Origin of the sequence: Bacteroides sp. 3_2_5 (assembly GCF_000159855.2) — a bacterium.
GTDB lineage: Bacteria > Bacteroidota > Bacteroidia > Bacteroidales > Bacteroidaceae > Bacteroides > Bacteroides fragilis.
On record NZ_JH636044.1, the window covers coordinates 2086126 to 2143796 of the forward strand.

At 45.0% G+C, this 57671-nt stretch carries 59 protein-coding genes and 1 pseudogene (2 of these 60 only partly in view); 31 read left to right on the plus strand and 29 right to left on the minus strand.

Annotated elements, in window-relative coordinates; genetic code table 11:
• From BSHG_RS0220345 to BSHG_RS09525, 5 genes and pseudogenes are all read left to right on the plus strand, one after another.
• Positions 1 to 3730 (plus strand): annotated as a pseudogene (locus BSHG_RS0220345) (DUF6531 domain-containing protein) (its annotated part extends 340 nt beyond the left edge of the window); the annotation flags it as partial.
• Positions 3731 to 4061: 331 nt separating this feature from the next.
• Entirely contained in the window at positions 4062 to 4535 is a 474-nt protein-coding gene (gene imm9 / locus BSHG_RS09540) for an Imm9 family immunity protein (protein WP_008659502.1), read from the plus strand.
• A 49-nt stretch (positions 4536 to 4584) separates the two neighbouring features.
• The gene (locus tag BSHG_RS09535; RefSeq protein ID WP_004308664.1) at positions 4585 to 6069 is read left to right on the plus strand and encodes an FRG domain-containing protein; all 1485 of its coding nucleotides are present in this window, start codon (positions 4585 to 4587) and stop codon (positions 6067 to 6069) included.
• 332 nt (positions 6070 to 6401) lie between these two features.
• A complete protein-coding gene (tssD, locus tag BSHG_RS09530; protein ID WP_004308665.1) occupies positions 6402 to 6791 on the plus strand; it encodes a type VI secretion system tube protein TssD in 390 nt (129 codons plus the stop codon).
• A gap of 222 nt (positions 6792 to 7013) precedes the next feature.
• The gene (locus tag BSHG_RS09525; protein WP_004308667.1) at positions 7014 to 8903 is read left to right on the plus strand and encodes a P-loop NTPase fold protein; all 1890 of its coding nucleotides are present in this window, start codon (positions 7014 to 7016) and stop codon (positions 8901 to 8903) included.
• 241 nt (positions 8904 to 9144) lie between these two features.
• Here the strand turns inward: BSHG_RS09525 and BSHG_RS09520 are convergent, their stop codons facing one another.
• Entirely contained in the window at positions 9145 to 14124 is a 4980-nt protein-coding gene (locus tag BSHG_RS09520; RefSeq protein ID WP_004308668.1) for an N-6 DNA methylase, read from the minus strand.
• Positions 14125 to 14664: 540 nt separating this feature from the next.
• On the opposite strand from BSHG_RS09520, the gene BSHG_RS09515 reads away from it, so the two are divergent.
• The 3 genes from BSHG_RS09515 to BSHG_RS23715 are packed head-to-tail and all read left to right on the plus strand — an operon-like array spanning position 14665 to position 16086.
• Complete coding sequence (locus BSHG_RS09515; protein WP_004308669.1) at positions 14665 to 15222, plus strand: Panacea domain-containing protein; 558 nt, start codon at positions 14665 to 14667, stop codon at positions 15220 to 15222.
• A 5-nt stretch (positions 15223 to 15227) separates the two neighbouring features.
• Positions 15228 to 15713, plus strand: coding sequence for a hypothetical protein (locus BSHG_RS09510; RefSeq protein ID WP_004308670.1), 486 nt, complete (start codon positions 15228 to 15230; stop codon positions 15711 to 15713).
• 19 nt (positions 15714 to 15732) lie between these two features.
• Positions 15733 to 16086 carry a hypothetical protein gene (locus BSHG_RS23715; protein WP_004323416.1) on the plus strand — a complete coding sequence of 118 codons (354 nt, stop codon included), beginning with the start codon at positions 15733 to 15735 and terminating at the stop codon, positions 16084 to 16086.
• Between the two features lie 139 nt (positions 16087 to 16225).
• On the opposite strand, the gene BSHG_RS09505 is transcribed toward BSHG_RS23715, so the two are convergent.
• Positions 16226 to 16798 (minus strand): hypothetical protein, encoded by a 573-nt coding sequence (locus BSHG_RS09505; RefSeq protein ID WP_004308671.1) that lies wholly within the window; start codon positions 16796 to 16798, stop codon positions 16226 to 16228.
• A 12-nt stretch (positions 16799 to 16810) separates the two neighbouring features.
• On the minus strand, positions 16811 to 17032 hold the full coding sequence (locus BSHG_RS09500) for a hypothetical protein (RefSeq protein WP_004308672.1): 222 nt from the start codon (positions 17030 to 17032) through the stop codon (positions 16811 to 16813).
• A gap of 457 nt (positions 17033 to 17489) precedes the next feature.
• On the opposite strand from BSHG_RS09500, the gene BSHG_RS09495 reads away from it, so the two are divergent.
• Together BSHG_RS09495 and BSHG_RS09490 are read left to right on the plus strand one after the other, a co-directional pair.
• On the plus strand, positions 17490 to 17690 hold the full coding sequence (locus tag BSHG_RS09495) for a hypothetical protein (RefSeq protein WP_004308673.1): 201 nt from the start codon (positions 17490 to 17492) through the stop codon (positions 17688 to 17690).
• A gap of 179 nt (positions 17691 to 17869) precedes the next feature.
• Complete coding sequence (locus BSHG_RS09490) at positions 17870 to 18355, plus strand: dihydrofolate reductase family protein (protein WP_004308674.1); 486 nt, start codon at positions 17870 to 17872, stop codon at positions 18353 to 18355.
• Between the two features lie 341 nt (positions 18356 to 18696).
• On the opposite strand, the gene BSHG_RS09485 is transcribed toward BSHG_RS09490, so the two are convergent.
• The 3 genes from BSHG_RS09485 to BSHG_RS21945 all read right to left on the minus strand — a co-directional run bounded on the left by BSHG_RS09485 (position 18697) and on the right by BSHG_RS21945 (position 20459).
• Entirely contained in the window at positions 18697 to 19200 is a 504-nt protein-coding gene (locus BSHG_RS09485; protein WP_004313628.1) for an SLOG family protein, read from the minus strand.
• 1 nt (position 19201) lies between these two features.
• Positions 19202 to 19768: a ribonucleotide-diphosphate reductase subunit alpha gene (locus BSHG_RS09480; protein WP_004308675.1), complete on the minus strand. Its 567-nt coding sequence runs from the start codon at positions 19766 to 19768 to the stop codon at positions 19202 to 19204.
• A 460-nt stretch (positions 19769 to 20228) separates the two neighbouring features.
• Positions 20229 to 20459 carry a hypothetical protein gene (locus BSHG_RS21945; RefSeq protein WP_083835130.1) on the minus strand — a complete coding sequence of 77 codons (231 nt, stop codon included), beginning with the start codon at positions 20457 to 20459 and terminating at the stop codon, positions 20229 to 20231.
• Between the two features lie 305 nt (positions 20460 to 20764).
• On the opposite strand from BSHG_RS21945, the gene BSHG_RS09475 reads away from it, so the two are divergent.
• Positions 20765 to 21601, plus strand: a complete 837-nt coding sequence (locus BSHG_RS09475; RefSeq protein ID WP_004308677.1) for a phosphoribosyltransferase family protein — start codon at positions 20765 to 20767, stop codon at positions 21599 to 21601.
• 32 nt (positions 21602 to 21633) lie between these two features.
• On the opposite strand, the gene BSHG_RS09470 is transcribed toward BSHG_RS09475, so the two are convergent.
• Positions 21634 to 22293 (minus strand): M23 family metallopeptidase, encoded by a 660-nt coding sequence (locus BSHG_RS09470; RefSeq protein WP_004313629.1) that lies wholly within the window; start codon positions 22291 to 22293, stop codon positions 21634 to 21636.
• Between the two features lie 221 nt (positions 22294 to 22514).
• Here BSHG_RS09470 and BSHG_RS09465 point away from each other — a divergent pair, with 221 nt between their 5' ends.
• From BSHG_RS09465 to BSHG_RS09400, 16 genes are all read left to right on the plus strand, one after another.
• Positions 22515 to 23273, plus strand: a complete 759-nt coding sequence (locus BSHG_RS09465; RefSeq protein WP_004308679.1) for a DUF4099 domain-containing protein — start codon at positions 22515 to 22517, stop codon at positions 23271 to 23273.
• Between the two features lie 20 nt (positions 23274 to 23293).
• Complete coding sequence (locus tag BSHG_RS09460; protein ID WP_005836766.1) at positions 23294 to 23518, plus strand: hypothetical protein; 225 nt, start codon at positions 23294 to 23296, stop codon at positions 23516 to 23518.
• A gap of 25 nt (positions 23519 to 23543) precedes the next feature.
• A complete protein-coding gene (locus tag BSHG_RS09455; protein WP_008659504.1) occupies positions 23544 to 25112 on the plus strand; it encodes a hypothetical protein in 1569 nt (522 codons plus the stop codon).
• 4 nt (positions 25113 to 25116) lie between these two features.
• Entirely contained in the window at positions 25117 to 26808 is a 1692-nt protein-coding gene (locus BSHG_RS09450) for a toprim domain-containing protein (protein ID WP_004308682.1), read from the plus strand.
• A 12-nt stretch (positions 26809 to 26820) separates the two neighbouring features.
• Positions 26821 to 27306 carry a PH domain-containing protein gene (locus tag BSHG_RS09445; RefSeq protein ID WP_004313632.1) on the plus strand — a complete coding sequence of 162 codons (486 nt, stop codon included), beginning with the start codon at positions 26821 to 26823 and terminating at the stop codon, positions 27304 to 27306.
• Positions 27287 to 27982 carry a hypothetical protein gene (locus tag BSHG_RS09440; protein WP_004308684.1) on the plus strand — a complete coding sequence of 232 codons (696 nt, stop codon included), beginning with the start codon at positions 27287 to 27289 and terminating at the stop codon, positions 27980 to 27982. Before BSHG_RS09445 ends, BSHG_RS09440 begins: the two co-directional genes overlap by 20 nt.
• 12 nt (positions 27983 to 27994) lie before the next feature.
• The gene (locus tag BSHG_RS09435) at positions 27995 to 28681 is read left to right on the plus strand and encodes a hypothetical protein (RefSeq protein WP_004308685.1); all 687 of its coding nucleotides are present in this window, start codon (positions 27995 to 27997) and stop codon (positions 28679 to 28681) included.
• A gap of 12 nt (positions 28682 to 28693) precedes the next feature.
• Positions 28694 to 29338 carry a hypothetical protein gene (locus BSHG_RS09430; protein ID WP_004308686.1) on the plus strand — a complete coding sequence of 215 codons (645 nt, stop codon included), beginning with the start codon at positions 28694 to 28696 and terminating at the stop codon, positions 29336 to 29338.
• A gap of 26 nt (positions 29339 to 29364) precedes the next feature.
• Positions 29365 to 30195: a M23 family metallopeptidase gene (locus tag BSHG_RS09425; protein ID WP_004313633.1), complete on the plus strand. Its 831-nt coding sequence runs from the start codon at positions 29365 to 29367 to the stop codon at positions 30193 to 30195.
• Between the two features lie 23 nt (positions 30196 to 30218).
• Positions 30219 to 30500 (plus strand): hypothetical protein, encoded by a 282-nt coding sequence (locus tag BSHG_RS23265; protein WP_009017568.1) that lies wholly within the window; start codon positions 30219 to 30221, stop codon positions 30498 to 30500.
• 14 nt (positions 30501 to 30514) lie between these two features.
• Positions 30515 to 32299: a hypothetical protein gene (locus tag BSHG_RS09420; protein WP_004323424.1), complete on the plus strand. Its 1785-nt coding sequence runs from the start codon at positions 30515 to 30517 to the stop codon at positions 32297 to 32299.
• A gap of 19 nt (positions 32300 to 32318) precedes the next feature.
• On the plus strand, positions 32319 to 34568 hold the full coding sequence (locus BSHG_RS09415) for a zincin-like metallopeptidase domain-containing protein (protein ID WP_004308690.1): 2250 nt from the start codon (positions 32319 to 32321) through the stop codon (positions 34566 to 34568).
• 11 nt (positions 34569 to 34579) lie between these two features.
• Entirely contained in the window at positions 34580 to 36136 is a 1557-nt protein-coding gene (locus BSHG_RS09410; protein WP_004308692.1) for a glucosaminidase domain-containing protein, read from the plus strand.
• 12 nt (positions 36137 to 36148) lie between these two features.
• Positions 36149 to 36325 carry a hypothetical protein gene (locus tag BSHG_RS21955; protein ID WP_004313634.1) on the plus strand — a complete coding sequence of 59 codons (177 nt, stop codon included), beginning with the start codon at positions 36149 to 36151 and terminating at the stop codon, positions 36323 to 36325.
• 82 nt (positions 36326 to 36407) lie between these two features.
• Positions 36408 to 37019, plus strand: a complete 612-nt coding sequence (locus BSHG_RS09405) for a hypothetical protein (protein ID WP_004308698.1) — start codon at positions 36408 to 36410, stop codon at positions 37017 to 37019.
• A gap of 5 nt (positions 37020 to 37024) precedes the next feature.
• Positions 37025 to 38707, plus strand: coding sequence for a zincin-like metallopeptidase domain-containing protein (locus tag BSHG_RS09400; protein WP_008659506.1), 1683 nt, complete (start codon positions 37025 to 37027; stop codon positions 38705 to 38707).
• Between the two features lie 54 nt (positions 38708 to 38761).
• On the opposite strand, the gene BSHG_RS09395 is transcribed toward BSHG_RS09400, so the two are convergent.
• The 4 genes from BSHG_RS09395 to BSHG_RS09380 all read right to left on the minus strand — a co-directional run bounded on the left by BSHG_RS09395 (position 38762) and on the right by BSHG_RS09380 (position 40544).
• Complete coding sequence (locus tag BSHG_RS09395; protein WP_004308703.1) at positions 38762 to 39133, minus strand: hypothetical protein; 372 nt, start codon at positions 39131 to 39133, stop codon at positions 38762 to 38764.
• A 10-nt stretch (positions 39134 to 39143) separates the two neighbouring features.
• The gene (locus BSHG_RS09390) at positions 39144 to 39428 is read right to left on the minus strand and encodes a hypothetical protein (RefSeq protein WP_004308705.1); all 285 of its coding nucleotides are present in this window, start codon (positions 39426 to 39428) and stop codon (positions 39144 to 39146) included.
• 4 nt (positions 39429 to 39432) lie between these two features.
• Positions 39433 to 39627, minus strand: coding sequence for a hypothetical protein (locus BSHG_RS09385; RefSeq protein ID WP_004313635.1), 195 nt, complete (start codon positions 39625 to 39627; stop codon positions 39433 to 39435).
• A 431-nt stretch (positions 39628 to 40058) separates the two neighbouring features.
• Complete coding sequence (locus BSHG_RS09380) at positions 40059 to 40544, minus strand: hypothetical protein (RefSeq protein WP_004323429.1); 486 nt, start codon at positions 40542 to 40544, stop codon at positions 40059 to 40061.
• A 15-nt stretch (positions 40545 to 40559) separates the two neighbouring features.
• Here BSHG_RS09380 and BSHG_RS23490 point away from each other — a divergent pair, with 15 nt between their 5' ends.
• On the plus strand, positions 40560 to 40799 hold the full coding sequence (locus BSHG_RS23490; protein ID WP_008659509.1) for a hypothetical protein: 240 nt from the start codon (positions 40560 to 40562) through the stop codon (positions 40797 to 40799).
• Between the two features lie 184 nt (positions 40800 to 40983).
• On the opposite strand, the gene BSHG_RS0220355 is transcribed toward BSHG_RS23490, so the two are convergent.
• Positions 40984 to 41340, minus strand: coding sequence for a hypothetical protein (locus BSHG_RS0220355; protein WP_004308712.1), 357 nt, complete (start codon positions 41338 to 41340; stop codon positions 40984 to 40986).
• A gap of 175 nt (positions 41341 to 41515) precedes the next feature.
• Entirely contained in the window at positions 41516 to 41986 is a 471-nt protein-coding gene (locus BSHG_RS09370) for a hypothetical protein (protein WP_004308716.1), read from the minus strand.
• Positions 41987 to 42455: 469 nt separating this feature from the next.
• Here BSHG_RS09370 and BSHG_RS0220360 point away from each other — a divergent pair, with 469 nt between their 5' ends.
• Positions 42456 to 42629 (plus strand): histone H1, encoded by a 174-nt coding sequence (locus BSHG_RS0220360; protein WP_004308720.1) that lies wholly within the window; start codon positions 42456 to 42458, stop codon positions 42627 to 42629.
• 129 nt (positions 42630 to 42758) lie between these two features.
• Here the strand turns inward: BSHG_RS0220360 and BSHG_RS09365 are convergent, their stop codons facing one another.
• The 7 genes from BSHG_RS09365 to BSHG_RS09335 form a co-directional block, all read right to left on the minus strand.
• A complete protein-coding gene (locus BSHG_RS09365) occupies positions 42759 to 44201 on the minus strand; it encodes an OmpA family protein (RefSeq protein ID WP_004308721.1) in 1443 nt (480 codons plus the stop codon).
• 53 nt (positions 44202 to 44254) lie between these two features.
• Positions 44255 to 45712 carry a MobV family relaxase gene (gene mobV, locus BSHG_RS09360; protein ID WP_004323434.1) on the minus strand — a complete coding sequence of 486 codons (1458 nt, stop codon included), beginning with the start codon at positions 45710 to 45712 and terminating at the stop codon, positions 44255 to 44257.
• A gap of 206 nt (positions 45713 to 45918) precedes the next feature.
• Complete coding sequence (locus BSHG_RS09355; protein ID WP_008640423.1) at positions 45919 to 46779, minus strand: hypothetical protein; 861 nt, start codon at positions 46777 to 46779, stop codon at positions 45919 to 45921.
• A 24-nt stretch (positions 46780 to 46803) separates the two neighbouring features.
• A complete protein-coding gene (locus BSHG_RS09350; protein ID WP_008659512.1) occupies positions 46804 to 47361 on the minus strand; it encodes a hypothetical protein in 558 nt (185 codons plus the stop codon).
• Positions 47358 to 47753 carry a hypothetical protein gene (locus BSHG_RS09345; protein ID WP_008640424.1) on the minus strand — a complete coding sequence of 132 codons (396 nt, stop codon included), beginning with the start codon at positions 47751 to 47753 and terminating at the stop codon, positions 47358 to 47360. Before BSHG_RS09345 ends, BSHG_RS09350 begins: the two co-directional genes overlap by 4 nt.
• A 10-nt stretch (positions 47754 to 47763) precedes the next feature.
• A complete protein-coding gene (locus BSHG_RS09340) occupies positions 47764 to 48210 on the minus strand; it encodes a hypothetical protein (protein ID WP_004308726.1) in 447 nt (148 codons plus the stop codon).
• Between the two features lie 17 nt (positions 48211 to 48227).
• Positions 48228 to 49277 (minus strand): hypothetical protein, encoded by a 1050-nt coding sequence (locus BSHG_RS09335; RefSeq protein ID WP_004323439.1) that lies wholly within the window; start codon positions 49275 to 49277, stop codon positions 48228 to 48230.
• Positions 49278 to 49512: 235 nt separating this feature from the next.
• Here BSHG_RS09335 and BSHG_RS09330 point away from each other — a divergent pair, with 235 nt between their 5' ends.
• Entirely contained in the window at positions 49513 to 50157 is a 645-nt protein-coding gene (locus BSHG_RS09330) for a recombinase family protein (protein WP_004308728.1), read from the plus strand.
• A 368-nt stretch (positions 50158 to 50525) separates the two neighbouring features.
• Here BSHG_RS09330 and BSHG_RS09325 read toward each other — a convergent pair whose 3' ends face one another.
• From BSHG_RS09325 to BSHG_RS09285, 9 genes are all read right to left on the minus strand, one after another.
• A complete protein-coding gene (locus BSHG_RS09325) occupies positions 50526 to 51206 on the minus strand; it encodes a hypothetical protein (RefSeq protein ID WP_004308730.1) in 681 nt (226 codons plus the stop codon).
• A gap of 471 nt (positions 51207 to 51677) precedes the next feature.
• Positions 51678 to 51932, minus strand: a complete 255-nt coding sequence (locus tag BSHG_RS09320; RefSeq protein WP_004313639.1) for an LPD11 domain-containing protein — start codon at positions 51930 to 51932, stop codon at positions 51678 to 51680.
• 490 nt (positions 51933 to 52422) lie between these two features.
• Positions 52423 to 52923, minus strand: a complete 501-nt coding sequence (locus BSHG_RS09315) for a DUF4313 domain-containing protein (protein WP_007218096.1) — start codon at positions 52921 to 52923, stop codon at positions 52423 to 52425.
• A 418-nt stretch (positions 52924 to 53341) separates the two neighbouring features.
• Complete coding sequence (locus BSHG_RS09310) at positions 53342 to 53656, minus strand: hypothetical protein (protein ID WP_004308733.1); 315 nt, start codon at positions 53654 to 53656, stop codon at positions 53342 to 53344.
• A 466-nt stretch (positions 53657 to 54122) separates the two neighbouring features.
• Positions 54123 to 54650: a hypothetical protein gene (locus BSHG_RS09305; RefSeq protein WP_004308734.1), complete on the minus strand. Its 528-nt coding sequence runs from the start codon at positions 54648 to 54650 to the stop codon at positions 54123 to 54125.
• A gap of 487 nt (positions 54651 to 55137) precedes the next feature.
• Positions 55138 to 55518: a single-stranded DNA-binding protein gene (locus BSHG_RS09300; protein WP_004308735.1), complete on the minus strand. Its 381-nt coding sequence runs from the start codon at positions 55516 to 55518 to the stop codon at positions 55138 to 55140.
• Positions 55519 to 56216: 698 nt separating this feature from the next.
• Complete coding sequence (locus BSHG_RS09295) at positions 56217 to 56477, minus strand: hypothetical protein (protein WP_004308737.1); 261 nt, start codon at positions 56475 to 56477, stop codon at positions 56217 to 56219.
• Between the two features lie 14 nt (positions 56478 to 56491).
• Positions 56492 to 56821 (minus strand): hypothetical protein, encoded by a 330-nt coding sequence (locus BSHG_RS09290; RefSeq protein WP_004308738.1) that lies wholly within the window; start codon positions 56819 to 56821, stop codon positions 56492 to 56494.
• A 182-nt stretch (positions 56822 to 57003) separates the two neighbouring features.
• Positions 57004 to 57306: a hypothetical protein gene (locus BSHG_RS09285; RefSeq protein WP_008659523.1), complete on the minus strand. Its 303-nt coding sequence runs from the start codon at positions 57304 to 57306 to the stop codon at positions 57004 to 57006.
• A gap of 71 nt (positions 57307 to 57377) precedes the next feature.
• Here BSHG_RS09285 and BSHG_RS21990 point away from each other — a divergent pair, with 71 nt between their 5' ends.
• Positions 57378 to 57671: the 5' portion of a hypothetical protein gene (locus BSHG_RS21990; protein WP_008777440.1), read on the plus strand. The gene runs 6 nt beyond the window's last position; the window shows 294 of its 300 coding nt (coding positions 1-294); the start codon lies at positions 57378 to 57380; its stop codon lies beyond the right edge, outside the window.

A 57671-nucleotide genomic window follows, 5' to 3' on the forward strand; every position in this document is an offset into this window, starting at 1 on the left:
GGGTTCTCCTCCGTCCGCAGGACTTCATCGCGGCGGCGGTCTCCTCGTTCATCCCCCCGCCACCGACAGCGGAACAGACGGGCGACGCCGACAGCGCGAAGCTCGCCGAGGTGGGCCACACCGTGCTGACGATGGCCGTCGGGATGCTGGGCGCCACCGTCAAGATAGGCGGCTTCATCCCCCGCGCGGTTGCATCCACCCCCACGCGGAGCATCCCGCACATCCCCATGGGCGCAGGCTGGGCGGCCCCTTCAGCGGCGATACCCAAGAACAACGGCCACGCCTTCATGGGCAGCCTGACGGTACTTGCCGACGGGATGCCCTTCTCGGGCGGCGGCGCGCACCTGCACCTTGACTGCAACGACGTGGGCATACCGAGCGTGCACAAGGTTCCGGGCATGTTCCTGCCCACGGGTGTCATCAACCCGATACCTCCCGCCAGACAGATACTCACCAGCCCGGTCCCCGTCCCCCTCAACCCCATGGCGGCACTCGCCCGCAAATGCACGGGGGCGTTCGGGCGTTTCTACAAGAAAAGACCAGGAAGCTGGCGGACAGGCTGCACAGCAAGGTCAACAGGACGATAAAGAGCGAATCCCTGAAGAACATGCTCCACAAGGCCATCTGTACGGTCACGGGCCACCCGGTGGACGTGGCCAGCGGCACGTTCTTCACCGACGAGGAGGACTTCTGGCTCGACGGCCCGGTGCCCCTGTCATGGGAGCGCACGTGGTACAGCCGCAGCGACTACCGGGGTCCTCTGGGCAACGGGTGGCACCACGCCTACGACATGGGCGTCGTCGCGGACACGGAAGAGGGCACGCTGACGCTCCGCATGAGTGACGGCATCCCGGTGGCCTTCCCGCTGCCTACAGCGGAGGAACCCTCGTTCATCCTCTCCGAACGCAAGGAGGCCCGTCTGGAACAGGACGGCGGCTACTGCGTGTGGGACATGGCCGAGGACCTCTACTACCGCTTCACGCGCAAGGAGTACGATTCCGTGCGCCTGCTTGAGAGCGTGACCGACTGCAACGGCCTGGGCATCCGCTTCGACTACACGAAAGAGGGCCTGCTGCGCTCCATCACCGACAGCGCGGGCCGCCGCCTGAGGGTGGAGCACGACACGAGAAGCGGACGCATCCTTGAGATATGCGGCCCGCATCCGGAAGATCCGGAGAAAGAGATTACCCTCGCCTCCTACGAGTACGACGCCGACGGCAACATGACCCTCCAGCGCAACGCGGCGGGCGACGTGATGACATACGAATATGCCGGAAGGCTCATCGTGAAGGAGACATGGCGCAACGGCCTTGCGTGGTACTTCGAGTACGACGGTACGGGCGTGGGTTCGCGCTGCGTACACACGTGGGGCGACGGCGGCATATACGACCACAGGCTCACGTTCCGGGAGGGAGTGACCGAGGTGCTCGACAGCCACGGAGAACTGACGGTGTACCACCACCGCGGCGGCCTTGTGTGGAAGAAGGTCGATGCCAACGGCGGGGAACACCTGTGGCGTTACGACGACAGCCGCCGGCTTCTCGCACAGACGGACCCGCTCGGTAACAGCACCCTGTACAGGTATGACCGCTGGGGGAACTGCACCGACAGCTCCGACCCGTGCGGCGGCAGCGTGTCCGCCGTGTATCCTGCCAAGGGGAACCTGCGCAACCGTCCCGTATCCGTTACCACGCCGGACGGCGGCACGTGGGAGTTCGGCTATGACCGCTCGGGCAATCTGGTGAGCCGCACCAACCCCGAAGGTGCCGTCACGAGGATGACCTACCGCAACGGTGCGGTGGCATCGGTGAAAGACCCCTACGGCGTGGTGACGAGGCTCGCCTATGACCGTTTCCATAACCTCACGGAAGCCTCCGACAGCCGGGGGAACACCTCGCTGTACGGCTACGACCTGCTGGGCAGGTGCGTGAGCGTCACCAACCCTAAGGGTGCGGTACAGAAAAGGGAATACGACCCCGTGGGCCGCGTGGTGCGCGTGCTCGACTTCGACGGCAACGACATACGCCTGTCCTACGACGGGATAGACAACCTCACGGAATACCATGACAACGTCCAGCACGTGGAGTACGGCTACTCCGGCATGTGGAAGCTGACAAGGCGCCGCGACCACCGGGGCGTGGTGAGCTTCCGTTATGACCGGGAGGAACGCCTGCGCCGTGTGACAAACGAGAGGCTCCAGAGCTACGAGTTCACCCTCGACGCTGTGGGCAACGTCACCGCCGAGAAAGGCTTCGACGGGGCCGTCCGTCGTTACCTGCGTGACAGGGGCGGACGCGTCGTCAGGGAGACGCTGCCATCGGGAACGGAAAGGGAATACGGCTATGACGCCTGCTCGCGCGTGACGTGCGTCTCATACCCCACGGCAGGCGACCCCGACCAGACCTACGCCTACGGGCTGTCCGGCAGGCTGGTGCAGGCATCGAGGGGGGAAAGCACGGTGGAGTTCGCATACAACTCCCTGGGGCTTCCGGTCCGGGAGACGGCTGACGGCAACACCATACTCCGCACCTACGACCATACCGGCAGGATACTCACGCTCGACAGCACGGCGGGGGCCTCGCTGCGCTACACCCGCAACGGCTACGGGGAGCTTGAGGGGTTCACGGCCACCGGCGGCAGCGACGCCGACGGCGCGGGCTCGTGGGAATCGGCACACCGCCACGATACGCTGGGCTTCGAGGTGGAGCGCATCCTTCCGGGAGGCATTGTCCGCTCGTTCGCCTATGATGACATAGGCCGTCTGGTGGATGCCCGCACACGCAAGGACTCGCGCACACGGCATATGCGCCGTTACCGCTGGGGCGTCGCCGACAGGCTGTTGTCCGTGGAGGACAGCAGGCGTGGCGAGACACGCTACTCCTATACCCCGACGGGGCAGCTCGAAAGGGCGGAATACCCCGACGGCAGGGTGCAGTGGAGGAAGAGCGACCAGACGGGAAACCTGTATCCCGACCCGGACATGAAGTTGCGCCGCTACCTCGGTGGCGGACGGCTGGAGCAGGACGGCGAATGGCACTGCGAGTACGATGCGGACGGCAACCTGACGGAACGCTACCTCGGCACGGGAAGGTGGCTTGACGGCAAGAAGGACCGCTGGAGATACCGGTGGAACGCCGACGGCTCTCTGGCAAAGGTGGTGCGGCCCGACAAGAGGGAGGTGGAGTTCACATACGACGCGCTCGGGCGCAGGCTCTCCAAGAGCTTCGGCACGACGGTGACGCGGTGGGTGTGGAACGGCAACGTGCCGCTGCACCAGTGGAAGCAGCATAGGGAATACTCCGTCATGGAGGACAGGTGGAATACGGACACGGAACGCCGCAACATGACGGTATGGCTCTTCGACGAGGAGTCCTTCGTACCGGTGGCCATGCTCAAGGAAGGCAGGTCCTACTCGATACTGACCGACCAGCTCGGAACGCCGACGGAGGCATACGATGCCGAGGGCAACGAGGTGTGGAGCCGGGTGCTTGACATGGACGGGAACGTCATCGAGGAGACAGGTAACAAGGGGATGGTACCGTTCCTGTTTCAGGGACAGTACTATGACCGGGAGACAGGGCTGGCGTACAACAGGTTCAGGTATTACTCGCCACAGATGGGCATGTATGTCTCGCAAGATCCGATTGGGCTGGCTGGGGGAATACTCAATCTATATGGGTATGTCGATGACACAAATGCGTGGAGTGATATTCTTGGGCTTCACAAAAACAGTAATGATACTGTTGGGGATTGGGTACTTTATCTCGTATATGATAATAGCACAGGAGAGTATGCAAAAGTTGGCATTGGTAAAGCAGAAGATGTAATGGCGGATAATAGTAATAGACGAGCCTATACAAGTGCCCGAAAAGTCCGACAAGACCCAAATTTTTCTAATGCAACATTCCAAATATTATCTACACATACAAATATTACCAAAGGAGCCATGAAAGAAATAGAGGCCGCAAAGGTTCGACAATTGCGAAGTGAAGGACATAATTTACCATATAATAGGGAAAGAGACCATCGTTATCATTTACCATCATATAATAAGTAGTCAAATGAATATTGTAGCTAAAATAAGAGTTTTAATATCATCAGAAATACCACAATTAAATGAAATTGTAGATCTTAGAAGATTATATTTTGAATTAAATCAACACATTGCTATTTTAGCATCACATATTAATCTTCATGATTTGGGAGAATGGAAACTTTTAGTCTCTATAAACTATCGAAATACAGATAAGATAGGAATATTTAAACGTCTTAAAAGATTTTCTTCAGACAAAGAATATGAAATCTCAATCTCTATACCAATACCAGATAAAAGGAAGGCTATTTACGGAATAGCACAGGTGGATACAAGCTTTTATAGTCAAATAACTGAATCCCTATTTTATTCACTTGAACCGGCATATGACAAATATTTAGATTTAAACACCTATATGAAGGATAGTGCAAAATCCTCAATTCTATTCATATTAAAACAAGGCTTTAAATGTAACGGAATAAAAATACAATTTAAGGCATAAATATAGTGTTTCATTATTGAAGTGCGAATTGAAATAATAAATAAACAATATGAATTGTGATTTTACATGGATACCATTCTACAAAGAACTATCCGACTGGCTACTTGGAAAACAGAATAGCCAACCGGAACTTATATCTACGCTAAAAGAAATCGGCATTTCCGGTTTTCGTGATGGTTCAGAAGGAGGCAAAGAGATTGTTTTGGAAGAGATCGACCCATTTACATTCTTTTCGTATCTCAACAAGTTTCACTCCGATGAAAGAAGAGTAGAAATCCTACAGGATTTAAGGCGTAAGCTAAATTTTAGTTGTCCAGAACCAACAGATGTATCAGGCATCCCGACAACACATCCCATGAAAGTACATCTATTCCCATGGAAGACAATCAGGGGCAACAATGATATAAATGTATTATGGGAATTGTTCGGACAAGTAAAAGGAGGGAAAGTAGATGAACGACTTTTTCAAACTGCATTGAACATTAAAAGTGTCGGAAAGGGAAAACTCAGCATTGTTCTGTTCTACGCTAATCCGGAAAGATATGTTCCTTTGGACTCCAACACTTCATCGTATCTAAGAAGTAAAAAACTGGGCTACACTTATGATAGTTTTGCATCATATAATGAGTTGTCAGAAAAAATAGTCAAGACTCTTGGGAAACGTCCGTGGGAGATTTCATACGAGGCATATAATTATACACCGGAGAGTGATTCATCAAGTATTGGTAGCATCCGGACTCTATTCGAGAAACTTGAAGATGAATTAGAGGACGATATGGATTACCATATCTTTTATCGAGGACAGTCAGATAAGAGTTTTGGATTGATTCCCTCCATCTATCGAGAGAAATTCTTAATCCAGAATGAAAATAGAATTTTCAGAGATATTATCGCTCAAAGTCCGGCTGATTTCAAAGGGTGTACATCTACCTTTGAGAAGTTGGTCAAGATGCAGCATTACTCTTTGCCGACACGCCTCTTGGATATTACTACAAATCCTTTGGTAGCTCTGTATTTTGCGTGCGAGAATGATGCCGTTGACGGAAAACTGTTCCGATTCGAAGTTCAAACGTCAGATATTAAATATTTTGATAGCGATGCTGTCAGTGTCGTTTCTAATATCGCCAAACGCCCAATAGATTTCAGTATCGAAGATTTGAGAGAACTGGATAGGAAGGAGTTCAACTCCGAAGAGGAAATCCAATATCTTCTGCATGAAATTAAGTACGAGAAACCCCATTTTCAGAATGTGATTGACTCAAAGGATATCGAGAGAGTCTTTTGTGTAAAACCGATGTTTGACAATCCTCGCATAATCCGGCAGTCCGGGGCATTTTTCCTTTATGGTATCAATGGCAATAAAAGCCAACCAGCATCACTCAACTTCAGCTACAAAGTGTACATCATCAATAAAGCGCAGAAGCGGAAGATTAGGAAGCAGCTTGAAGCCCTCGGCATAGACAAATCAACGTTGTTCCCGGAAGTCGAACACGTGGCCGAGCATATAAAGGACAAATATCATCTACCTAAGTAACCTTTCCCTCATTTAAAAAAAAACAAGCCGAGCTATTACACGGATAACTCGGCTCTCAGCTTGAAAAAATTACATCAAGTCTTAATCTCGTGGTATATCTTGAACTTGCAAGTATTTCTCTACTTTGTATAAATAATACTTAGAAGGGAGGATAGCCTGTAAATAGAGTTTCTTCTATTTTGCTGGTTAATAAATTTAATTGATTGTTTGTTATGTTCAAAGGAAAATTCTATATTTGCGAAATATGATATCCTCCTTCTTGTCTTGAAAGCGGTCTGACTGCTTTAACCAAGGCGAAATGTCTTGGTTTTATAATAAATAATAAGATCAGCATGGCAGAATTAAAGGCAACCGTGTGCTTGCAAGGGAAGGATATAGAAGTGATTTCATCACACATTGAATTTAACCGCAAGACAGATAATAAAGGAAGGCCAGTGACAAATGTTATTGGCGGACGTATTACCATTACCGTTGAATCTACCAGAGAAACTACTATTCTTGAAGCAATGGTAAACAGTCCTTTCAAAGCGATAAGCGGCAAGGTGATTTATTACAACACTAAGGATAATTCAATCTTTCGTGTCGTGGAGTTCAAATACGCGTATATCGTATATTACAAAGAGGTTTACAATGTTGACAGAAAACGCCAAATGTATTCCACCATCACATTTTCTGCGGATATTATTATGATAGGAGACGCATATTTAAGCAATCAATGGTAAGACTGACGATTCCTGCAAGCCTTTATTGGATCTTTCAAAGAAGAAACATGAAATTTAGTTGTTTGGATATTATTGTATTAAGAAATATCACTAACTTTGTTCATTGTGGATGTGGCGATAATGGATTTGCAGCGTCGTTTACTATTTCAATATTTAATGTTCTTATTGCTACATTTTTGTTTTTCAATGGAGTTAAAATAGAATTATGTTAATAACAAAGGTATGAATACTTTGATTCTTGATTTTTTAAACAGCTATGCTGATAATACTAATCCTCAGTATGCCGTGATGCTGAAAGGAAAATGGGGATGTGGCAAAACTCATCTTATAAAAGAATGGAAGAAGAAGTTTGATGGAACCGCAGATACCGACGAGGAAATTACGCTAAAGCCCATTTATATTTCGACCTATGGAATGGATAGCGTGAATGACATCAAGACAGCTATAGATAGGGAATTAAATCCTTTCTTCTATTCGAAAACGGGGCGTTTCATAAAGGGAGTTTTGAAATTAGCCGGTAAGGTAGTCTTCAAGACGAGTATGGATTTTAATGAAGACTCTAAAGAGGATGGTTCATTTTCCGCAACACTGGATTCGTTGTCGTTACTACAAGTGAAAGACGACAGTATAAAAGGTGTAAAGTTTCTGATATTCGATGACATCGAAAGGTGCCTGATAGAGATGAAGGAATTGTTAGGCTTTATCAACTATTTTGTAGAGCATTGTAATTGTCATGTTGTCGTAATTGGAGATGAGAACCACCTTGAAAAACTTCCCAAGGCTGTATGGGATGAGTTTAAGGAAAAGACCATAGGCAGGGAATTTGAAATACAACCTGACATAGAAGAAGCCATCGAATACTTCCTTGGCGAAGTACCGGTATCCGATTATTTGAAAGAAATGCGTGATTTCATTATTGCCTGTTTTATGTGCACAAAATCCGATAACTTACGGGTTTTGAGACAATGTTTATATGATTTTAAAAGCCACTTAAACAAACTTCCTCCCGAGCTGGTTGAAAAGGATAATATCTTTCTTAAAAATATTCTTGGGTCATTTATTGCAGTGTATGCAGAGTATAATAATAGTGAGAACAAAGAGGTAATTTGTAATTGGAGTAGAGATTGTCGGATTTCACTACTCCAAGATAATAATGAAGATAAGCAAAGGATACATCATCTAAGGGAAAAATATCACTCTTTGAACAAGGAGTTAATTTATAATGTCTTAAATCCGGAGTATGTTACGGCTATTATACAATATATTATCACAGGTGCTCCACTTGTAGAATTTATTGTTACGGAGATAAGGGATAAGCAAAAAGAATTGAAACCTTGGGAAATGCTATCCGGCTTTTTCGATATGGAGCAGCAAAAACTTGAAAGAATTTGTCAAGATACTATAACATCCATATTGGATAGAGAGATAAAAGATGCTTATCAACTTGGTTATAGTATTGCGTATCTATCATACTTTCACGCTATTGGCATTTTCTATTTTATACAGGCTTATGTCTCTTTAATAAAAGTAAGAATAGCAGAAATGATTGATAGCCAAACCTGTTTAGAGGAACTTTATCAGCTAAGAGGGCTTTTTATTAGTGGATGTAATTATGTAACCACAGATTCCAAAACCCCAATAACGGATGATATTGTGGACTATTTCTTGCAGAAGATGAAATCAAAGATAAATGAGTTGCCGGATCAAATGCAAAAAGCACTGCGTAATTTGACTGAAGGAACAGTAGAACAACTTATAATCATAGACAGATTGCCTTATCCAGATAAAAGTTGTACATACGAACTTCGTGCTATATTTGCATATGAAGATGCCAATGCTCTTTTTGATGCTATCTGCAAACTAAGCAATAAAAGCAGAAATACTTTTACGCAATTTCTTGCTTATCATTATAATTTTGACTATGATTTACAAGATGTGGGAGACAGATATAAGGCAGATGTTCCTTGTTTACTCAAGTTGAAAGATTTGGTCGGTAATGAAATCAGTATATCAAAAGGAGTGGATAAACTTGCCTTCATAAGATTAAAAGATGCCTTGATTGAAGCTATTAGGAGGTGTGAAGGCAAAAGTGATACATTGCCACCAATGTAGAAGCTAAAAATGGCGTATCGCAAAAAACGGATATGCGATGAAAGAATATTATCTCTATTTGACTAAAAACAGAAGATATTAATAGCTATAAATGAGAATGGGTGGTGGCGGGGAATCGGGAGGTTATAAAGGGAGAAAGGATGCCATAAAAGAGTAGAGCCGTCGGCAGACCGGAGCGCAAAAAAATCCCTCTGCCCAGTCATCGCGACCATGCAGAGGGAACGGTTGAATTATGATTATGTCAAGCAGCTTCGGCAATAGCTTCGTGTTTGGCAGCCTGCGGTTGTTCGGCCTCTTTCAGGCTTTCATCAATCCTGTGCTGGAGTTCCTTACATTCCTGTTTGAGCCTTGACAGTTCATCGGCTTTGCTCCACTGACGGCAAATGATGTCCTGCAATGTGGGAATTTCGCTTTCTATCCGCTCTACCGCCTTTTGTTGCTTCTCGATAAGAGAGGGCAATTTGCTTAATGCTCCATGCGGATATTGTGCCGACTCAACAAAACCAAGCGGCAGCGCACCGCTCAGACCGCATCGGTATTTCAATCCACTTATACCCTCTACAAAGAATGTATTGCGGTCAAACGTACCGTCCATATTATACTCGCTATGCACCAACAAGTTTAGCCCTGCATATGTGCCAACTGTACCATACGCTCCGTTGCGGTAGGTCTTGGCGATACGGTGCAACTCCCGGCCAACTTCCTCGGTACTGGCTTGCGGCAAGTTCAAAAGCAGGGTTGCCTTTGCCCCATTATACGAGTTGATGTATTCCAAATCCCTCTTGAAATCGGCCTCAGTACGCTTTGCCTTTTCGATTTCTCCCTGACCGGCAGCTATTTTACGCTCGGCACGGATGCGTTCTTTCTTGAAAATAGCCTGTTCCTTTTCAAGCTGCATAATCTTGTTGTCGAGCTTCGTCTTGTTCAGCAAGTCGTTATTGCCTGACAGAATAGCCACGAACTCGGCGAAGTTCATACCGCTGTCCTCATCCATGCCTCCCTCGTCAATACGACGCACGGCGATTGTGCCGTTGTTAATTTGATTGATAAACATCTGCTTGTTTCTCAACAGATTGAACTTGTAGGCGTCAAGGGTCTTTTCCGTGCCGTAAATTACAATATCTACCACATTGCCACCCCACAGCTTTACAGTGTTGCCTTTGCGTACCGCCCTGCCGTTTCGTTGCTCCATGTCAGCAGGTCGCCAAGGTATTTCAAGGTGATGCACTGCCACAGCCCTTTGCTGGGCGTTCACACCTGTGCCTAACATGGTCGTACTTCCAAAAAGAACTCGCACCTTGCCGTTGTTCATTTCTTCAAACAGCTTTTTTCTTGCCCTCTCGGTAGTGGCGCATTGGATAAACTGTATTTCATCAGCAGGAATACCGAGTTGTACCAACTTTTCTTTGATGTCGGCATATATGTTCCATTCGTTCGGTTTGTATGTACCAAGATCGCTGAAGATGAACTGTGTACCCCGATTGTCATTCGAGCGTATATAGTAGTCATAGATTGTCCTCGCACAGATAGAAGCCTTGTTATCGGCATCATCCTTGAACTTGCAACCCAACAAGCGCATATCAAGAGCCATTTTTCGGGCTACATTGGTCGCAACCAACATTTTAGCCTTGTCGAGGTTGTCGGGTTGCGGAACGTCAAGCCCCAAGTCCTCCCACTGGCCGCTACCGGCAAAAGATACCAAGCGTCCTATCATTTCCTCCTGCTCGATTGTCGGGGGATAAGAGAGGAAACGCACGTTCTTCTCAGGCACGTCAAGATTTATCATGTCGGCTGTACAGTAATCCGTAATCTCACGCAGGAACATTGCCAGCTCCGGTACTTTGATGTAAGTACGGAAACGCTCTTTGCGCTTCACCGAGCCTGTCACATTCAACTCATAATCTGCCGTTTTCTTTGTGAATATGGCTGCCCACGCATCGAAACAGCTAATCCGTTGCCGTTGAAGCTCCTGCGGACGCAAATACTTGAACATCACATATAGTTCGGTAAGGGCGTTCACGACCACCGTACCCGACAGAAACGTAGCCCCAAGGTCACGACCTGTACGAAGTTGGATGTCACGAATGGCGAACAAGAGGTTCATTGCCCTTTGAGAGCCTTTGGTGTTGCCGATACCTGCCACACGGTTATGGCGTGTCTGAAACATTAAGTTCTTGAAAATATGGCACTCATCTACAAAAATATGGTCTATTCCCATTGTGTGGAAGTCCACAGCATCGTCTTTCCGATTATTGATTTTCATACGCAGTTCTTGTAATTTAGCCCCAAGGTTCTGTTTGCGCTTTTCTAATCCCTCCTGCATCTTTCCGCTACGGTAACGCATGGTGGACTGCTCCAAAAATTCAAGGTTACGTTCCACATCGGCAAGCTCTTCCGTGAATATATCTATCATGGTCTCTTCTGACTGCGGTATCTTGGCGAACTGGTCGTGGGTCAGTATGATGCAGTCCCAGTTGTTGTTCTTGATTTTTGAAAAGACCTCTTGCCTGTTGGCAAGGGTAAAATCTTCCTTGCCCGGATAGAGAACTTTGGCCGTAGGGTATGCCTTGCGGAACGTATCAGCAATTTCGTGCACATTCGCTTTCAGTCCGATAATAAGCGGCTTGTGTACCAGTCCGAGACGTTTCATTTCGTAAGCGGTAACACACATTATCATCGTCTTGCCTGTGCCTACCTCATGCCAACAGATACCGCCTCCGTTCTGCTTAATCATCCAGATAGCATCTTTCTGTGAGGGATAGAGGCTATCGTATGGAAATTGCCCGAAAGAGAGCTGCGGAAAGGTTTGTGCCGAACCGTCATAGTGCGGCCTAACATAGCAGTTGAAACGCTCGTTATATACCCTTACCAGCTCGTCCCGAACCTCTATCGGCTGCCTGTCAAGCCAGCAGTTGAAACGGTCTCTAATCTCCTGTATCTTGGTGGCTGCCTCTTGTATGGCTTCCTCGTCCGGCACACGCACCTTATCACCATTGCGGTATATCTTTTTCGTAATTTCGGGTACAGTATCATGCAGGGCATGAACAAACAAATCCTCACCGTTATAGTTGCGGACGAAATAGGTGTTGTAAGCCACCGGAGAGTAACTTTGCAGACGTACCATGTAGGTGTCGTTCACATCGAAATACATTACACTTGTCTCTACCTTGAAAAGTTCAGTTGCAAAATCGGCGTATAACTTTGTGTCAATCCAACGCTCGCCCATGTTAATATCGAGTTCCTCGTAGGGTATCGCTTCGGGTGTCGCATCCGCCAAAGCCCTTACAGCAGTTTCCGTCCAATCTTTTTCCCTGTCCGTGAGTTCGGACAAGTAAGAACCTATCTCCTTGCATTTGGCTATGACATTGCCTGAAAGGAACTTGCCTTTATGCTCCCACTCCCCGATAGCGGGATTGTAAAATATTTCACCTTTGAGGTCGCCGATGATTTCTTCCTCGGCACTGTCTGTGGACTGCATCAGGTAGTCCATATCAACCTTGCCGTAGAAATTCAAGCTGCTTGCCAACGCTTCAATCGGTGTCAGCCGTTTGTTCGGGTCTATCTTCTTGAACGCCACAGGTTCACGCATGATGTCGGACTTGACTAAATCTTTTCCAAGCTGCATTTCTATTGTAAAGACTTCCACACCGAGGCTGTCAAGCATGATAAACTCCTTGTTGTCGTTCTCGTGGAAACAGCCCCATTTGGCAACAAAGGCATCGTATCGGGCGTTCAGCTCTCTACGCAATCCGTTATCCTCTTTTTGTTCTTCCCTTTCTTTGATTGACAGTTCAAAGTATGCTTTGCGTATAGGAAAATAATCTTTCGCCCTATCTGTATTGACCTTACCCTCGTCCACCGGCACAAAATCAATGGCTACCTCTTGATAAAGACTTGATTTTCGATATTGGATAGTACCCACCTGGCCCTCAAACAGTACCATTGCGCCGTCTTTCATCCATGCTTCCACCCCATCCGTGTAGGCTCGTTTACCTTTTTCTACTTGTTTCATCGCTACATTCCCGAAAAGGGACATTTGCATATGTTCGCTGCCCTGTCCGTTCCCTGTGAAAAGACTTTTGCGGAAATATCGACCAAAGTCGAGTTTCAGCAGTGCGGCGAGATATTGCGACATGGCATTTTCATTTCCCTGCCATTGGTATTTGCGCACATATTTTCCGTATTGGTTCTGTACAATGCGGCTACCTGTTGCAAGGGTAGTTTTCGGCATGGTAAACAATTTGTTGGCGTATTCGGTCATTGTGCCTATGGCGTCCGCCTTTTCCCTGCCTACTTGTAAAAACAGTTGTTCCCGTTGTGAGAGTACCGTCTTGTGCGTGTGCTTTTGGAATATCAGCAGGTCACTGCCTACCTCTATACCGCTTGTCTGCATGAAAAGCATATCGGGCAGACGGATTGCACTTATCAGGTCTGCATGATTTACAAGATATTCACGCACGAACTTGTTACCGGGCGTGTCGGCTATGCCCCTCGATGTGATGAAAGCCAATAATCCACCCTCATTCAACAACTCCATCGCTTTGACAAAAAAGTAGTTGTGTATGGTCTTGGTGGCCTGTTCGTACATACCGCCTTTCTTCCACAGCTCCGCATCGAATACCCGGAAATTGCCAAACGGGATGTTGGAGGCTATGACATCGAAAGTTGTATGCTCAAAACCTTGTTCTCCAATGGTTTCAAATGCAGCCGTCCGTGTTAGCGTGTTCTCATGGAGCAGGGAAAGTATCATCCCCGAAATGAGATCTTTCTCAATGGCATAGTCATACGTGCCGGACATGGCTATGGGCAGAAAACCGCCTATACCTGCACTCGGTTCGAGAAATGAACGCATTTTGAGGCCGTTTTCGCTGAACGTGGCGTGTATCTGCCGCACCACTGCATCAACAAGGAATTTAGGAGTGTAAAATGCTGTCAGTACAGATGCTTTGATACCCTCTATGACATTGTGTCGCATGGGTTCTGTGAAATGAGGGTAAGCATTGATTAACTCCTGCAATCTTTGTATCGGTTCTTGCATATCACCACCTATGGGCTTGTCCGTACCTATATTCAACACTTCTTTGATACCCCCGAAACCAGAATATCGGGATAAAATTTCTTTTTCTTCCGCAGTGGCCTGCCTGCCTTGAACTTGGATTTTCATTGCCGTTTCTATGGCTTCCACGTTCGCTACCAATGATTTCAATTTGTTGTAACTCATAATTTAACCTTTCTTTTTTTCCCTTTTTTCGGCCTGTTTGCGACCTTTGGGATTTATTTTTCTGCCTCCAAAAGGTGGCGGAAACAATCTGACAAGGCTGATGCGGAAAAATACGCTCGACAGACGGAGAGGAAGATTTTTACGGCTCACTCGCAGCGGAACGCCGGCATTGGCAAGATTGGAGCAGCCTATTACCTTTGCGGGAAAATAAGTCCACGAGAGGTCGCACGGCAGCAGCAAAACGATAATAAATGACAATCAAATAGAAAGGGATGAATAAAACTGTAAAACAGGGGTGTTAAAACAGGGTAATGGACAATCGGAACGGATTGCCCGTACTATAATCGGAGGAAGGTGAACTATAAAGGGAGGTGGAATCGGGTGGATTGGCCCATCTCTTGATAATTGCAGACTATTACTCTCAGAATGACGACTATATTAAATGTCGTAAAAAAAATGCAACGGACTATTTTTTTTGTATCATGAGCGTATTATTCAGCAAATTAGTTGTATCTTTGTAATCGCATAGATTTTTTTGAAATGAAAACAGCTATACAGATTGCTAAAATAAGAGCAGTGGTACTCTACATCATGCAGAGTTTCACTCAAGGAGTGGACTATATAAAGTTATTTAAAATACTTTATTTTGCCCAACAGGACCATCTTGTCAAATATGGCAAAGTGATTGTCGAAGACTCTTTCAGAGCATTGAAGCATGGCCCGGTGCCAGCCTATACCTACAAGGCACTGCAAATTGCAGAAGGCAAACCCTTGGATGGGAATTTTGACGAGTTCCTTTCAGACATAGAGGTTCGTGACAAGAAGGTATATACTTCTGCCGTACCCGATATGGACTATATATCAGGTGCCAACAAACGTTGTCTTGACGCTGCTATCGCTAAATATAAGGATACAGACCCTTATGACTTGTCCGATTTGTCGCATGACTCGGCATGGGAAGAAGCGATGACACGCATTCAGGATGATCCTCAAAAAAACTTCATTACCATTATAGATATAGCCCGGGCAGGAAAAGCTACCAAGGACATGGTAGATTATATCCGAGAAAAGCAGATTGTCAAGAACGCTTTATCTTAAATCAAATGGACGACAAAACCGGTGCATTGGAAAAGCTGAAAGCTATAATGGCCAAAGCTGAGCAAGTAGATATGTCATCAGTCAAAATTGGTGATATTATTTATGTCCCCTTGGACGAAGAGGACGGACTGATACTAAAAGACGGATATAAAGACCGCAATAAATATATTGTTATTATCGGCTTTACTCCGGAAGGTGTCGCTATCGGTGCCTTACTGATAAATTCGGAAATAGATTCTTCCAAGAGGTCGGAAGAGCTACTGGACTGCCAATATCCTTTGATGGTTCGGAACTATCGTGATATTCTGGACTATGACAGTTGGCTGGATTGTTCCGATATATTCGAACTTTCAAAATTAAAAATCACGGAAAAGAACGGTAAACTGAAAGGTTGCCTGATTTCCGAAGACAGGGAACGGGTAATGCAGTTTCTAAGAGAGACAGAGGTGTTCGATAATGCAACTAAAAGACGTTATGGCATTATTAAATAATGGCGTTAAATCATAGGGAATGGATAGAATAGGTTTAGATACCAGAATTTCAAGGAAAGAATCGTTTCTATTGGCAAATGACGGTTTGTATTTAGGCAGATTGTCGTTGAACACATCTACTCCTGATTCCATATCCAACAACGAGAATATATACGGTAGTCACTTTTCAAGTATATCTTTCAAGAATCGGTATTCCATATATGGAAGTCCCAGTTCATCGTTAAGTCCATACAATCCGAATACATTAACCCCACCAGTTATTTATTTAAGAGGTGAGAAAATCGGTTGTTTGAGTAAAAATGTGAATCTTACAAATCGTGTAGATCCGGACGTGCTTAATGACTGGATGATAAGTCAGCGATTATTTGATTAGTTTTCCATACAGAAAAATACATAAGTTTCCAATCGTAAATTGGGAACTTATGTATTTAGTAGGTCAAATGCTGATGCCGTCCTATAAAACGACTGGAGTTATCGTTGTAAGTAATAACTTCTTCAGACATCATTAATCTCTACTTTCCAATCTTATACATATTATCACGGGAGTCAAACCGCACACCGCAAAAAATGTAGTCAGGTGTACGCACTGCCCTTGCCGTGTATATATCCTTGCAGTTGCATTCTTCAAGGTATCCTGCCAAACTATCCACCATAATAGCGCAACTTAACTCCGCTGTTTGATGCTTGAACCGCCTGCCGTTTATTTCGACTAACACATAAGGGGCAAAAAAATCAAACGGGCTATTGCTTTCGGGGGATAAGATACCGATGTCTATCAGTCTGACAGGATTTAACTTTTCGTCCTTTGCCTTGTCGTTGTCCTTTTCAATTTGTTCACGTAGCAAGCGGAGATAGCAATCTTTCTTCGCTTCAAAAGTATGTATCGACTTAATCCACTCACGAATCCGTTTCTTAAAGTATGCCATACTATTGGAAACAAAGAGCGTTATCCGTCCGTCTATGACAAAACCGTAATCGGTCATACCACTCCATTTACCCATACATTTATGGCGTACAGGTTCCCATGTCTTGCCTCCTACAAGGGCAACAAATTCATCTACTGCTGCTTTCTCTTTCCTTTTCATTGTATATAGTTTTTAAAAATCAGGAATAGTTGCTTTCTCAATCAAAACGTTGTCGGCATAATACTCAATCGCCCCCGTAGTAACACCAATATCCTGACAAACTGTTCTGAGATAGTTTTGATAGTCGTTTCCAGAAAAGTTCTTACCACATAAGTTTTTGAAAATCATCGGAATGGATATATCGTCTGTACTCGATAGTATCACTTTGCCATTCTGCCTAATCTCTGTTTTCATAATGTTATTTTTTTATTGTTACTATTTCCCTTTGTTCAACCTGTTTGCGACCTTTGGGATTTATTTTTCTGCCTCCAAAAGGTGGCGGAAACAATCTGACAAGGCTGATGCGGAAAAATACGCTTGACAGACGGAGAGGAAGATTTTTGCGGCTCACTCGCGGCGGAACGCCGGCATTGGCAAGATTGGAGCAGCCTATTACCTTTGCGGGAAAATAAGTCCACGAGAGGTCGCACGGCAGCAGCAAAACGATAATAAATGACAATCAAATAGAAAGGGATGAATAAAACTGTAAAACAGGGTAACGGACAATCGGAATGGATTGCCCGTATTATATCGGAGGAAGGTGAACTATAAAGGGAGGTGGAATCGGATGGATTGGCCCATCTCTTGATAATTGCAGAATGACGACTGTATTAAATCATGGGGAATGAGTAAGTCTTTTTGATAAGGCAGAATGCAGTTCGGAACAGGCAACCTGAAAAACAATGTTTTTTGTTTGCTTATCCGCCAATCTTTCGTTATCTTTGTCAAAATGAAGACAGCAGACGGTACTTTCGGGTACGGTCATTGTCGTGACATGGAAGATTCATACTCGGCTTGGAAACAGGCGGAGATTGATATACATATTATACGTTCACTGAACGTCTTGGAATAGAAAACTGACACTTATCAAAAAGACAAGATGTATAGCAAAATATTCATACTGTATGTTTATACAGCAAGGGTTTGCTTATCTGCCTTTTAGGTATGGCAGTACCTCTATTCCGGAATAGCGTGGGTTCATGCTGTTCTTTAGGGTGCAAGGTGGACATAATTCTTAAAAACACATTGAATATGAAACAGATTTCCTTGCACGTGTATCAGTCCATCGACGGTTGTCCGGCTCCTTCGGACAAGCATTTTGATGCGGCTGTGGATGCCTCCAGTTGTGTGCTGATTGACGAAGAAACTTACCTGCGTATTTATATGAACCATTTGGGTTGGCCGATTACGGCGAAAGAGACTTTGGTTGTGACGAACGGCGGCATCGACCTGACGGAGAATGAACGAGTGAAGTTCATCCAAGGAGATGCAGTGGCAGAACTGAGACAGATGAAGGAAGACGGCGACGGTATGGTGGTGGCTTACGGTGAGGAAATCGGGGCTTTACTCTTGGATAACGGGCTGGCGGACGAAATCACAGTGACAACCGTTCCGGTACTAATCGGCGGCGGCGAAAAGGCATTGGAATGCGGATTGAATGACGGCAGAGCTTGGATTGTGCGGTCAAATAAGGTGCTGGTGGACGGAAAAATGAGGACGGTGTACGGGAAGGTCTAATATGACAAATAGATATTATAGCAAAAGTGCAGCAACCAATTGCTGCACTTATTTATAAAAAGACGTGCCTTAAACATGCTAAATAGGCGAAAAGTAAGGCAAGTATATTACTTTTTAAGCCGAATACTAAAAAAGGTAGAGAAAGATATAAGGAGGATGGAGCCTCCGAAGATATAAAAATACAGCAACACCAACTAAACCGGCACATAGGTAAAGCCGGGCAATACATCAGAACTAATAGCGTACTTTGCCATATCACGCTATGGCTGACAAAACAGCCTTTACATGAATGGCAAAGGAGTCACCGCTACGGCTCGGAATATGCGAAAACAAGATGGCTGTTATACGATTGAGCTGCCATAGAGATTTAGAACTTTTAGTCCATTCGCTGTAGCCTTACGATAAGTATAAAACGTACCACCCTTGGGGTTGCCGTCATACCAGGCAATAAGAGACGAACTGTGAAAAACCATATAGTCGTTGCGTCGAAGCAAACAGCCATGGTAGTAGTGTTCGCTCAGGATGATAACATCATCCGAGTTACAGAGAATAGTATCATACCGGGCTTTCATCGCATCGTTCCACCGCTCGGATTGTCCGCGATACGGTACTACGGCAATAACTTGCAGACCTGACAATTCGGACTGCAACGCAAGAGCAACTTCTGCCGCCAGCATATCAAACCCCATGGCACAACCACAGTAAAAATGACGATAACCTCCAGCGTATGCCTTGGTTATCGCTGCCTTTAATTGCAGCTTCAGTTGCTTCCTGTATAGGAATGGAATATTGCGGTGTCCACTGAAGCAAACGGACACTGCCTTATCATACTTTGTCTGGGTCATATTATTTCACTTTGTAATGGGTTCTTGCGAGGAATATACCTCCGAGTACATTAGCACCAAGGCTTTCAAGCTGATTGGCATAGGTAGCATAACTCAGCCCTTTGGTTATCACATCATCAAAGACTACCACAGACCTGCCGTTGAAAAAAGCCGAATCAAACTCAATGACGTTTACCTTACGGATTTCTTTCTCTGCCTTACGGTTTTCGTGAATGGTTAGCCTCTCACCACTCACTGATACATGGTCATAACCATTGATAGCTCCCGTCAGTTCGCATACTCTTTGGCAGAATGCTTTGTAACGTATCTCGTTCTTCTTATCGGTGGATGCCGGTACGGGAGAAAATACAATGTTAGTACATGATGTTCCATAACGTTCGGTCATGTTGGCTGCCGTGCGTTGAGCAACCTCTTCGTATGCCCGTCCATCCTTGAAATCAAAGACTAACTTGCGGTCTGCTATCTCACGCTCACTCACATTGCGTATGCGTGCAGGAAAATACTTGCAGAACCATGCCTGTGGCTTGTCCAACTGTTTTTGAAGTTCTATGTCTATCGTCTTTGCCATAACTCTGATAATTTTTCTTTTTCCCTCTTTTTGAAGGCTGTTCAGCCTGCTGAGGGATATTTTCTGCCATCAACTGCCGCCCAAGAATACCGATAAGACAAAACGGCGACAAGAAATACGCTCTGACGTGTCAGAGGAAGATTTTTCGTTCCAGCGATAGTGGCGATTTGATGTTTGGTAAAAGGCGGCTTACTTTGCGGAAAATATGACTACAGCAGAGCTAACCGACAAACAGAATATGCTTTCTTACTACAGGCGGTTGTCATATAGACATGTAGAATAGGTGCAAGATTTATAAAAGGAATGGGTGGGCAGTGGAACGTCTGTGGCTTGCCGGTCCAAACTTCCCGATGAAGTGACCATACAACTTAGTCTCAAATCTGGCGAAGCGTAAGCCTTGGCAGTTTGTGACCGAGGTGTACGGTCTTTTCATGTTTGGCTTCCGTAAAGAGTCTTTCACTCACCCCATAGCAGCTCTGCTGCCATAAGGTGAGTGAATGTCTCTTGCGGACAAGTCCTGTGACGCTCCGCTGATGGTGTGGGGCGAAGCTATAAAAACAAACAGACGGCATTGCCGGTTACAAAAGAACAGATAGCAGAGGTCGCTGCAAGGACAACAGATTGGCTTGATTGACACTTGTGGCAAATGTGCCATCGTCCTTGCTTTATCCCAAAGACTGGTACACAGCATATAGCAGACTTGTATGCCATTTGCCGTGTACCGGTCAGGGCGAACATCTTCTATAAAAGTTGAGCATGTACAATTAAAAGAGGAAATTGTATGGGCAAGACTTTATGATATAAAAGTGATATGGCTTATAAATTATCGGTGCTATTTTAGATTAGTGCCACGATTTTGCTAACTTTGCAAGTGAGTGAAAACGAATTTGATATAAGTAATGAAGCCATAATTCCCATATCCGATTATGTCGAAATACACCGTAATGTTGTAAATAACCGGATTGAAACGGGCCGCTTCATTCAAATAAAAATACGATGAATGCAAGACTATTGTTCATACTCCTGCTTTTCACAATTGGGGCATTGTGGTATATTATCGGCTACTGGCGACGAAAAGCAGGAGAAGCGGCATTCGCCGCCGCACGGTTGACCGAAAAGAGCGAGGAACGTGAACGTTACTGTCGTCTGGCGGTAATGGCCGGTCATCGGGAAGCCTGCCGTATGTTCTGTCTCTTGCATCCCGAACGGTTTGATGGCCATTCTCCCCATAAGCCGTTCAAGTTACGAGGCATCCGAATCTCCTTTTACGGATATTACTATCCGTCACGATACAATGCGCTGCTCAATGATGAACAGAGGGCTTTCTGCCATTCCATCTACCAGTTCAAACAAGGAGATATACACGGAATCGAGTTCTTTAAAACGTGTATGAATGCCTTGCAACTGAAAAAGAGACCTTACCATATAATGTTCATGCCGTGTAGCAACTGGATAAAATACGGTCAACGGTTCAAACGGCTCGACTGGTACATCGGAAAGCACCGACAGGATTTAACTTCAGGACTGTACGACGTTGATATTTGCGATGCACGAGAAAGCCTGCATGAGGCCAAAGGTGGAGAGAAGCGTATCCTCGAACGAAACTACCTCATTACCGGAAAAATCAAAGGGAAAGAGATTATCATCATAGATGATGTGCTGACAACCGGGCAAAGCGTGGTGGATTACAAGGAAGAGATAGAACGGTGCGGTGGCAAAGTAGTGGCGGCTATTTTCTATGGCAAGACGCTCTCCATGCCTTCGATGCTCCTTGTACAAATACACGTCTGGGGCAACCATATTGCCCATATTATTGAACGGATGACAAAGTAACCGGAACGTTTTCAGCCCTTTTCACTTCTCTTTTACAAACCTGCCAATGCTGATATACACTCCTGCCGGATGGATTGGATATAATCGAATATAAGCGAGGGGCTGATACTCCTGCCATTGAGTTTGCAGGTGATATGCAGGTGTTCGCCGGTGCTGCGTCCTGTGGAGCCGGTAATGCCAACCACATCACGAGGATGAACTATTGCCCCTTTGACGATAAGAATTTTAGAGAGATGACAATAACTGACGGTGTACCTACCATGCCGCAAGGTTACATACTTGCCGGAAGTCTTGTCCTGTCCGACCTTCACGACCACACCCTCCATCATGGCCATCACCTTGTCGCCACGTGCGCGCAAGTCCAGTCCGCCATGAAATTTACTCTTTCCCGTAAACGGGTCCTTACGGTAGCCATAAGGCGAAGTGACCTTGATATAACGTAACGGGTAACTTACACTCAAGTAACGATCCATCCACTTTTTCTTATCCATATCTGCGGATACCGGGATACCTGTTGAAACTTCCTGTACGGAAATCTCGCTTTCGGATGCCGGTTCCGCTTGGTCTAACCCCATATCCAATACCTCCATCTTGTAGCGTGTTGGGGTAACGGCAACGGTATTGAATTGTGCTTTGGCTGGCGTGATACATAATGAGACACCCGTCATCATCAATAATAAAATCTTTCTCATGGCAGCAAAGTTAGCACGCTCTTCTTATGGTCTGTCCATTGCCGACTGTTTTCTCTCCAAATATAACTATTTAATCAATTTTGAATATGATTATTTGCGAAAAATCATATTCAAAACATTAAAAATACCACTTTATAATCACTTATAAAGAAATGTTTTAGTCATCAGATAAGAAATCGCTCTATATTTGCTGAGTATAATTTTATAACATCGTTCAGAATATGAAAAAAGAACAATTTGAGTTCAACGAACTGCCTTATCCGACATTGGCCCGCTTTGGGCTTACCCAAGAAATGATTGAAGATTTGCCCCTGTGTATCCTGAAAGAAATCGGGAAAGGCGGCTACTCGCCGGTACTGCCCATGCGTGTCACTAACGAGAATGGCGAAGTAATCGAGAGTCGCAGTCGGTTTGCCTTTATCCGTATGGATAGCGGCGAGGTGGATGTGGTCTTTTATCCCACACTAAAGTCGTCACCACTGGAATGCTACAACGAGGAGCAGCAAAAACAGTTGCTTGACGGCAAATCCATCATTGCAGACGTGGCTATGGCGGACGGACGACGCAGTAAAGCTTTCGTGCAAATCGACGAGGAGACAAAACAGGTGATGTATGTTCCGACACCCATCATCGCCCGTAACCTGAAAGTGCTGGCAGAGGTAATGCACTTAGGTACAGTAGAAGTAAACGGAATGCAGCATGGTGAGCCTCTGACGGTGGCAGTGGATGGCGAACCTGTCACGGTAGGCATCGACCTTCACAACAAGACAGGCATCCGTTTCTGCGCAGGTGACGCGCAGAAATGGAAAGAGCAACCCAAGCGTGAATGGGATAAGTACACCTTCGGTTGCTACGGTTGCTGGGTGATGAATGATGACGGCAATCTCGACTACGTTCCAGAGGAGGAATACACCGAAGAACTGTGGAACGAACAGAAGAAAAGCGGTGAGCGTAACCGAATGGCAGGTATTCACAAATAAAACCTATTTAATATAAGCGTATGGCACAACAGAAATATTATCCCGAAGAGATTCTCGTCGAGAAGATGCAGAGCGGCGAATACGGCTGGCTCGATTACATCAATCATTTTTCTGCCGAGTGGCAGGAGGAGTACGCCCATTACTGTGAGGAAAAAGGACTCACGGTCTGCGAAGATTCTGCCGCCGGGTTTGTCCGTTTCAAAGACGAACAATTGGAAGCGGCTATGAAATACGGCAACGCATAACAAGTAACCATCATAACATCAGACTATGACGATACGAACAAACACTAATCCTCGGCAGATGGACTTGCAACCCGAAATGCGCAATCTACTGATGCGTAACGGACTTCAAGCCCATGTCGCATTTGACGGAGGCGGCTACCGGCTGATTGTGCAAGGGCATGATTCACCGTTATTGGTCTATCCTATAACAGAACGACAGATGTTGGCTCTGACGGACTGGGGAACGAATACGGCCAACAAGAAAGCCTACAACATACTCACGAGTATCATAGGAAAAGATTTCTATATGCCGAAAAATTTCGTCCATGCCCGCAATGCCAACGGTCGCGTGGCGATGGGGCTACATGGCTACCGCATCGGTATCGGTGAGTACGGACACATGGGGCGACTGGGTATGCCCCCTCCATTCCTTGGTTGGACACCACGCGAACAGTGGGGTTTCCACCTACGCAGAGTTGGTGGGCAGCTTTTCTTTCCGGGGCCATCCATCGTACCCGAACGCCCAGACGGGCGCATGAAGCCCGGCGAACTGCAATCGGGTGGCTACGGCTTTTACTACAAAGGCGGTCAACAGGAGCAACCCATTGTACAGCAAGATGTATTGAAGAACTTGCAGGAGGTCATTACACCGCTTGTCAGCCGTCCGCGCAGCAAGGAACCGGCACAAGCATACAAGGAGTTGATTGCTTCACCAGTCTATTTTTCCAACGAGAAATGGTCGGAGTGCCTTACTTCGCACGGTCTTATCGTGGATATGGAACGGAGGACACTGACCGTACAATCGGAAAGTGTCAATGCCGATATGGTCTATGACCTGACGGAAGAAGAAGTGAAAAAACTGGCTACCGCATCCATCGAGGAACAACCTGTGGAGAAACGGCTGGATCTGCTGAACGGCATTATCGGAGCGGACTTTGCCGATAAAGTAACGATGGAACAACTCAACAGCGAACAACGCATCAGTATCGGCCTGCATCCCGAAGTGCGGCATGAACTGGAAGAACGGCAGCGGCAGGAACAAGAATTATTCATGCAGCAAGAAACTCCGATGCGGCAGGAATACATACAGGGCAGTATCGGTGCAGCCGTGGACGGTCGTGACCTGCAACTACTCAACGAAAGCAAAGGCTGGTATCGTGAGGAGAAACATGGCCGGGAAGTAGAGGTCAGTGACATTGCCGTGCAACCGGCACAGACGGAGGGTAAATACAAGATGTCCGCTGTTATTGACGGACAGGTCATCAGCCACGAAATCAGCCAGAAAGACTACGACAAGTTTCTTGCTGTGGATGATTACCACCGGATGAAACTTTTTTCGAAGATTTTCAACGAGGTGGATATGAAGACACGTCCTGAAGCGAACAAGGGGCTTGGCGTGAAGATATTCGCTGCCCTTACCGCCGGTGCTGTGGTGGCATCGGAAGTCGCACATGGCTTCCATCACCACCACTCTCCGGAGTTCTATGGCGAACGTTTCAGCGGACCGCCACATCCATACTTCAAGCCCGGCGTAGATACACCGAGAGATGTGGCCATCCGTAATTTCGAGGCACAGATGAATCAAGATATTAATGAAATGAGAAGAGGGAGGTAAACCTATGAGAGACGGAGACCTTACATACGATGACTTTCTGCAACGACTAAACATCCAGGACGTATTGATTGACGCAGGGTATCACCTGAACCGTCGTGACGGTCTGCGCTATCCCTCGTATGTTCGTTTGGACAGCGACGGCAGACGTATCCGTGGTGACAAATTTATTGTGACACAACAAGGAAAATGCTGTTTCCACGCACAACAACAGAAAGTTTATAACATCATTTCCTTCATCAAGGAGCATCCGCACTTTTTCACGGAGTACCATGCGGGTATGTCTCCAGACAGACTGGTGAATCTTGTCTGTAACAGATTACTGAACATTCCTGTCACTGAACGGAAAACCCGAATAGTGAACCCTAAACGAGATGTAAAGCCATTTGACATAGCGGATTACGACATTCATAAGTTCAATCCGCAGAATCGGGAAACGCAGAAAAAATTTTATCCTTATTTTAAAAGCCGAGGTATCGACCTTTATACACAATATGCCTTCCATCGGCATTTTTATCTGGCTACGAAACATCGGGAGGACGGTGCGACCTACACGAACCTGTCCTTTCCACTAACCCTGCCCAAAGGCGACGGAGCGATTGTGGGACTTGAAGAACGAGGACGTGCCCGTATGGACGGGAGCGGCAGCTACAAAGGCAAAGCCGCAGGGAGCAATTCAAGCGAGGGACTGTGGATTGCCAGCCCTGCCCGCACTTCTCTCACCTCCGCCAAACATATCTATTGGTTCGAAAGTGCTTATGATGCGATGGCATATTACCAACTTCATCAGGCACAGAACAAGGATCTGCGAAAGGCGGTATTCATCTCTACCGGAGGGGCACCGAGCCAGCAGCAATTCAAAGGAGCGATAAAAGCAACTCCCCATGCCTCACATCATCTTTGCTTCGATCATGACCGTGCCGGACAAGTCTATGCTATCCACTTTGCTCTCACTCATGCAGGCTGGAACTTCTCCACCTGTCTGTCACAAACCGGCAGACTGATTGTACAGAACAACAGCGAAGACTATTCACAGTATGAAATAGAACTTGAACCATTCAATTTTGAAAAGATTACAGCCATTCTGGGTATAAATGATGCAAAACAAAATTTGAAGAATGGGGAGCGTGACGACATGGGAATTGGTGACGGCTATCTACAGGAAATGAGAATGGTTTGTATGGATGAGTACGACATGGCTCGTGACGAAGGTTCTGCCAGTGAGGAAGAATTAGAGAAAATGAGAAGCAATCTGGAAGCCATCGAAAAAGCGATTGATGCTTCCATTTCCGGTCCGGAAGCTACAGGATGCATCTTGTATGAATCTGCCGCAGAGGGTTATAAGGATTGGAACGACCAGCTACTCGGCAAACGGATAAAACCAGAGAAGGACAACCTTGACGATTGGGAGATCAGCGGTAAAGCCACGCTGAATCATGCCTTGTCCGATTTGCCCGAAGTCAATCCGGAACATATCCGAAACGGATTATACGACGAAGCAGACCATGAGGCTGTGCGAAAGCGTCTTGAACGTGCGGACAGAGTAATATTCTCCTTTGAAACCAATGACCAGGGAATGTCAGATAAGGGTTTTCAGGAAATGTACAAGATACGGGAAGAACTTGCCCGGTTGGAAGTGGATATAACCAATTCTCTTTCCGGAATGAGAGAAGACTTTCATTCCCGTTTTCACCGATAATCCATAAAACCTATGCAGAGAACTTGTCACAAAACCATTGTCATCCATCCACATACCGGGCAATTTGTCATCAACGAGCTGCCCACTCTCGTGCTGTGCGGCACTGTATGGGTGTACGGAGGCATGGAAGGGCTGCCATTGACAGCTATTGCCACAGTAATTGCCTTGATACTCTCGTTACTGTTACTCTACCGTTATCTCTACCTGCGGCGAATCCGTTATTGCATCGGCACGGAACAACTTGTCAGTGAATACGGTATTATCCGTCGCAAAGTGGATTATATGGAGCTATATCGTATCGTGGATTTTCAAGAGCACCAAAGCCTGCTGCAACAATTTTGTGGGCTGAAAACCGTACGTATCCTTTCAATGGACAGAAACACGCCCCGTCTTGACCTGATCGGTATCTTCCATAGGGACGACCTCGTGTCAATTATCCGTGAACGGGTAGAAACTAACAAACGAAAAAAGGGAATATATGAAATCACGAATCATTAGTCTGGGGCTGGTTGCCTCGCTGGTATGCCTGCTTCCACAGGTGGCAGAAGCCCAAATTGCGGCTTCCAATCCGTTGGAATGGACTGCATTGGCCGAAGGTAACGAACTGATAAACGGGCAGATTGAAAAACAAATAAAGGGACAGACACAAACAGCCTTGCTCCAAAACAGCATCGCTACCGAGTTCAACCAAATCCACAAGTGGGAGAAGCAGTACAACAGTTACCTCAAGACAGCAAGCGGTTACGCTTCATCACTGAAAGCCTGTACGCATCTCTACAATGACGGTGTGCGGATTTTCCTCACGCTGGGGAAATTAGGCAAGGCCATCCAAAACAATCCGCAGGGCATTGTGGCCAGTATGAACATGAACAACCTCTATATAGAAACAGCAACGGAACTTGTCTCTGTTTTTACATTGCTGAATGACGCTGTGGCCAAAGGTAGCAACGAAAACATGCTTACGGGGGCAGAACGCAGCAAGACGCTATGGGCGTTGAACGACCAACTATCGGATTTTAGCCGGAAGTTACATCTGCTCTATTTGAGCATACGGTACTATACTTTCAATGATGTGTGGAACAACGTAACGGCAGGAATGCTTGACCGTGACAACGGTGAGGCAGCTCGTATGGCTCTGTCCCATTGGCACAGGGCGGCAGCTCTCGTCCGATAAAATATATCAGTTATGAAATGGACAATTTGGATAAGTATATTACTGCTGTGTCTTACCGGTATCGGTGAGGTACAAGCGCAGAATGACCCTGTACTGGCCGGAATGATTGCAGTATATACCGAAAAGGCAGAGAAGGAGCTGAAGAATCAGGAAAAGGTCATGCTGATGCAGACCACCGGACATATTTGGACAAAAGAAGAAGTGCAGGCGACAACAGACCTGCAACGAGAGTTTAATAACTATCTAAACTCTTTCCGGTCAATAGTCTGCTATGCGGCGCAAACTTATGGGTTCTATTATGAGGTATCGAGGCTGACAGACAATATGGGCGACTTCACCAAACAATTGAAGCGAAGTCCAGCCAATACGCTTGCCGTAGCCCTATCCACACAGCGCAACAAGATTTATAGGGAACTGATGATGAACAGCGTGGAAATAGTGAACGATATACGCACAGCGTGCCTTTCGGAGAACAAGATGACGGAAAAAGAGCGTATGGAAATTGTCTTTGGCATCCGTCCAAAGCTCAAAACTATGAACACAAAGCTGCAACGACTGACCAAAGCGGTAAAGTACACGACAATGGGCGACATTTGGCGGGAAATCGACGAGGGTGCACGTCCCGAAGCTGATAAACGTAGTATCGTGGACGCAGCCAAGCGACGTTGGCGACAGATTGGAAAGAATGTAAGACCTTAAAAATGTAATGATATGGGAATTTGGGATTCAATATTAAAATATGGCGGCAAAGCAGCAAAAGCTACCGGAAGAAGTATGGGACATGCTGCACTGCATCCTTCACAAACCTTACGGGGCACAGGACAAGCCGTCAAGACCGCAGCCATCGGCGGTGCAGTCGGTTATGTGGGTTGGGAGAAACTAACCACAGATAAGAGCGTGGTACATATCGTAAGCGATGCGGTCATAGGGAAATCGGCTACGGATACCCTTGCAGATGCAGCGGACGGTGTGCGAGAACTGACAAGCAAAGCCGGAGAAGCAGTCGGTTCCGTCAGCGGTACGGTAGCCGGCATAGACTCAAAACTGGGTGGAGTATCGAATTTTCTACGGCAAGTCTCCAATGGCGGAGTTTCCGATATGTTCGGTAACTTTTTCCGTAATCTCGGACAGGGTAACGTGTCGGGATTGAGTATAGCGGGACTGGTCGCAGCAGCATTTCTTATATTCGGACGCTTCGGCTGGCTGGGCAAGATTGCCGGTGCATTTCTCGGCATGATGCTTATCGGTAACAATGCCGGTATTTTCCGCACACCTGATACGAGAAGCATACAACGAATACAGACACCCGCTCTTCCCGTTGAAGAACAGACGAATAGCGGGGGGATGAAAAGATAAGAATAAGAATCAAATATAATCACATAATGAAATATACAGAAGAAATGATCCTGCAATCCGAAAGTGGATACTGTATGCCTTTTGAAGAACGGAAGGGCAAGGATGTGAAACTATCGCTCGGCTATGGCGAACAAACCGATCCGACAACGGGCAAAACATATTTTCATCATGGCATCGACTTCGATGTACGGTGTTACACACTGGCGGCTGTCGCCAGCGGTATCGTGTCAGGTATAGGCAATGACCCTATACTCGGCATCTGCCAAACTATACGCTATGGGGAGTATGAAGTGACCTATGGGCATTTGTCAAATGTCTTCGCCCAGTTCGGACAGCGTGTCAAGGCCGGACAGACTGTAGCTTTAAGCGGTGACAAGCTGCATATCGGGATACGCTTCAAGGGTGAGGAACTGAATCCGCTGGAATTTCTAACCATGCTGTATGGGAATATCCAAGCATTGTGTCATGCTGATGGAGGCGAAGCGGCAACATCTCCCAACATGGAGATGGCACTGACCACCGATTACGAGCAGGACAGACAGGAAATAGAGGAATTGATGCTACGTTTCCTGCCCTACTACATGGAAGACTTACAGCGTGGTGCATACCGACTTCCTCCACATACGGAGCAGTCACTCCGCCATGTCTTTACAATGGGAGCAGTCAAAGAATATTTCTATGAAAATATGCCAAGTATATCCAACCCACTCGGACTGGGACATAAAGCAATGCCGCTTGCTTGTAAGGTGCAGAACCTACTCATTGCGGACTTCCTGCATTACCTTGCCCTACGGCATGGCGTGTACTTATCGACGATGGGCGATGATGTAAAAAAAAACTCTACGACGAAGCCCTGACCCATAGTGGTATCATTGACCCACTGGCAGAATTAGACATAGACATCCAGAGCTTTGACATACCGAGAGCAGTCACGGTATATCCTGACCGGGCCGGTGTGCGCTGGTGGACGAAAGCATGGTTCAATAACCGGGAAGAGGGCGAAGCATCGGTGGAGATTGAGCGAGAACAAGCGATACGCTTCATTCACGACAACATCGAGAAGGATGTATGGCTGGAAGAGTTTTATCCCAAACAGATGGAAATTTACCACAACGCCATCGAGCAGACAAAAGAGCAATTATTAATGAATAGAATAGGATAAACATATAATACACTATGGACGGAATCAAGCATAGCGGACGGTTTGCAGAAATGGAACGCCTCGTGAACGACTATTTCAACTGCCATATCGCACCCATCATGTCAAAAACGCGGACTGACCTCATACGGAATCAGGGAGAGGAAATGAAAGAATATTCCACCTCTTTAGGTGGTATTCTCAGTATGATGGCATCTTCGGCACAACCAATGAGCGACCCCTATCAAGCACTCAAGGTCACAGGCGAATGGAACTCCAAAACAACAGAGGACTATATCGAGATGTGCAAGACGGAGATTACCGGTTCCGAGGAAATGCAGCAAGACCTTGCGTATATGGCCGGGCAGTGGCGGGATACCGTCGTGCAGGAAATCGGAAGGGCACGTTACAATGAGTTGTCAGAACAGCTCGGTTGTGACCTCGCCTATGCCTATATGGACCACCGAATAGAGGAACTGATGATTGACCGGTTGGTGAAAGAACGTATGCCCAAGTCTTCCGCTGACTACATCATCCGAAAGGCTGCCGAATCGAGTCTGCTGGGATTATCGCAGACGTTAAGCCGTTCACCGCTGACCGATGAAATAGAGGCACGAGGCGAAGCAGCTTACCGCCCGAACAGATGGGAAAAAGGTACGGGATGGATGTTGGGCACAGCCGCAGATACCCTGATGATGGGTGGTACTGGTTCATGGACGACACTGGCAAAGTTTACCGGTGCAGATGTGGCTATTGCAGCCATCACCAATCATTTTGAAGGCAAGAAGCCTGATACCCTTTCAGTAGAACAGTGCATCAGTAAAGGAGTGTTCGGCAGAGACAGAAACGTATTCGACGATTTTCGCAAAGAGGCAGCCCAAATACAAATCAAAGAGAACACGGCGATTGGTACAGACAACAAGCAACTGAAAAAGAAAATCCCTGTCATGGACTTTGGCTTCATGGAATGGACACAAAACCAGAATAGCGGTTTATTGTGGCCGAATGTACAGAGCAAGGAAGAACAGAAATATGAGGAACGGTACAAGGATGTGCCGATTGTTGTTGCTCCCGGACAGGAAGAAGCCTACTTGCAGTCTTTGGAACAATGTGACAAAGCGAAAATGGTCAGGACAGAACAGGATGAAATTATGAAAGAAGAGAAGCATGAAACTGTTGTTCCTGCCAATGATGCGGAACAACATGTACAAACGATACAAAGTGCGCAAGTAGCACAGGGAAACGGTTGGGGCGGACTGCTTGGTATGCTGGGACTGGATGGCATAGGTAATATCACAGGCAATCTCGGTTATGTAATGGCCATGCTCCCTGATGTTCTACTGGGAATATTCACAGGCAAGACAGAATCATTGCATTTGGAAGACAATATGTTACCGATAGCGAGCATTGTGGCGGGTATGTTTGTGCGTAACCCGTTGCTGAAAATGCTCCTGATAGGCCTGGGAGGTATGAACTTGTTGAATAAGGCAGGACACGAAGCCTTGAAAGAACGAACAGAGGGAAAACTGAACGTAACAAATGAGAACAATGTGCAGTACCGACGCTATACAAATGAAACTCTGAACCCACGTATAGTAAACCCTGTATTGCAAGATAGTACGTTGATTGCCACGATAGACCGAGTACCGTGTACCATCCAGTTGTCACCGATTGTAGCAGAAGCCTACCGTACCGGGGCATTGCCTTTGAACACGCTGGCAAATGCTGTCCTTGCCAAGAACGACCAGCTTCGCCAGGCTGCCGCACGGAATTATGAGGACGGAAAACTGGAAACCATCGTGCGCCCACGGGGTATTCAATAATCCTATAATCAAATAAACGATGAAAGAAAAATCGCAAATCGAAAAGAAAGCCGAGGAAAAACAAATCACCTTGCTTTCTACGGCTTTGAGTGAAGCCTCGAATGCCGGTGGACACTGGCTCAACGCATCAGGAAAGGGATACCCGCGCTTCTATCCAAAGGGTGTTTCTGTCAGCGCATTCAATGCACTATTCATGACGCTGCATTCTGATAAAAATGGATGCAAAACCAACCAGTTCACGCTATTCAGCGATGCCAAGGCACAAGGAGCCTCGGTGCGTGAGAATGAGCAAGGCGTTCCATTTTTGTTTTATAATTGGAACAAGTACGTTCACCGCAATAATCCAGAACAGGTTATCAGTCGTGATGACTACATGAAACTGTATGAAGAGGAACAAAAATTATATAAAGGTGTACATAACCGTGAAATTCGCACTTTGTTCAACATTGACCAGACGACACTACCCTACGTGGATAAGGAGCGATACGAAACGACGTTGCGGCGGTATGGAAGTGCAGTGGAAAGAGGATATACGGAAGCTGACAACCGACGGTTGCATATTCAATTCAACGACTTCCTACTGAGGATGCGAGACAACCTTGTGCCTGTTCGTTTGGATGGAAGCGGTGTACCCCACTACGAAACAGATAAGGATGCGGTCTATATGCCGCGACAAAGAGAGTTCAGACATTATCACGACTATATACAGGAAGCCTTGCGGCAAATCGTGAGTGCTACCGGACACCAACAACGATTAGCGCGTGAAGGTATGGTGATGAAGAACGGTGTGGCTCCTTCGGAGGATGCTGTCAGACAGGAACGGTTGGTAGTGGAACTGGCTTCAGGGATTAAAATGTTGGAACTGGGGTTGCCAGCACGGTTGTCTGAAGAAAGTCTGAAGACAGTGGAATACTGGTGCCGGGAGCTAAAAGAGAACCCGAACTTGATGGACGCTCTCGAAAGTGACGTAAACAATGCCATCGAAGTAATCAATAAAGCGGAACGGGGCGAGAAAATCGAATACGCCACCATGCGCAACCGGCGAGACACTTCAACCATGCAGGAGCAAATGCCCAAACATTATTTTGTGTCGAACGAGATTCGGCAGCATCCGGATAAAGAAACGAAAAAAATTGTGCTTGTTATTGACCCACAGGCAAAAACCGCAGATGTAATTCTTCCAGCAGGGGCTTCTACAGAGGCAGATAACGAGATACCGGGAATGAACAAGGGACGTATCATGCGAGCGTTGCAGAAAGATGGAATCGAGCAGGTACGCTTCTACAATACGGATGGTGCATTAGGTTATCGACCCGATGACAGTTATTTTGCCGAGAAGATAATTATGCTGGCCCGGCTGAAGAATTGGGCAATGGAGAAGCTCTCCACACTGGACGTGGCGTCAGCGGTCAAACAGGCGAATGAGATCGGATTTGACCACGTAGAGATGATTCAAGATGATAAGAAACGATGGGCACTTTATATCAAACCCGAAAATAAGAGCGGATATAGCATCTATCCTGATAAAGAAGATATAAACCGCTTCTTTTCAACACTCAAGCAAGCAATGGATAACATCGGTAAGGTTCGGATGGAACTGGCGCACAAGTATTATGCGCTGGCCGAGGTCAAACCTGACCTGAAGGTGGATTTGTTCAGCAGCGAAATGCCGGAAATAGACTTGAACCGTATCCAGCGTGTTTCGGTTTTCAAAACCAAACAAGACGGCATACAATGCGTCGCAACTATTGATGGGCAGAAACAGCCTGCCCGAAGTGTCACTCCGCAACAGTGGCAGCGGATGTGGATAGCGGAAGAGCGTGACAGCTACAAACGTCATTTGGCAGCTACCTTATTCGCAGACGTACTACAAAAAGGACAATCGCAGGAGGCACACACCGGAGAGAAACAACAGAAAGAAGCAGAGTTGTGGCCGATAGAAACGGTAGCGCAGGAACGGACGGAATCAGACAACAAGGGTATTTCACCGGAACGGCAGTTGTGGGACAAACTTAAAGCGAATCATCCCGATGCCTTGCAACTGCTTCGCACGAAAGATGGTTATCGGCTCTATAACGAAGATGCGGTACAGGGTGCAAAGATATTGGGCATAACCCTAAAAGAGTATCCGGAAGGGGACATTACGGCTTCAACGGAATTTTCAACGGAGCAGCTCGACAACTATCTGTCTAAGCTCGTCCGTGCCGGGGCACGGGTTGCTATAAGTGACATGGAGGAACAAGAAACACACAGAGGTTTTCATAGATAAGGAGTAAGGAAATGAGCAAGAACCAACAATACGCAATGAAATATGCAGAGTATGCTATGGAGCAGATGCGCCGGTACGGAATCCCCGCATCCGTGACGTTGGCACAAGGCATACTGGAAAGTTCCAACGGGCAAAGCCGTTTGGCGCAAAACGAGAACAATCATTTTGGCATCAAGGCTACGCCTGCATGGATTGCCGAAGGAGGAAGGTATGGTATATATACTGACGATAAGCCGAATGAGAAGTTTTGCAGTTATGACAGTGTGGGTGATTCATACGAACACCACTCCCGTTTTTTAAAAGAAAACAGCCGCTATGCCCAATGTTTTGCACTTTCGCCCGACGATTACAAGGGTTGGACACAAAATATCGAACAGGCCGGTTATGCCACAGGCGGAGAATATGCCGAGAGTCTGCAACGGATTATAGAGCAAAATGGCTTACAGCAGTATGACAAACTGGTGATGCAGGAAATGGAGACACAGGGTAAGCGGTTCGGTACGGAACATAATCCTCTCCGAACGTCTGAAAATTCAGAGTATGGTGCGAAGTACTCATTCCCGGTAGAGCGTGAAGAGTTTCTTTTTGTTACCTCGCCTTTCGGTATGCGGCAAGATCCGATGGACAACACGAAACAACAGATGCACAAGGGAATTGATATCCGTTGCAATGGCGATGCGGTACTGGCTACTGAGAACAACGGGAAGGTGGTGGCTGTGAATCAGAATAAGAACACGCCCGGTGGAAAATCGCTGACTGTGGAATATACCAGAACGGATGGCAGCAAGGTACAATGTACTTATATGCACCTTAAGGAGGTTACTGTAAAGGTCGGTGATGTAGTACAAGCCGGTGGGAAGCTCGGCACATCGGGCAACACAGGTACACGTACAACGGGCGAACATCTACATTTCGGCGTGACAAACTTCTATGCAGACGGAACAAAGCGTGACATCGACCCTGCGGCTTATCTGACTGAAATCGCACAGAAAGGTAATATCAAATTGGAAGTGTTGCACAACGGGAACAGCCTGCTCACCCGATATAAAGGAACAGAAGAGAATGCCGCCGGCAAAAACCTTTCGCCCGACGGATGGATGAAGAAGTTGCTTTCGTCAGAGGATAGCGGTGTGGGAATGTCAGGATGCAATGACCCTATAGTAGAGATGGCGATGACAGCCTTTAGTTCCCTTATGCTATTGGCCGTACAAATCGACAACAAGAACGAGGAGGAGCAAAAGACTGCCATATCCAAACAAATGGATAGTGGACGCATCAATCTGAAATCATTATTACCGGGCATGAAAAACTGCGAACTGGCAATCAGTGAAAATGGAAAGGCTATTCTGCGAGTGAACAATGGAGAACTGCGCATGTCACGTGAGTTGACTACTGCGGAGTTAAGCCGTCTGTCGGCAACACTGAATAACAATACTCTCACAGAAGAAGCCAAAAGGATACGTGTAACCGGTATGCTGAATACGGTTATCCTCTCGGAAGCGGCTTCACAGAATTTTGAACAAGGGATGTCCCAACAGCAGGGACAGACAGAGAACCTAAAAAGATAGAAGCGTGGCGATATGGTAAAATGCGTGATGATACAGCTATGCAGATGTCTGTTCGGACTGTCCTACCTTGCCTTGTATGTCCTGCTCTGCTACCAACTCTTCGGCTGGGTAGCAACGCTCATTATCGTGAGCGTTCAACTGTTCCTTGCCGGATGGCTGATCTGGGCAATGATACGAGCACCCGATTAAGAGCAATGATTTAGCAGTTCAACAACAAATCATGGCAACACAGTTGTCGGGTGATTATGTATCACATTAAAAGACAATAGAAATGATAAAATGTAATGTTACGGTATGTGGCGTTATCGGACGTGATGCGTCGATACGCACCAATAAGGAAGGGAAAACGTTCCTGGTTTTTCCTCTTCGAGTAATGATCCCTGACACTGACGGGAAGACTATGCCTATTGAGGTGGATGTCAGCAAAGATACTGCCGGAAAGGAGGTTTCCAAATATCGAAATGGTTCCCGCATCGAGGTTTCGGGGACAATGTATCTCAAACACCGTGGTGACAAACTTTATTTCAATCTTTTTATTAACGAAATTCGTACAGCTACGGCAGATGCGAAAGATACGGTCAAGGGCGAATTAGTATTTCGAGGTAAGGTCGGGCAGCATATCGAGGAAAAAAGGGATAAGAAAGACCAGCCTTACACAATGTTTTCGGCATTCAGTACGGAGAAAGTAGAGGATGGCTTTGAATACCAATGGGTACGTTTTTTCTGTTTTGGCAAAGAACGCGAAGCATGGTTACAGCCGGGCGTGCGAGTGGATGCCAAAGGTGAAATATCCCTTTCGGCATATAACGGAAAGCTGAATGTTTCATGCAAGGTGGAAGAACTTGTACAGTATGTAGCAGATTCGTCTAATTCCAATCAGTAAAGGATATGGCCGGATATAAAAAACAGCACACGGACGGGCCGAACAGCGAAGATAAAGCATTAGACCTCTTCGCTGAAATGATGATTGAGAAAATCGAGAGTATCCGTAAGGATTGGAGAAAGCCATGGTTCACAGAAGAAGCGTTACAATGGCCCTGCAATCTTTCCGGACGCGAGTATAATGGCATGAATGCCATTATGTTGCTTATACATTGTGAAAAGGAAGGTTACAAGATTCCGCGCTTCTGCACTTTTGAGTGTGTACAACGGCTCAACAAATCCGATAAGGACAATCAGGAGAAACCTCGTGTTTCTGTACTTCGTGGAGAGAAATCATTCCCAATCATGCTGACTACATTCACCTGCATACACAAGGATTCTGGTGAGAAGATTAAGTATGATGACTACAAAAAACTATCTGATAACGAGAAGAAGGAATACAATGTTTATCCTAAGATGCAGGTATTCCGAGTCTTTAACGTGGCACAGACCAACTTGCAGGAGGCAAGACCGGAGCTGTGGCAAAAACTCGAAAAGGAGTATTCGCTACCGAAGATTGAGAACGGAGAGTATTTCAGCTTCGCTCCCGTCGATGCGCTGATAAAGGACAATCTGTGGATTTGTCCGATCAAACCACAGCATCAGGATAACGCTTACTACTCTATATCGAGAAATGAAATCGTTGTGCCGGAAAAGGAACAGTTCAAATCTGGAGAGGCGTTCTATGGAACACTATTCCATGAGATGACACACTCGACCGGTGCGGAAGGAGTTCTCGACCGTATCAAGCCGACAACTTTCGGCTCGGCAGAGTATGCGCGCGAAGAATTGGTAGCCGAGTTAGGCAGCGCATTGGTTGCCCAACGTTACGGCATGACGAAACATATAAAAGAGGACAGTTGTGCCTACCTCAAAGGATGGCTCGACGAATTGAAGGAATCGCCACAATTCATCAAGACAACTCTGTTGGATGTGAAAAGAGCGGCTTCTCTGATTACCCAAAAGGTGGATAAGATTGCACTGGAATTGGAGCAGAACATTGATGAAGAGCAAACAGTAGCACCGAAAGAAAAAGTGTATTATTCTTCCGTGGCCTATCTTCAGCTTACCGATGACACGATGCGGTTGGACGCATTCAAGGATAAGGGGGACTACGAAGGACTGCTGACTCTCGCCAAGGAGTATTATGACGGTAACGGCATTAACGAAGAATATACTTATTCTTCTCCCATACAGAACCGAGGAGACAATCTTTTGATTGAGGACAAGGATTTTGCTGTGGTGTACAATGGGAGTGTCGGGGGAACTTATGAAGTGATGCTGAAATTCACGGAAAAGGAAGTATGCGACCATATCAGGCGTTATGGTATCGAACATGCTGGAGATACATTAAAAGGGGTAGCCAAGGAGATGGCTGCGGAACAATTCGCTATCATGACACAACAAAAGATTCCTGCATTTGAAATGCCGAATGGTGATGTGCTGTATGTCAGCTATAATAAAGAATCCGACATGATAGATATCGGGCCGGTTACTAATGCGGGACTTGTCGCACAACATCGTTTCCCATACGACCATAATGCTTCGTTGGATGCCAACCTGCAAACCGTGAACGAAAAGCTGAATAATATGGAGGAATACCGGGAAGAGCTACAAGAAGCAGAGTACAGCGGCGGAATGCGCCGATAAAACGGAAAAAGATGCGGAGCTGTTTGCTCCGTACCTTTTCTTGAATTTATTTTATTACTCTAACAAATTATCTATCATAGACTGTAAATTTGTTATATCGCAATACTGATTATGTCCCCCTCTGTAATCTTTCGCGTGTTGGGCTGTCCGGATTAAGAAAGAATCGAGTTCTATTTTTACACCGCTACCCATTCGGGACAAACCGGAAGAGTGACTGATGTAAACGAATTTACCGTTACGTTCTATGAAACAAGAGGTATTATAATGCCCCTTTAAGTTGAATGTTACTTTTGCGCCAACGGCTGTTGCGTACTTGGAAATCTCACGTACTAAGGCCGTTTGGAAACTGCGGTATTTTTTTGAAACATAGACTCCTGCATCTGCAAGGATTGCGTTCTGCCATTTGGTATAAAAATTCTGTGCCATATTTTTAATATTAATTCTGTAAATAATTCTCCCAATTCTCTTTGTCAATAGTTAATTTGTTCATTTCCCAATCGTATTCCACTTCCGGCATATCAGAATAAGGGAAATACACAGTGTAGCCTATCTGTCCATAAGAACAATGTAGCGGTATAACGCAAATCTCCTGACCACAATAAGGCTGTGGCGTACAATATTTCTTCCAATCAAAACGACCTGCTGCTATATTGCAGCAAAGTAATTTTAGAGTTACTATACCTTTCCAACTCTGAAAATCTTTTTTATAACCTTTTTTCATACTACTAATGTGCTATATTATAATAAACTTCGGGTTCACTTGACACGTTGTAAATCCAGCTTCCGCAACGTACCAATAGAGCATTCTTGCCATAATAGAGTTTCTTCATTCCGGTTATACTTCCTGTTATGTGAAAGTTAGGGAAACGACTGATGTCTATTTTCTGTGCATCGCATCTGTAGAGTGTTTTAGTTCTCATTGCATTTATTTTTTTAAGTTGTTTTTTATTTCCCTCTTCTTGAAGCCTTCCGACTTTACCCAAGAGGTTGTTTCATGTGCATTTTCAACGGTGGATGCAAGAACTATGAGCAAGTAACCGGAATGAAATTTTATGAATACCGGAATCTGTGATTGCGGAAGGTTACGTCAAATTTCATTTCAGGTAGCAACAGCGGTACTTGAACATCGTTTGCCACCGTACCTTTGCGCACGAAACAAACAATGGTGCATGTCGGGACTGTGAGAATGTAATACAATTAGAACAGGTAATATAGAATCGGTAAAAGAGGCTGTGAATTGGTAACAGAGGTTCGGCAGAACATGGTCTATAAAAGTAACCGGACTGTTATATAGGAAGATGATAACCACCCGCTTGAGTTGCGGGTGGCTTTAAAAAAATTATATGGAGTATCAGAAGTGATAGTCGATGACTCCTCCGATATAGAGTATCGTTCCCGGTTCAAGCGTACAGACAAACTCCATAAATGCAAAAGATTTTTCGGCAAATGACTGGTATCCCTCTCCGTCCAAATAGAAATGATACGCAATATCCAATGGATTTTCCAATGCCTTTTCAAGTTGATAAACAGGGCCTACAAACTCCAACATATTTTCCGTCGTAATAGCTTCAGCTTTCTTACGGATGTTAGTCACAAAGTTCTCTTTCCATTGTTCCACACCACCAATGTAGCGTATGGTGTCATCACCTACAAGTTCGAACATATCTTTTGGTAGAGCAGTATTGACCAAATAACGAATATCCTCCTTACGTTCTTCGTCATCTATCTCCGCACAATAGTCATAGAAACTGCCATCTCCTTGATGGAGAGTGTCTTCATTCAGATAGTTTTCTTTTTCTATCCACATTTTAGAAATCTGAAAAATTCGGCTGTGCATAATTTTGAAATTTAAATGATTAAACTTTATTCCCTTTACTTGAAGCTCTTTCGGCTTCTTGTCAGGAATGATTTTTATGCGAAATTGACAGCAAGGAAAGGATGGATAAGGCAAGTAAACAGTGAATGGAATGAAGTGGAATACCCAAATCTTCGATATGCGGAAGGCTGCCACAAGTATCCGGGAACTGTTAGCGCAGCGTTACTTGACGACCATTCTAAAGCTGTATCTTTGCATACAAAATCTCTCAGATAAGAACTGCCGATGTGCGATATAAAGAATATCTATAAAAGACTGGAGAAGCACTCTGAGACTGTATAAAAGGACTGAAGGCGACAAAGTCTCCAATCTGCATGAAATCAGAGAAGCTTATCGGATAATGATAGTTCGCTGCACGCTGTCAGCATACCGTCATTTCGTTTTCTGCATCGGATTAGTCTTAGCCTGCGGCATATTCATAGATGTTACAGAAAGAATTGTCGTTTTCATCTTTCCGTTGTTCGGCAATAGCAAGAATTTCTGTTATTGATTCGACAGACTGACCGCTTATCACCTCAAACCACTTGAATACTTCTGTCTGGTTGACAAAATATTCCTTGTACCATTTGTCGTCTGGAGTACATAGGTCTGCAATGTACTTTTCGGGAAAGTATTTACTCTCTTGGTCATTTGTCCAGTACTCCGCCAGACCCGACTCTTCCGATTGATAGAAATAACATAGTGTTGGGAATTTCTCACATACCAGTTCAAGTGTTTCATCACACGGAAACCAAGCCGTTTCCGTTGTGAATTTCAAGAATGTCAGGCCAATAAATGTGTTATACTGTTTAGAAACGGAGTACGACGAGTAAAAAAGGAATAGGACCGGTTGTGGGAGTTCGGTGGAGCATGGCTATAAGAGTAATCGGGCTGAATATACAATACAAGGAAATGCTATCCACCCGCTTTGGCTACAGGTGGATATGTTATTGTCATTCCGCACCTCTCATGATGGTGAGTTGGTCGGGACGGTTAGGAAACCAATAAGAATCACTGTCAATATATACACATCTGCCACTATTACAGAGATTCCCAAAAGCTAAGACCTCACAAGGTCCAAATATCACTCCATAATCGTTTGTAAACGCCACCATATCTCCCACACTCAAGTCGTTTTCCGTATCCATCACCTTGGAAAGGTGGTCGTAAAACTCAATACCTTCAGCTTCACGTTCTGTTTTCCAACGCAAAAAGTCTTCTTTATGACTTCTACCGGTATGTATCGGTGATAATTCAGAAGGAAAAACCTCCGCTTCCGAAGTATCAGATGCAATCAAAATAACGCTATCCTCTTCAATGTTTTCCGGAATAGAAGCCACTTGGTAAACCCCATTAGACAGACCACTATCTGGGTCATGCCAATAAAGAAGATTACCCAACTTGATAAAATCGTATTTTCCCATATTCTTTGATTTATTATTTCCCTTTGCTTGAAGCTCTTTCGGCTTCTTGCCGGGGATTGATTTTTATGCAGGATTAACAGTGGAATAAGGGCGATAAGACAAGTAAACAGTAAATGGAATGGAACGGAATACCCAACCTTCGAATGTAAGAGCAGAAGCAGGCTTGTCCTTTTATACCTTGCAATGAGAAGGGGACTGAAAGTCAATCTTTGATTTGAGGAAGGCTGCCGTAAAATATCCAGGAACCGTTAGCATAGCGGTGCTTGACAATCGTCCGGACACTGTACCTTTGCATATAAAATCTCTTCGGCCAGATTTGCCGATGGTGCGATAAGGGAATACTCAGAATGGAAAAACATAAAAAGGGGTATCATATTATAGGCGAAATATATAACAGAGCTAATATAAGTCCTAAAAAAATATTTTTGCTATCTTTGCCAGCGTATTATATAATATTAAGAACATAACAATGGAAAAAACATTTACACAAATCTGTGAATTGTTCGATCAATTCTCAAAAGATGCCAACCTCCAGATGGAGAAAGGCAACAAAGCTGCCGGAACTCGTGCCCGCAAAGTATCACTTGAACTTGAAAAACTTCTCAAACAGTTCAGAAAAGAGTCACTTGAAGCATCGAAATAATTTTCATTCTGGTTCTGACAGTAGGAAAATGGCGAACTTCACGTGTACCATATCGAAAAAGCCTCTTCGCTTCACAGCGGAGAGGCTTCATTGATTATGACAAAGTTAAACATCAATTATGCGAAATTTCTATTTCGCTTTTGGAAAAAACAACTCCACTTTCGTATGTCTGTTGGCTTCCACGGGCGTATAGTCGGCAATTCCACCTTTGCTAACTCTGATAATCCGCTTGGCTGGTATTCCACGTTGTTCCAGTTCTGCGGTAATAAAACCGGCTCTCGATATACTCAAAGAATCATTGATACTTGATGTTCCTGTAGAACTGTCAGCAGCACCAGTTACCCTCACGGATAAACTGTATTTCTTAGCTACACGAGCCAGTTCGTCAAGATTAAGCCTCTGTGAGGTATCCGTCAGATGTGTCGTATTGAGAGCAAAAAAGAAATAGATGGGTGTACCGATGCACTCTCCATCAGCGTATGAAAGAACCGTGGAATCCATAGCGAGGGTGTCCTGATGGGCGGACTGCACATTTCGGGAAGCCGTGTAATTATATGATGGCTTTCCATTCTCTGTCTGAAGAATAGTCGTGTCAAGAGGTGACGACCCGTCCCAATAGCTATGCTTCAATCTTGCACGAAGCGAGTTCAAACCGCTATAATTATTTATAGGATATCTGCATCCGGTTATATCGTCGTTGTCAAAGATATGGCTATATGTATCGAGTAGTCCTTCGATTTCCAGAATTTTCTTTAATTCCACGAGTGTTCGCTTATCTTGATTGTGACGTCCCACATAACGCCTGTTCTCCTCCGAAAGGAAGTTGCCATAATCGACAAGCAGTTCGTTCCGATGGATGTATGGTGCCGTATCCACCGCGCGCTTCCAGCCGACCTTACCGAGATGAAAGGTGAATCCGGCAGTCAGCGAAAGCATGTGATCGCCCAGACGGTTTGGATAGCCATATCCGTCGAAATCCTGGAATGTAGTTGTGTTAGAGAGTTCCAGCATAGCACTAACCCGTTTGGAAATACGGTATTGTGTTAGTATGCCGTAAGAAAGCGCAAAGGGATTGTTCCCGTTGGTGGCGTTATGTAGCAGACCGACACCCATAAAGGGTGCAAGCCTCCAACGTACCTGTTCCTGTCGGGCATATCTGCGTCCAAGGAGATTCCACAGGAGATCTGCATGGATATAATGGTAGTCCTGCGTAGATAATTGTGCATCCTTAAACTGCAAGCCACTATAATTTACCCTTGCGCCGACCAAAGGAGTAAACCATTTGCCGACGGCGAGGCTGTACGAAGGTTTCACTCGTCCAAAAAGGTCTTCACAACCGAGAGGTGTACCAAGAAAAACTGTCGCACCTCCGGATATGCTAACAAACCAGTTGCCGGTTCGAGATGCCGGAAGTAGCACCCCGTTGAGATAGACGGGCTGCATCGGTTGAAGCAATTCCGCTACTTCATAATGAATAGTGTGTCGTACAGTGTCCTTCTGTACGGGTTGTACACTTGCTTGTGCCTGCAACGTGCAGAGCAAAGCGAAGATGAAAATAATTTGTTTCGTCATATTCCAATGATTTCATTAGTTATACTTTTAATCTGGTGTAAGGCGTATGCCATTTACCGTTTAGATTTCTTGCCGATAGTCGAGCGCATCATGCGGCTCGCCATCCTCATACAGCGAAGTGCCCATGCTCGATTGTCCTCGTCCTCGTCGCGTCCCCATTTGAGGTCACTCCCTCCGCCTCCACCACCATGTGATTCGGCAAATGTAGTGGCATCATCTACCATTCCGAGAAATAGCATTGTCGCACAGTGCATGATTTCCGTACCCCGCTCGGCGATAGACTGTACCAGTGAACCGTCAAAGAGCTGCCGTTCTGAAACATTCATTTGTGCCGATGCGTTACGATACTCGCTGATTACACTCTCCAGTAGGACGTCTTTAAACAAGCTATCCACTTTGGAGTGTACATCACGGGAATATTGATAGGCCTCCTCTTTGAGTTCTTCGGTACGTTCTTCAATGGCTCCCATATCCTTTTTCAGTTCGATGAGTTGCCGGTCAGCCGTCTGCAACTTTTCCTGCTTGTCTGCCAGTTGCCTGATGATTCCTTGCAGCTCTTTTTCCAACATTTGTATTTGGATTGCCAATTCTGCCGCATTGCCTTTGTTTTCTTTTAAATTGTACTCGGCTGCCGATAACAAGGTTTCTTTTTCAGTTTTCTGCTTTTCAAGATTGCTAACCATTGTCGTAAGCCCTTTGACTCTGCGTTCTGCCAACCGGATGTCTGATTGAAGTTCACCCAATACCTGTTGATGGAGTTTGATATTATCCTCGATTGTTGTACACTCTTCAGACAACATTCGGCGGTATTCCTCAGTCGTTCTGTGCCGTGCACCCGTTTCGGATATGCTTGTTCCTCTTGACATTCCCCACTTTGTATTGACTTCTGCGAAAAAGTCCGTATGAAGTTGTTTCATTCTTGCACTATATTCAAACTTATCCTTACCGGCGAAGATTTCCTTGTACGCAAAGCGACTATCCTTGATTGGCAGAAGCGTACAGTGGATATGCGGGTTCAATTCATCCAGATGTACAATGAATGCAGCGATGTTCTGCTCACCATATCTGCCACAAACGAATGAATAAACATCCTTGGCCCAGCGTTCAATGTCACGCTTCCGTTCGATGCGGGTATTGTCCGCACCTTTTTCAAAGTCCACCTGTTGCGTACCGAAAGCAAGTTCCTGCATTCGCTGCCGTGAACCGCCGAAGATGATATTTACCACCGTGCGGTATTTTGGTTCGAGCAGCCCCTCATTAGGATCTTTGATTCCACGGTGACTTAATATGTCCGCCATCCGTTTGGGAATGCTACGGCTTGTGTCGATGGGATGTATTTTACCTCCGGGCGCAATCTCGAAGTTCAGCCGTTTACGCGTAGGATCATAATTTCCCTTACTCATAGCGTACTTCTCTGCCTTTTCACTACGGTCACGCAGATGTTCATTACTTTGGGCGGTGGTAATCCCTTTCGACACCTGCACGTCGAGTACCTGTTTTTGATTTGCCATACGTTTTTCATATTGTTTCGGACAATCTACCGTGTCCCAGCTTGCTGCTTGTTCGGACACCCTTCCCACCAACGTCAGGCAGGTGGGGTATTAGGCTCCCCCTTCCCTTTGTTCGTGGCAGGCGGGCAAGCCCGGATGCCTTCTATAACTGGCAGGGGGGCTTCACTGGATACAAAAGTGGATTGTTGCGGTTATACATTCTGTTTTCAACCTCCAATCTGATACGTTGCCTCCTGTGCCTTTGCCGCAAATGCCAGAAAAGGCTTAAAAAGCGTTTTAAGGAACTCCCTGTCATCTTCATCATAATCGGAATTTTCATCCCTATCTACATCAAGAATAAGCCCGGCAATACCTTTCGAAGTTGCAATAAGTCCTGTCCAGTCCCCATACAATTCCAATCGGAAGTAGTCCATAAACTCTGCACTGTCATCGAATCTCGACTTACGCAGTGCCCGTTGTATAGCGGCAAATGTAATGCACTCCAAAGCTACCATACGAATCTTGACAGCTCGTTCATCATCATCCGCTGCCGGATTGATGCGAGTGATACTGTCCGGAGATGGGCAGCTATCGCATATGCCAGCTTCATCCATTGCCCGACGAACAAGTTGCTCACACTTGATTCCGATCTCGTCAAGGGACACTTTGCCGATTATCCAATCGGACAATGCCTCACGTAGCTGTTCTGCAAGGTTCAACTTCTTCTGTCCATTGCAAGACTCCGTGGATTGGCTGGTTTGCACAGTCATGGTAATGATGACGCTTTTGGAAAGCCGGATGCGATTCAACAAGCCGAACTCTTCCATTACATCCAAAAAAGAACGGACAGTAGCCCTATGCCAATGCCATTCCGATGAAAGGTCAGAAACAGTCACGTGGCACTGGTTGGGTTGAAGTTCGTAGCCTTTGTTCCTTAAAAAAGGAGAAACAAAACCTGCCAAAGATTTATCCAATAAATCACAGAAGGCTTCTGTCTTTGTTTTTCGTTCACCGACTTTCTCCTTGAGGTAGTCAAATACTTCTCTGTCTGCCAATATAGGGACAGCTATTTTCTGCTTGGTTTTCATTTTCATTTCATTTTTTAATTATTACTATTGTGCGGATATATCAGTGTTGCCGCTATCCGCATCTTGCGGCAATATCGCGTGATGATGGTCATAATAACTTTCGGCTAATAGTCTGGGGAATTTCATCCATTCAGAGATTATGCCTATGTCCTGAAATTCGGTCATAACCCGAACAGAGGGATAGAACAGGGCAGCCAAAAGAAGATAGGCGGCAGTTACCGCCGTTGTGTACAAGTGTGGAACAAAACTGATGGCCAAAGCCACCAATGAGAGTATGACAAACATACATGATCGGTCACATAAACCTCTTAACAATCTGTCCGCTCTTCTAAATGAATATATAGTGGCACAGATAGCAGTTGAAAGAAAAACACCGAACTCGCCAACATGTCCGCTGATGTAAACATAGTGGAAGAGCAATAGCAGAATCAATACGACCTGTACATATAGTTTACGAGCCTTTACACTGTGTATCATAGCATCGTAGAACCTTACCATAAAAGAACGGTGGCTTTTGTACAATGTTAATGGCAATACGAAAAGCGTTATACAGAAGATAAGTTGTAGTATATTCCAAATCATAAATAATAGGGTTTCTCGCGTATTTGAATGGGGGATATCATCAACTCTAATTGGACAATATTGTGGGTGGCCAATAGGATGATAACTTCGGCGTCCCTCGGTGAAAGGTATATCGCTGCTTTCTTAATACGTTGCTTGAACGTATGCTCCTGCTTACGGTAGGCTGCCAATGCCTTATCCAGTTTATGTTCCGGAATTGTCCATGTCATGCCTTTGGCGTATGAGCCTTTGTCTTTGTAAGCCCGCAGTACCAACGTGCGGGAAACAATGTAATTGATATATCCGTTTCTTGACAAAGCATACTCCTTATAGAAATTGTCATCAACAACCTCTATCCATGTCCGGTATTCCCTAATCCAATAAACCATTTGTCGGTATAGTGTGTCCCGCATAACATGACCATTAAAGGAAATCCATCAAGAGATCGTCTTTGTTCTTCTTATACTTGAATGTGCCACTTTTGGAATGAAGATCCAAATCAAGGCACAGCTCGCCGTACATCTGCTCAAGAGAATCATAGATGGTGACAAGAATGCTATTTACCTTACCGTCTGCATCTGTCTTGCAATTCATCTTGAACATCTGTCCAAATGCCGGGTTGGAGTATGCACAGGTGCTATGCCCGAATTTGTCAGCGTGCGTGGGGATGTGGTGGTAGAGAGTTATAAGCTCCATATCGTCCTCAAACAGATCCATCACTTCCTCCAAATCGTAAGGGTCGCGTAGCGGGAAGGTCAGTAGGGCGTAGTCACCGTAGAATTGTGCTTCCTCCATTGTCGTCACATCGAGTAGTTGCGGTAGTTGCAGAGGGACAAATGTCATAAAGTCATTGAAAAAATGTCGTAACATATTCATTTTTTATATTGTTAGAGCGTCTGTATGAAAATATCCATAAGCATTCCTGGCAGTTCAGTCAGTTGACCACTTTCCGATTGCAGGATTCGGCTCAAGGTTTTGAACGCCACAGGTGTCTGTGCCGCCATCCTGTCAAGTTGTTTCCGTTCTTTATCGGAAAGCAATGTCATAGAGAATCCGTCCAATGAAGTATAAGGGTGGATAAGCATCCATATATAAGCATGTGCTTGCGAAGAAGTCTTGATTTTTTTGTTCCGAACATCTTCTATACAAATCTGCATATTTTGTATTTGGCGACGATTGGTGCGCATTGTCAAATAAAGCATAGCCTCCCGATAGGTAATCTCCTTTCTCTCAGCGGCAAAGAATATCTGCGAACAACACTGTTCAGTACCACGTGTGATGTCAGCCATACTCTCACCTTCGAAATCGTGCAAGTGAGAGAGGAACGCACGGAATATAGCATCTTCTTTAGTGATATAAGTAATCAGTTCATTGCGGCTATGTATGCCGTTACGGATAGTTCGGGTCAGTAACATACGGTAAGCCGCAAGGATTTCCTCTTTGTTACCCTTATGAAGCGGAAGATTATCCAGTGAGTTGAAAAACGGGCGGATTTCTCCAGCGGCATGATGCAGTTCCTCATCATTGTTATAAGGTGAGAACTCTCCTTTGAGAGCCAAAAGTTCCTGATAAGTACGCGTCTTTGAGAGGGCTAAGCGTGAGAACTCAGTGCGGATAGAATCATGCAGTCTGATACACTCTTCACGCTGATTGGAATGGGGGTGGCTGAGCGTATCATTCCGGAGATACCTAAAAACAGAGTCTTTTACTGTTTGCCATTGTAGGATATGCTTGGTCAATACTTGAAATGAGGAATCTTTCTGACGTCGTATATTGTACAAGTACTCCCTGTATATTCCGGCAGGATCGTTCGTAGCTTCAGACAATGATTTGCCATTTCTATCGCTGCATGATATCAGGCCCAATATGGCCAATGAAACGATACATCTTCCAGTCAAAAATGATGGAGTCTTGTAGTATGATTTTAAAATTTTCATATTTAACAATTCATATTTAACGATGCAAATCTATATATTATTTTTATTGTAAAAGCCCTTTTATATCGCATTTAGTATAATTTTTGGTATCATATTAATAATATGATTATCAATGAAAACAAGTGCAAGAAAAAAAGCTAAAAAAAGGATTTAGCGAGATTTTTGCCACGATATGATTTTAGATTAAAATGAAAGTGCTATATTTGCACTTGTTATCAAAACAGTGTATATTAAAATGGCAAAAGTTGGCTATATATTCAAGGAAAATAATGACAGTTTTGATGCTGAGAGAGAATGGATGCAGCGATATGGTTGTGTACAAATCGTAGAGGAAACAGTTGAACATGAAACATTGAGACCTATGTGGAAACAGCTTATGGCGAATCTTCAAAGGGGCGATGAAATAGTCATATCCAAATTCAGCAATGCTGCACGCGGTTTAAGAGAACTGGCCGCGTTCATCGAACTATGCCGTATCAAAATTGTACGTGTCATATCCATTCATGACAGAGTTGATACTCGCGGTGAATTATTCCCCGGTACGACAGCAGCCGATGTGTTGTGGATAATAGGGGCATTTCCGGAAGAAATTGCCGCACTACGAAAATATTCCGCTCATGTCGAGAAGTTACGCCAGAATATCAAAGCCCCGGCTGTGCCGAAGGTATTACCTAAAGCTGAACGAGATAAGACAATCGTGGATATGTATATCAACGGGCATTCTTTCGATGACATTTGGGCTGCAAGCGGTTTTAGCAGCAAAAGTTCTATTTGGCGCATACTCAATAAATATGGCGTAAAACTTGATCGTGGCCAAACCAGCGGTCCGCGTGTCAAACAGAACCCGAAAGAGGACGGAACAAATGAAGGTAACTCCTGATAGAATTTTCAGATAATCAGGATCGTATATTTGTTTTTCGGTTATTATTTTGTATTTTTATTATTGTTAAAACTATAAAAGTAAGACTTATGGGAGATATTATAATTGTATTGCTGGTATTCTGGGTTGTCGGCAAGCTCTTGAAGGGCGTGTTTGGCGGTTTCAGTAAAAGCAGCTTCAAAGATGATAAGTAGGCCAGCCAAGGGATGGGTAAATACGGTCAAAAAAGACTGGTTCAAGAGGCGTGAAATTGTAAAAAGGAAGTGGAATGGAATAAATATAAACGGAGCTTCCGGCAACAGGAATCCAGGATATATCGGTTGAGATATACCCTGAATACATGTCAGATATTGTCTGTCCGGAGATGTTTAGGCTTTCCACCTATACCCCTCGTCTGTCAGTTCCAAGTATTCCTCTAATCCCGGTTTTACGAAAAAGACAATTTCAAAGGCTTCGTTACTTCCGTTATCGGGGAATGTCATGTCGGTTTCTCCATTTCGGATAGTCCCTTTGCCCACGTTGGAACCAAGGTCTTCATCCGCATAGGCATATTGAAACTCGACGTCCGGAAATATCTCGGAGAGTGTTTGGATAAGCAGAGGCACACCTTCCCAAGCCGTATCAAACCAAAGCACGTTCGGTTCTTCAAAATTCTGATTAAAGGCATTCCATTTTGTACCCCAGTTGGCAATAGACCATTCATACCAAGTAGGATAACCGTATTTTCCCCAGTTTCTCAGATATGTCATTCCAAGTTGTAATGCTTCTTCCCTGACTTTTTCCTCCTGAATTTCCATCCATTGAATGACTTTCAGGTCGTCCTGTGAATTGAACGGTTTACGTTGCTGTGCTATGATATACTGCATACCAAATTCCCCAGAAGTGGACGCTTCTATCAGTAAGTCCTTTGGCATAGGGATAATGTTGTTGAAGTCAATATAGCAAGGCGTACTGTCTTCATCAGTTTTTCCTTTTAAGAAATCCATCACATTTTGTACTGTTTCTCTGTCTGCGTTTATTTCTAAACGGTTTGTTACATAATTAGGCATGATTTTAATGTTTAAAGAATTGGTTAGTATTAACTTTTATTTCCCATATTGTCGGTTCTTTACTGATTGAACCGTTTTGGGATTTATGGATGCGGTAAACGGATGTCGATACAGCTTCATACGGCAACTTTTCTTGCCAAATTACTCTTGCGCAGGAAGGAAGAATTTTGTAAGAAATACACTTCAAGTAGCAGGATCAAGCGCGATAGCCGACCTTTGCATTTGATAAAACCAAACCGGTGATAGGATGAAGAATAGATGGGAGATAAAATGAAAAATAATTAATATAAAAGAAGAATGCTATTCCTTTTGCAGAAATATAAAAAAGGAATAGAATGATATAATTATAAAAGAGGGACTATTATTACCCTCTCAATTATAAGAGGGTATGTTCTCAAACTCCGACCCTTATTTGTAATACTGTAATACCGCAACACCTCCGTTAAAGGTTATTACGGTATTTTTTTTGAATTATTCTTGTGTTACTTCCATAGCATTGCTGTATTCTTTGATTTGCTCCATTGTCAGCCATTCGGGTTTTTCGTTTTCTCGGAAGCTGTCGTGAATTTTCGTCATGTATTCAATTTGTGCCTTTTCAGAACCAGCCCACAAACGACGAGAACTTTTGTTTCCAAAGCCAAGATAATATTCACAGTCGGCTTGCAAACGCCCCAATAACATATACCTGAATTTTAAATCGTGCTGTAATACTTCTTCTATTGTCATACTCGTTTTCGTTTTTAATTAAGTTTTTTATTTTCCCTTTTTTCAAGTCTTTCGACTTTGCCGGAAGGGTTGTTTTTCATGTGCGTCCCAAACGACGAAGCAGGAACGCAGTGCAAGGAATCGGAAATGAAATTTTATGAATACCGAAATCTATGATTTAGGAAGATTACGTCAAATTTCATTTCGGATAGCGTAGCGATACTTGGATAGCGTTCGTTCGCCGTAATTTTGCACACGAAAACAAGACCGGGCGAAAGTCTGGATAACGACAGGAAACATCAACATTCATTACATAAGGGCTGTAAAAGAGAAGCAGGCAGTTACGCTGCTATAAAAGGGAAACAAGGAAATTAAAAAAGTGGGCACGGAGCAATCTGTAAAAAAGGGGGATGCCACCTGTCTTCGGGCAAAAGAAGATACCATACCGATAGGATTTAACCGATACGGTATCTCTTTGGTAGTCATCAGTACCATACTTTCAGAAAACCATTTAAAAACATTCGATATTCGCCTCTTGGAAAATCTGCGGGGCGTGCTGATAAAGCAAAGGAAGATTCAATACCGCCATTGGATATTCCACAAATCCGCTTCTACGCTTGTAACCTGAATAGGTCGCTAAATTATTTGTCTCCAGAAACTCCATTGCATCCGGATAATGATTCACATCAATAAATGTACGGTCTGGCAAATCGAGTGCATCCATGCTCTCCAAATTGACGGATAGCACGATATACTCTGTTTCATCTTCCACACTTTGCAAAGTAAGTGCTAACCAGCCATTGCCATAAAATTGAGGCATGAGATAAAAGCGTTCTCCACGAAACTCGTATTCTTTCCGCGTTAGGGAGCTGTCCGGCTCTACCAAGCGAAAATCATCCTCTCCAGAAACAAATTCTGTTGATGGGTCGCTGACATCCACATACGTTCCATTTACATTGTGACACAAATACTCTGCATTTTCTGAACGAACAATCACAAATTGAATTTCCATACTTTTAAAATTTAGCTATTAAACATCATGTTCTTTTTTTCCCTTTTTTCGGAAGCCTTTAGGCTTCTCCAGTCGGGATTTGATTTTTACGTGCATTCAAGATTGCCTTTAAGGAAAAGCAGGCAAGGAATTTGGACAGAATTTTTACAGTTGCGGTATGGAGCGTATACGACATTTGAGCGATTGAAAATCGGGAAAGCTACTGAAAAATTGTGTTCAAATAGCGTAGCGGTACTTGAATGTTTTTCCGTGGCAATACCTTTGCACAGGAAAAAACAAGTCCTGACTGGTAGCAGCCTGAAACGAAATAATTTCGTTTTATACAAGGGTAAAACGGAGTGATAAAAAAGGGAATGACCACAAAGAGCAGCCGACAAAAGCCGGCTTTCTTTTGTTCCTGTGGGAGGAGCTGGGACATTTAATCCGTTACATCATAATAATAGCTTAGCTCGTCATCTTTCAGATACTCCATTGCATATTGACTGGCTTGTGCCCAAAGGGTATTATACAATGTCGCAATTTCCGGCCTTGTTTCATAATACTGCCATATCTTATGGTTAAGCACTAAAACCAGTTCCGTGAGATACTTGTAGTTCTCTTTCCACTCCTTAAAAGCACGGTTGAAAGTGTCCTGTATCGCCGAAAGACCAAATCGGTCAGCAATGGAAAAATCATTCCAAAAGGTTGTTTGCAATTCATAACCGTTCTCTAACATAAATTCTCTGAATGTCATAATGCCTCAAATTTTAAGATTAATATTTTATTTATTTCCCTTCGATACTTCCTGTACCGAAAGGTTGATTATTTTTCTGCCCACGGGATTGGCGGCCAGAACGGGCAAGGAGGATGCGGAAAATACACTCTTCGATATTTCGGAGAGGAAGATTTTACAGCAGCAAGTGTCAGCGGTCCTTGACAGGACGGACAGCCGGCAATCGAATTTTGCAGGGAAATAACCAGGCTTGCGGGATAGAAATATAGGGGGGTAGCTGGATGGGGCTATAAAGGAGGGCCGGAGTCTAAAAAAGGAAACTGGCACAAGCGGCCACCTACAACAGTTGGGCGGGAACATTCATAAATGTGTAAAAAGGAATAGTTTCCCACCACATTTTATGCAGAATATATACGGCATAAAACACAAGTGCCGTAACAGCCTCTTGAGAAAGCGTTACGGCATTTGTTTAAGTACAGGTTACAGGCTATTTTACCTGAACGAGGTTGTCCTGTAGAGTTTTCCAGCCATACACTGCGGCCACATAGGGGTGGAGGGAACGTGTAACTTGGCGAAAACCATTCTCGTCAATTTCATAGTTGTAGATTTTTGCGGCAATCCGTTCTGCGTCGTCACGATTTTCAGCGACACGGTACAAAACATAATTCGTGCCATCATGGTGCGACATACGGCCTCGTATATCGTAGCCGTCACCGTACCACTCTGCATCATACTGTGTAGATTGTAATATCCCGGCAATGTTGTCACCCAAAATTTGATAGCCTTGTTTGCGTCCGTTCCACAATCCTAAATCTCCAAATGCAATAATGACTCCATTGACATCCTTGTTTAGGTTCTGCCGCTCATCCCCCAATTCATTATACACTTCGTCCGACCACTCTTCATCGCTGACCTTGTAGGCATCATCGTCCAGTTCTTCTCGCTTGAAATTTTGATAATACTCTCTTGCTGTTTCATCCAATAGAGCATCACTTGACCAAATTATTTGTTTCATACATTCTAATTTTTTATTTTCCCTTCCCTTCAGAGGCTTTTACCTCGTCCGGTGGGATTTGATTTTACGTGCAAACCACAAGGCGGAAGAAGGGAACAATGCAAGGAGGAAGCGGAATCCGAAGGATTTCATTTGAACGGCATTGACTGCAAATGAAACGCGCCTTGCAGGTTCACGTCCGACTTAACTTCGCACTGTAAAATTAATGGACGGCGGACGTAACCTCACTTTTGGGAAGAAATATGGTTATAAGAGGGACTGGAAAGCTGCTCAGAGGTATGGAATTGAGAGAGTCTTCTTTTTTCTATTGAAAATCGTAATCTGCCTGTTCATCAAGTGGAGCTAAGTATAACAGTATTACCGGGTGAAGATTTCATTTGGAGCTTGGCATCGCAACAGTCACTTATAAAAGTATGATGCGTATTAATCCGGTCATGAGCAAAACAAAAGCGACCAAAAGATCGCTTTGTTCATGATAAGGCAAGAATTATTTTTTGCCTTTTTTCACGGGCTTTACCGGCTTTTCAGGAACATCCTCCTTTTCGATAGGAGGATAAAACTTGACAGCCACCATAACAACACGATTGTGCTTCACACCGACCTTGTCGGTCCACTCTTCAGGCTTAAAGTAGCCTTCAATGGTGAGCATCGTACCTTTGGTCAGTTGGTCGAATGACCCAGTATTCTCGTTTTTACGCCAAGCCTCAATATTCATAAAGGCTGAAATGCGGTTGGTTTCCTCGGCATTCCTTTCCTGACGGCTTACGGCCAATGGGAAACGTGCGACACTGCTGTTGGTGAACTCTCGGATTTCAGCGTCTTTACCTAAGAATCCGGTTACTGTGAAATTGTTTTCAATCTTTTTCATGTTGAATTGCTTTTAGAAGTTATTAAATCAATTTTTACACTGCCTAAAAAGTAGATGTCGTTTAAGGGATGCACCAAGGATAGCGCGTCAATACGCTTTATTTTTAGCCACAGGTAAAATCGAAGGCTCGATAAAGGAAGATTGAAGCGGCTACGCCATTGGTCAAGACAACCATGTCGTTCCCGTCGGCATACTATCTTTGCAGAGGAAAAATGATGATTGCTTCGATAAAAAGCGATTATGGAAAATGGGAAACAAGTAAACCGGTAATGATAAGGAAAAAGAGCAAATCCAAATGTCGGCACAAAGGCGAGACATCCGTCCGAAAGTCAGTGAAGAATAGCAAAGCCAAAGCGAGACATGCCTGGCTTGAATTGAGACTGTAACAAACAGAATACCATCCAATCAGAAAAAAGGCCACTGCATAAGGAATGTGTCAGCCAAGAGTGGACAGAAGCGTAGGTAGCCCATCCTTGGAGGATAGTGATATCCGCATCGAAAAAAAAATGGAACTGGAAGGAAAAACGGCAGGAAGAACCAGACTTTTCACAAAGTGGTTTCCAATTCGCTTTGTGCGAATGGCTGGTTTCTACAAAAGGGAGTGGCGCAGCCAAAAGAAAAAGTTATAAAAGGAAAATGGAAGTAAGGCTGAAATGGGTGATTCCATTCCAGCCAGTCGATGATATTTGTCCAAGGTGTCATTGAAATTCAACCATCATAATACGATGCTCGAATATTTTGGTTTTGTCGCTGGGACGTCGCTGGCAAACCCAAAGGTGTCGTGCACCGTAACCGTATGTGAAATATTCATCAAGTGGAGTTTTTTTCTCCAACTGTCTCATGCTTTCACGCAATTCCGCCTCATTGCCAGAAAAAAGAATCGTGTTAATGATTCGGAAATAAAGTTCAGTTACCTCGTCACAATAGGGGCAAAAGCTGTGTTCAATTGTTACTTTCATGCTTCTTTTGATTTTTATTGTACTTCGATTATATCTTCAATTCGACCATATAGGACAGAACGTAGTGCGGTTTTGTCAATGGTATAATATTCGGCAATATGTCCGTGTTGTTTCACGAAATACCGTTTGAGAACATCGGAGAAGTCAAAACGGTAGCCCATTAAAGCGATACCTCTTTTGAAATGGCAGCACTCTTTCACATTGCGGGTGAGCCAGTTCTTTTCTTCCCGACTCAACTTGTCGCCATTATCAAGACGTTCCCGTAATTTGTAAACCTTGCTATCTTTCAGTTTTTCCAATTCGGGCACATCCCATTGGACGAATTTCATTGCTATCTGTGTCATGGTTTCTATGTTGTAAAATTGTAAAAATTACTTCATCACAGTATTTAATACTCTCTCTTTGCCACAGATGAAACGAACAGTGATTTTGTTGTCGAAATCACCGACAATCGTTCCATCCGTGTGTCTCTTATAGAATAAGCAAAGTGTAGGATAGACCATAATTTTACTTTATCTTCTTCTACTCATTCAGTTATTAATTTGACCTTCCATTCTCCCTGAGAGAATATTCTAAAGCTCACGTACTCGTCTTCAAATTCATAGGTTAGAATCTTGATATAGACTTTATCTTTGTCCTCCAACGATTCTACCAATTTTTTGATTTCTTCTTCTGGATACACCCAACGAGAGGAAAATTCTGCATCTACACTATCACCATATCGATTGGTAAATTCGCTGAAAGTGTCATCCAAGAAAGCCTCTATTTTGTCGAGGTCTGTTTTATTTTCCGTTCTTGCGTGGAAAATGTTGGTTGCATAATTTGCCATAAATACCAAGTTTTAAGTTTGTTACTTTCCCTCCTGTAGCATTTCACTTACTTTCGGGCTTGATTGAAATTATGTCGCTTCAACAGGTGGCATGGCTATGTATGCAGGGTTTCACTACAAAATACTACCTCTGCGAAGCGGAGCGTGGAGATTTTGTAGTGAACCTTCAGGTTACAACCTTGCATACAATAAAGACATGGCAAATACCTTTGCGACACAATTCCCATCGGGCAGACCGAAAGTTGATATGCGAGCATGTGGGAGTTTGCTCGGTACGGATGTGTGTAAAAGGTGGCTATGAAGTAAAAGAGTATCGCAGCGAAAAGAGAAAAGAGGCAAGAGCTTATCTTCTCTTTTGGCTGTAT

Bases quoted from the DNA above. Each gene is read 5' to 3' on its own strand.
- BSHG_RS09480 (WP_004308675.1), bottom strand. From the start codon at position 19,768: ATGGCAAAGACGATAGACATAGAACTTCAAAAACAGTTGGACAAGCCA.
- BSHG_RS09345 (WP_008640424.1), bottom strand. From the start codon at position 47,753: ATGCGGGACACACTATACCGACAAATGGTTTATTGGATTAGGGAATAC.
- imm9 (WP_008659502.1), top strand. From the start codon at position 4,062: ATGAATATTGTAGCTAAAATAAGAGTTTTAATATCATCAGAAATACCA.
- BSHG_RS09405 (WP_004308698.1), top strand. From the start codon at position 36,408: ATGATAAAATGTAATGTTACGGTATGTGGCGTTATCGGACGTGATGCG.
- BSHG_RS09485 (WP_004313628.1), bottom strand. From the start codon at position 19,200: ATGACCCAGACAAAGTATGATAAGGCAGTGTCCGTTTGCTTCAGTGGA.
- BSHG_RS09420 (WP_004323424.1), top strand. From the start codon at position 30,515: ATGGACGGAATCAAGCATAGCGGACGGTTTGCAGAAATGGAACGCCTC.
- BSHG_RS09365 (WP_004308721.1), bottom strand. From the start codon at position 44,201: ATGACGAAACAAATTATTTTCATCTTCGCTTTGCTCTGCACGTTGCAG.
- BSHG_RS23490 (WP_008659509.1), top strand. From the start codon at position 40,560: ATGATTAAACTTTATTCCCTTTACTTGAAGCTCTTTCGGCTTCTTGTC.
- BSHG_RS09435 (WP_004308685.1), top strand. From the start codon at position 27,995: ATGAAATGGACAATTTGGATAAGTATATTACTGCTGTGTCTTACCGGT.
- BSHG_RS09320 (WP_004313639.1), bottom strand. From the start codon at position 51,932: ATGACAATAGAAGAAGTATTACAGCACGATTTAAAATTCAGGTATATG.
- BSHG_RS21955 (WP_004313634.1), top strand. From the start codon at position 36,149: ATGGTAAAATGCGTGATGATACAGCTATGCAGATGTCTGTTCGGACTG.
- BSHG_RS09400 (WP_008659506.1), top strand. From the start codon at position 37,025: ATGGCCGGATATAAAAAACAGCACACGGACGGGCCGAACAGCGAAGAT.
- BSHG_RS09465 (WP_004308679.1), top strand. From the start codon at position 22,515: ATGAAAAAAGAACAATTTGAGTTCAACGAACTGCCTTATCCGACATTG.
- BSHG_RS09415 (WP_004308690.1), top strand. From the start codon at position 32,319: ATGAAAGAAAAATCGCAAATCGAAAAGAAAGCCGAGGAAAAACAAATC.
- BSHG_RS0220360 (WP_004308720.1), top strand. From the start codon at position 42,456: ATGGAAAAAACATTTACACAAATCTGTGAATTGTTCGATCAATTCTCA.
- BSHG_RS09515 (WP_004308669.1), top strand. From the start codon at position 14,665: ATGAAAACAGCTATACAGATTGCTAAAATAAGAGCAGTGGTACTCTAC.
- BSHG_RS09285 (WP_008659523.1), bottom strand. From the start codon at position 57,306: ATGGCAAATTATGCAACCAACATTTTCCACGCAAGAACGGAAAATAAA.
- BSHG_RS09310 (WP_004308733.1), bottom strand. From the start codon at position 53,656: ATGACATTCAGAGAATTTATGTTAGAGAACGGTTATGAATTGCAAACA.
- BSHG_RS09490 (WP_004308674.1), top strand. From the start codon at position 17,870: ATGAAACAGATTTCCTTGCACGTGTATCAGTCCATCGACGGTTGTCCG.
- BSHG_RS09390 (WP_004308705.1), bottom strand. From the start codon at position 39,428: ATGAAAAAAGGTTATAAAAAAGATTTTCAGAGTTGGAAAGGTATAGTA.
- BSHG_RS09455 (WP_008659504.1), top strand. From the start codon at position 23,544: ATGACGATACGAACAAACACTAATCCTCGGCAGATGGACTTGCAACCC.
- BSHG_RS09290 (WP_004308738.1), bottom strand. From the start codon at position 56,821: ATGACACAGATAGCAATGAAATTCGTCCAATGGGATGTGCCCGAATTG.
- BSHG_RS09335 (WP_004323439.1), bottom strand. From the start codon at position 49,277: ATGAAAATTTTAAAATCATACTACAAGACTCCATCATTTTTGACTGGA.
- BSHG_RS09385 (WP_004313635.1), bottom strand. From the start codon at position 39,627: ATGAGAACTAAAACACTCTACAGATGCGATGCACAGAAAATAGACATC.
- BSHG_RS09525 (WP_004308667.1), top strand. From the start codon at position 7,014: ATGAATACTTTGATTCTTGATTTTTTAAACAGCTATGCTGATAATACT.
- BSHG_RS09475 (WP_004308677.1), top strand. From the start codon at position 20,765: ATGAATGCAAGACTATTGTTCATACTCCTGCTTTTCACAATTGGGGCA.
- BSHG_RS09425 (WP_004313633.1), top strand. From the start codon at position 29,365: ATGAAATATACAGAAGAAATGATCCTGCAATCCGAAAGTGGATACTGT.
- BSHG_RS09380 (WP_004323429.1), bottom strand. From the start codon at position 40,544: ATGCACAGCCGAATTTTTCAGATTTCTAAAATGTGGATAGAAAAAGAA.
- BSHG_RS09440 (WP_004308684.1), top strand. From the start codon at position 27,287: ATGAAATCACGAATCATTAGTCTGGGGCTGGTTGCCTCGCTGGTATGC.
- BSHG_RS09470 (WP_004313629.1), bottom strand. From the start codon at position 22,293: ATGAGAAAGATTTTATTATTGATGATGACGGGTGTCTCATTATGTATC.
- BSHG_RS09355 (WP_008640423.1), bottom strand. From the start codon at position 46,779: ATGAAAACCAAGCAGAAAATAGCTGTCCCTATATTGGCAGACAGAGAA.
- BSHG_RS09450 (WP_004308682.1), top strand. From the start codon at position 25,117: ATGAGAGACGGAGACCTTACATACGATGACTTTCTGCAACGACTAAAC.
- BSHG_RS09460 (WP_005836766.1), top strand. From the start codon at position 23,294: ATGGCACAACAGAAATATTATCCCGAAGAGATTCTCGTCGAGAAGATG.
- BSHG_RS09350 (WP_008659512.1), bottom strand. From the start codon at position 47,361: ATGATTTGGAATATACTACAACTTATCTTCTGTATAACGCTTTTCGTA.
- BSHG_RS09300 (WP_004308735.1), bottom strand. From the start codon at position 55,518: ATGAAAAAGATTGAAAACAATTTCACAGTAACCGGATTCTTAGGTAAA.
- BSHG_RS09295 (WP_004308737.1), bottom strand. From the start codon at position 56,477: ATGAAAGTAACAATTGAACACAGCTTTTGCCCCTATTGTGACGAGGTA.
- BSHG_RS09330 (WP_004308728.1), top strand. From the start codon at position 49,513: ATGGCAAAAGTTGGCTATATATTCAAGGAAAATAATGACAGTTTTGAT.
- BSHG_RS09410 (WP_004308692.1), top strand. From the start codon at position 34,580: ATGAGCAAGAACCAACAATACGCAATGAAATATGCAGAGTATGCTATG.
- BSHG_RS09305 (WP_004308734.1), bottom strand. From the start codon at position 54,650: ATGAAACAAATAATTTGGTCAAGTGATGCTCTATTGGATGAAACAGCA.
- BSHG_RS09445 (WP_004313632.1), top strand. From the start codon at position 26,821: ATGCAGAGAACTTGTCACAAAACCATTGTCATCCATCCACATACCGGG.
- BSHG_RS09370 (WP_004308716.1), bottom strand. From the start codon at position 41,986: ATGGGAAAATACGATTTTATCAAGTTGGGTAATCTTCTTTATTGGCAT.
- BSHG_RS09500 (WP_004308672.1), bottom strand. From the start codon at position 17,032: ATGAAAACAGAGATTAGGCAGAATGGCAAAGTGATACTATCGAGTACA.
- BSHG_RS09535 (WP_004308664.1), top strand. From the start codon at position 4,585: ATGAATTGTGATTTTACATGGATACCATTCTACAAAGAACTATCCGAC.
- BSHG_RS09520 (WP_004308668.1), bottom strand. From the start codon at position 14,124: ATGAGTTACAACAAATTGAAATCATTGGTAGCGAACGTGGAAGCCATA.
- BSHG_RS09395 (WP_004308703.1), bottom strand. From the start codon at position 39,133: ATGGCACAGAATTTTTATACCAAATGGCAGAACGCAATCCTTGCAGAT.
- BSHG_RS09430 (WP_004308686.1), top strand. From the start codon at position 28,694: ATGGGAATTTGGGATTCAATATTAAAATATGGCGGCAAAGCAGCAAAA.
- BSHG_RS23715 (WP_004323416.1), top strand. From the start codon at position 15,733: ATGGATAGAATAGGTTTAGATACCAGAATTTCAAGGAAAGAATCGTTT.
- tssD (WP_004308665.1), top strand. From the start codon at position 6,402: ATGGCAGAATTAAAGGCAACCGTGTGCTTGCAAGGGAAGGATATAGAA.
- BSHG_RS09495 (WP_004308673.1), top strand. From the start codon at position 17,490: ATGCAGTTCGGAACAGGCAACCTGAAAAACAATGTTTTTTGTTTGCTT.
- BSHG_RS09325 (WP_004308730.1), bottom strand. From the start codon at position 51,206: ATGCCTAATTATGTAACAAACCGTTTAGAAATAAACGCAGACAGAGAA.
- BSHG_RS09510 (WP_004308670.1), top strand. From the start codon at position 15,228: ATGGACGACAAAACCGGTGCATTGGAAAAGCTGAAAGCTATAATGGCC.
- BSHG_RS21945 (WP_083835130.1), bottom strand. From the start codon at position 20,459: ATGCTGTGTACCAGTCTTTGGGATAAAGCAAGGACGATGGCACATTTG.
- BSHG_RS09315 (WP_007218096.1), bottom strand. From the start codon at position 52,923: ATGGAAATTCAATTTGTGATTGTTCGTTCAGAAAATGCAGAGTATTTG.
- BSHG_RS09505 (WP_004308671.1), bottom strand. From the start codon at position 16,798: ATGAAAAGGAAAGAGAAAGCAGCAGTAGATGAATTTGTTGCCCTTGTA.
- mobV (WP_004323434.1), bottom strand. From the start codon at position 45,712: ATGGCAAATCAAAAACAGGTACTCGACGTGCAGGTGTCGAAAGGGATT.
- BSHG_RS09340 (WP_004308726.1), bottom strand. From the start codon at position 48,210: ATGTTACGACATTTTTTCAATGACTTTATGACATTTGTCCCTCTGCAA.